Origin of the sequence: Evansella sp. AB-rgal1, from assembly GCF_041820985.1 — a bacterium.
Classification (GTDB): Bacteria; Bacillota; Bacilli; order Bacillales; family Salisediminibacteriaceae; genus Evansella.
Map to the genome: position 1 here is coordinate 115,343 of NZ_JBGUAU010000014.1, position 54,601 is coordinate 169,943.

The window sequence follows — 54,601 nt, forward strand, 5'->3', positions numbered from 1 at the left end:
AGATATGTTTGAAAATTTGCAACTATCAAAAATGAAATGGGGAAAATGAAACATGGGTATAATGGTGACTAACAAAGAGAAGACAATTAGAACATTGAATAATATTGCAGAAACTGGATTAGATGTATTTAATAAAGATGAGTATACGATTGATAACGAAAATGAAAATCCTGATGCCATAGTTGTGCGAAGTTTTAATATGCACGATATAGAATTCGGAACTGATTTAAAAGCAATTGCGAGAGCGGGGGCAGGGGTAAATAACATTCCTGTGACTGCTTGTACAGAAAAAGGAATCGTTGTTTTCAACACACCAGGAGCAAATGCTAATGCGGTAAAGGAATTAGTATTGACCTCTTTAATTGCTTCATCTAGAAATCTATTTGATGGTGTTGCATGGGCTAAGACGTTAGAAAATGAAGGTGATCAAATTTCCAAGCTTGTAGAAGCAGGGAAGAAAAATTTCGTAGGAAAAGAGATTAAAGGTAAAACACTCGGTGTTATCGGTTTAGGTGCCATTGGTGCTCTTGTAGCTAATGACGCTTTAAATTTGGATATGGATGTGATTGGATTTGATCCTTTTATCTCTGTTGATACTGCTTGGAACTTATCCCGTAATATCCATCGAGCAATGACAATAGAAGAGTTATTTGCAAACTCTGATTATATTACTGTCCATGTACCTTTAACGGACGATACAAGAGGAATGTTTAATAAAGATGTTTTTGAAATAATGAAATCTGATGTTACTATCTTAAATTTCTCTCGTGGCGAGCTAGTAAATGACGAAGATATTGCTACTGCTCTTGAGAATGGGAAAGTGGGAAAATACATCACTGATTTCCCGAATGAAACAGTTTTAAAGGTGAAAAATGTAGTTCCAATTCCTCACCTTGGTGCTTCTACAGCGGAATCCGAAGAAAACTGTGCCATTATGGCTGCACGACAACTAAAGATTTTTCTCGAAACAGGAAACATAAAGAACTCTGTAAACTTCCCAAATACGGAGCTTCCATACACAGGAAAGCGACGTGTGGCAGTATTTCATAAAAATGTTCCGAACATGGTTGGACAGATTACATCAGCAATCTCCGATTACAATCTGAATATCGCAGACATGGTAAACAGAAGTAGAGGGGATTACGCTTATACGATGATCGATATTGACAATAAAGTAAACGGTGAGGTTCTTCCAGGGCTTGATGCAAAAATAAGACAAATAAATAATATTGTGTCTATCAGGTTTATCTAAATAGAACTCCATGCAAAAAGAAAAGGAAGAAGAACAGTTAGGTTAATCTGTTTTTCTTCCTTTTTCTAATATCCCATTTTTAATTTTTTGCATTACATTTACCTTGAATTTCTGAAACTGCTCCTGAAATCCAGAGGGGGAATCACGATGTCCAATTTCTAATTGACTATTTATGATGTGGTCCTTTTCCTTTGTTTTTACATAGTGGTAATTTCCAAATTCGTCTTGGATTCGAGCTTTCACGTTATCCCCTAAGTATAGTAATAACCACTTTTTTACTCTTCTTTTCAAACTGTCCTCTAAAACAGGAAATAATATTTCAATTCTATTTTCCATGTTTCGGGTCATTAAATCAGCTGAAGAGAAAAACGTTTTTTCCTCTCCATTATGATGAAAATAATAAATTCGACTATGCTCCAGAAACTGTCCCACAATACTGCGAACGGTAATATTTTCACTAACTCCTTTTATTCCAGGACGAAGACAACAAATTCCGCGGATTATTAAATCGATGGTAACTCCTTTTTGAGAAGCTTCATAAAATTTATCGATGATCATTTTGTCCGTAAGAGAATTCATTTTGGCAATAATTTTGCCGTTACCATGTATATGATGATGGGAAATTTCTTGATCTATGAGCGCGATCATATCGTAACGAATATCATACGGTGCTACAGAAAAATGATTGTATACTGGTTTTTCAGAAAAGCCACTAATATAGTTGAAAAAATTTGTTGCATCTTCTGCTAGTTTCTCATTTGTCGTAATTAATCCCACATCAGTGTAAAGACGAGCGGTTGTACCGTTATAGTTCCCGGTACCTAAATGAACAAATCGTTCAATTTTTTCTTTGCGTCTTCTAACAACAAGCGTTATTTTTGAATGAGTTTTTAAATGAGTCATGCCGTAAATAACATGACAACCTTCTTTTTCTAACTCTTTTGCCCAGCTAACATTATTTTCTTCATCAAATCTTGCTTTTAATTCTATTAACACAGTCACTTGCTTTCCATTCATTGCTGCACGTTTTAGTGCTTTAATAATAGTAGAGTTTCCACTCACACGATATAGTGTTTGTTTAATGGCTAAAACGGTTGGATCGTCTGCTGCTTGCGACAAAAAATCATTGACTGGTTCAAAGGAATCATATGGATGGTGTAATAAAATGTCTTTTTTTAAGGCGATGTCGTACAAGTTTTCTCCAAACGGAATATCTTCTGGTTGTTGAGGACTAAAAGATTTATTTGTTAAGTTTTCATAGTTTGCTGCAATGTCTGAATAAAAAGGGAATAAAAATGTTAAATCTAGAGGGCCATTCAAAACGTATACATCTTTATTATGAATCTCCAGTCGCTTTTGTATATAGTGTACGATATCTGTATCGTAATTCTCACCAGCTATTTCGAGTCGAATTTCTGCGCCCCATTTTCGTTTCTTTATCTCCTTTTCTATTTCAATTAATAAATCTACCGCATCATCTTCTGCAATAGTTAAGTCTGCATTTCTTGTAATTCGAAAAGGAGTTATGCTTTTGATAGATTGGCCGACAAACAATTTATTTATGAAAAAGGAGATTACATCTTCTAACAAAATAAAATGAGTCTTTTGTTCTTTAGATGGTAATGGAATAAAGCGGTCTAGAACAGAAGGTACTTGTACTATGGCTAATCTGCCTGTAACACCACCAATATCCTCCTGCCTATCATTGGAATCTATCAGAACAATAGCAAGATTAAGACTTTTACTCAAAAATTTCGGGAATGGTCGATATGCATCAATAGCTCTAGGTGTTAAGACAGGATAAATTTGTTCATCAAAAAGATTTTCTAGATAAGAAAGCTCTTCTTCTGATAAATCACTTAATGGTGTGATGGAGATACCTTCTTTATTAAGCAATGAAAGGAGATGTTTATACGTACTATATTGCATCTTCACTAATTGTTGTGTTTTCTCCGATATTAATTCTAATTGCTCTTTTGGTGTTAACCCCGCTTTATTTTCTGGTTTTGTAAATCCTGCCTTTACTTGGTCTGTTAAACCTGCAACTCGAACCATAAAAAACTCATCTAAATTCGAACTGAAAATGGCTAGAAATTTAAGTCTTTCAAGAAGTGGGTTCCGTTCATCCATTGCTTCTTCTAATACTCGTTGGTTAAAAGCTAACCAGCTTAGTTCACGGTTATTGTAATTCAAAGTAGTATCTATTAGCATTGTTTCATCCATAAAAAATGTGCCCCCATGCAAAGACTATAAAATGATTAATATTCTAATATAAATATATCGTACTATCTTTTCATAAATATTAATTTTTTGTAAATATTATGTAAATTACGAAGGTAAAGCGTTATTTATAAATTTTTTCGTACTTTAGGCGAATTAAAACATTGTTTCATTACTTATAAAGAAAAGAGGAATTCTAGGTAACCCAATAAAAGATCCGGTTGATTGATTCAACATTGTTTTGCAATGTCAGTTAGTTGCTCTTGGAAAAGGCATTCGAGTTAGCGGTAGTAACATAGAAATGCTCCTTTTTCGTACATGTTAGAGTGTAATTCCTATATAATGTAATAAATAGTAAATCTCCAAAACTAGGAGGGAATTATGAATAAACATAAATTAGATATTGAACAGGCTCGCAAATTTGATCAAAACGATCCCCTGGCAACATACAGAAATGAGTTCTATATAAGAGAAGATTCTATATATCTTGATGGTAATTCGCTAGGACTATTGTCAAAGAGAGCAGAGCAGTCCCTATTAGATGTCCTTGAATCTTGGAAGCATCTTGGTATTGATGGGTGGACCAGTGGTGATCATCCTTGGTTTTATCTTTCGGAAACGTTAGGAAAGCAAATGGCTCCTCTTATTGGTGCAAAACCTGAGGAAGTAATTGTGACAGGTTCTACAACTAGTAATCTACATCAACTTGTTGCAACTTTTTTTCATCCTACTGGTAAGAAAGATAAAATTTTAAGTGATGAGTTAGCATTCCCAACAGATGTTTATGCATTACAAAGTCAATTAAAGCTTCATGGGTTAGACCCTGATAAGCATTTACTTAAAGTACAAAGCACCGACGGTCATACATTGAAGGAAACTGATATTATACATGCTATGACTGATGAAGTTGCAATAATTGTTCTCCCGAGTATCCTTTATCGAAGCGGGCAAATTCTTGATATGAAGATGCTAACAGAGGAAGCCCATAAGAGAAATATTCTTATCGGATTCGATCTATGTCACTCCATTGGTTCCATTCCTCACTATGTAAAAGAGTGGGGAATAGACTTCGCATTTTGGTGTAATTATAAACATTTAAACGGCGGGCCAGGAGCAGTTGGAGGATTATATGTAAATAAACGCCATTTCGGTAATAGACCAGGCCTTGCAGGTTGGTTTAGTTCACAAAAAGAGAAACAATTTGATATGGAGCATGAGCTGACAACAGCAAATCATGCAGGAGCATATCAAATGGGAACACCGAATGTACTGAGTATTGCTCCATTAATTGGATCTTTATCCATGTTTAATGAAATAGGAATGCAAAAAATAAGAGAAAAATCACTAAAATTGACAAGCTATATGATCGATCTTATCCAGGAACGTTTAAAAGGATATGGTTTTATCATAAGAAATCCAGTGGATGAGGAGATTCGTGGTGGCCACATTTTTATGGAACATAAAGAAGCTGCGAGGATTTGCAAAGCGTTAAAGGAGAACGGAATTGTTCCAGATTTTCGCTCTCCTAATGGGATTCGACTGGCACCTGTTGCTCTTTATAATACGTTTGAAGAAGTCTGGATTACAATAGATAAATTGAAGCAGATCATGGATGAGGAGCAGTACAAAAAATTCGAGAATAAACGGGGGGTTGTGGCATAGGGTATGAAAAATAAAGTATATAATCAAAACAAGTGGATTGATATTTCACAACCACTATCAAGCACCATTGCACATTGGCCAGAGGATACACCTTTTTCTTATGAAGTGAGTTATTCAAAAGAGCAAACAGGTTCTGTAAACATTGGACAACTGACATCGAGTGTCCACATTGGAACACATATTGACGCTCCTTTTCACTTTCTAAATGATGGGAAGAGAGTAATAGATTTGGATATAAATGTTTATATAGGACCATGTCGGATTATTGATGTATCAAGATATTCTAATGAAATCAATGAGAAGGTTTTACGAAGTTTTGAATTAGAGGGAGTGGAGCGATTGCTATTAAAAACAGCAATTCCCAACAATCCAACACGATTCCCTGAACAAATTCCTTATATTACAAAAACAGGGGCATCAGTATTAAAAGAAAAAGGGATTGTTTTATTAGGTGTTGATGTTCCTTCCGTAGATCCTCTCGATAGCAAAGAGTTAGAAGGTCACCATGCACTACACGAAAATGGAGTACACATTTTAGAAAACGTCATGCTAGACAACGTCGAGCCAGGAGACTACGAAATAATAGCACTCCCCCTTCCGTTAAAGGAAGCCGACGGAAGCCCCGTCCGAGCAGTGATAAGAAAAATAAATAAAATGAGTTAACTCCATGAAATAACACCTGTTTCTGTAGACCTCCATGCAAGTGAAAATTTGCACCAGTATTTTCGAGGGTAGACATATTATCTCGTGAAGGAGTGTTTCAATGAGCAATCATGAACAAAGCAATTCTTCAACGGACAAAGAAAAAAACATTCATACTGATTTTACAAACAATATGACCTACGGTGAATACTTACAATTAGATAAAATTCTCTCCAGTCAAAAACGGTTATCTCAACACCATGACGAAATGTTATTTATTATCATTCACCAGGTTAGCGAGTTGTGGATGAAGCTTATTTTACATGAAATCAATGCTGCAATTGAATCTATTGAAAAAGATGATTTATCAACTTCATTCAAGCAATTGGCGAGAGTATCAAAAGTTCAAACACAAATCATCCAAGCATGGGACGTGCTATCCACACTTACTCCTTCTGAATACATGGAGTTTCGCGATTCGTTAGGTCAAGCATCAGGGTTTCAATCGTTTCAATATCGAAAAATTGAGTTTTCCCTTGGCTACAAAACAGATCATGTATTAAAAATTTACAAAAAAGATCCAGATCTTTATGAAGAATTGGTGAAGGCTTATGAGTCACCAGGTTTATATGATGTGGCAATCCGGCAATTAAAGAAGAAAGGATTTGTTATAGACCACAATGTACTTAATAGAGATTACTCTTCTCTATATAAAGAAAATGAATCTGTACGAAAAGCGTGGTTGGAAGTGTATCGAGATGTAGATCAGTATTGGGATTTATATGAATTAGCAGAAAAGTTGATGGATATTGAAGACTCTTTACAGCAATGGCGCTTTCGCCATATGAAAACAGTAGAGCGAATTATTGGTTTTAAGATGGGAACAGGAGGGTCTAGCGGAGTTAATTACTTGAAGAAAGTGTTAGATCAACGTTTTTTTCCAGAATTGTGGGATGTGCGGACGGAGTTATAAATCAATAATTTACTCTTTCAATTAGATGTTAGTATGTTAGAGTGTAAAAGAGTAGTACTTTTCTATAATAGTTTTTAATTAGCAAATTTTTAACAAGTTGCTATGATATAATTATATTAAAAACTATATTTAGGGGATGGATTATGACATCAATAGAAAAGCTGATATTAACAGATTATAAGAGAAAAAATTTACTACTTCTTATTACGTATTCAATTACACTAGTAACTGTATTAGGCCTATCATTGGTAACAAACGCAATAGAAATGATTATTATTTATGGAACTCAACTTGTAATTCTAGTAACAGCATATCTATTATCAAAATATAATAAAAAGCCAAATCCTTTTCCTTATATTGCTATAATTGTTATGAACTTTGCTGCGTATTCAGTAATATTTGTATTAGAAAGCCAAGTTATTATTTTATTAATTTTCCCATTTTTAGCATTATTAGCTGCTGTGCACTTACATAGAAAAATATTTATTCTAGGATTTTCATTAGGATTAATAGGTTTAGTGTTAAATAAGCTTTTTGCTACAAGTCATAAAGAACTCATTGATTCGTTGTTTAACTATTCTATACTACTCTATCTTTTACTAGGTGTAATTTTTATCGTTGTGATCTCCTTATACCAAAGCCAATTTTCTATTCTACAAAAGTTAAGCAAAGAAGCGGAAGATGATGCAGCTAGGAAAGAAAAGGAAAGAATTTTCTTGAAAAACAGTGTAACAAGTATTGTAGAAAATATAGCAGAAGCGAATGATAGAATCCAAACGAATTCCACAATTCAGAAAGAACTGAAAGTAGTAGTGAATGAGGTCTCTGCTGGAAGTGTTCAACAAGCTGAACAGATTCATGATATAAGTGAGAGGGCAATGAGTACAAAATCCTCCATGGAAATGCTGTTCCAATTATCTAAGAATGTGTTAATAAATTCTGAATCTGCAAATAAGGTGGCTGTGTCTGGTCAAGGTCAAATGGACATTCTTAATAAAGAAATGAAAGATTTACAAATGATAATAGGGGAACTGAATGAGACTTTTTCACAATTAAATCGAAAAATTGAGGAAACAAATAGTTTTGCATCAACAATAAAGGACATTACAGAGCAGACCAATTTACTCGCTTTAAACGCATCGATAGAAGCAGCAAGAGCAGGGGAGGCTGGTAAAGGTTTTTCTGTGGTAGCAAGTGAAATAAGAAAGTTAGCAGAAACTACGAGAAGTACAACAGAAAAAATCACTTCTAATCTATCTGAATTAAACCATTCGAGTCGAAATGCAATGGACAAAATGATGAAAAGTAGTCATAACATTGAAACTGGTTCAAAATCTACGTTTGAAGCATCTGAAACTTTTAAACTTGTTGTTAAAACACTATTTGAATTAAATGTTGAACTAAACAAATACACTTCAGTTTCAGAAAGTGTAAATGCTTCTGCTTCTGAGATTGAGCATGCAACAACGGATTTAGCTGCTATTTTAGAACAAGCAAGTGCGAGTCTAGAAGAAATGAATGCATCACTAGAGGAATTAACCTCAGATAATGTAAAATTAGCCATGTACATGGAAACTACAACAACGAAAGCAAAAGAATTACTATCATAATCTTAAACCAACTATATCCAAAAATAAACGGTCCTATGCTTATACAGCAGGACCGTTTTTATTATCTGATTTATCTGATTTTCCTGTAATACCATAAAACAGTATGGTCATAATATCTTCAGTTAGAGGAAGGATTTTAGAATAAACATCCTCGCGTTGCATATATTCCTGCATCATGTGAATATAGAAGAAAATTGCTTCGTTTGATATTTTAGAATCAATAAAACCAGTTTCTTTCCCTTCATTAAAAAAACTCATTAGCGTAGGGATTGCTCTTTCATGATAGAATTCTTCAATATGACTTGAATTACCTGTACTATATTCTTTCATGAAATGATTATAGAAGTCTTCATTGATATTATTAGCAGCTTCTTTTTTGTTAAAGAGAAGCTGTTTTATTTTTTCAGGATAAGAGAGGTCACCATCTATAATCTTTATAGCTTTTTCCCACTCTTTATCAATATAAAAAAGGATCGTTTCATGCACTAAATTATGTTTACTTTCAAAGTAGTTATATATGGTAACTTGAGATACGTTTGCTTTTTTCGCTATTTCAGAAATTGAAACCTTTTGTACCCCATATATCGTAAATAATTGTAAGGATGCTTCTAATATTTCTGTTTTTTTCTGTTCTCTTCGCCTTTCGAATCCATCCATATTGTTCACCTCTTAGCTTTAGTGTAATAAATTTTTTGAAATAAAACAAATAATATATTTCAAAATTATATTGCAAATTGACCTATAAATATATAATATGAAATATATAAGTTAAATTATTTCATAATTTTCTTTTAGGAGGGCTACATATGAGCCTAGTAAAAGTAACAAATCTATCGAAAAAGTTTGGAAAGTTTACTGCTTTAGATGGAGTTAATTTAGAAGTGAACAGTGGGGAAATATTTGGATTTATTGGTCCAAATGGTGCTGGGAAATCTACGACAATACGAGTGTTGCTTGGAATATTAAAAGCTAGTGAAGGTAACGTTATGATATTTGGTAAGGATGCTTGGAATGATGCGGTAGAGATCCATAAACGGGTTGCGTATGTTCCTGGTGATGTGAATTTGTGGCCGAACTTGACAGGTGGAGAGGTTATTGATCTTTTTGTAAAACTGAGAGGAACGAATAATAAGAGTAGACGGGAAGAACTAATTAAGAGATTTGATTTAGATCCAACAAAAAAATGTAGAACGTATTCAAAAGGAAATCGTCAAAAAGTAGCGTTAATTGCGGCGTTTTGCTCTGATGCAGATTTATATATACTAGATGAGCCTACTTCTGGATTAGATCCGTTGATGGAAAACGTATTCCAGGAGTGTGTCCTGGAGGTAAAAAAAGCAGGGAAAAGTGTTCTTCTTTCTAGTCACATTTTATCTGAAGTAGAAAAGCTTTGTGATAGAGTAGGGATCATACGTGAAGGTAGAATAATAGAAACAGGTACCTTAAAAGAACTCCGCCATTTAACTCGAACTCAAGTATTTGTAGAAACAAGAAAACCAATTTTAGATTTAAATCAAATGAAGGGGATTCATGAAATAGCTGAAAAAGATCAAGGTGTAAACTTCCAAGTGGACACGGAGGAAATGGAACATGTTATGAAGCATATTAGCCAATACGGAATTATGAAATTAGAAAGTGCACCTCCAACGTTAGAAGACTTATTTATGCGTCATTACGAAGGTTCTGAAAAAACAGATACAGGAGTGGGAGGTGCGAACTGATGGCTATCAATACTATTGCCAAAACAAGTCATCTTACACGATTCATCATGCGTCTTGACCGTATTCGTATCCCCCTCTGGTTAATAGGCTTAACTGTTTTTACATTAATTGTTCCTATTGCCTATGATGATTTATATGGAGGTCCTGAGTCTGCACGAGCTGGTCTTGTAGAGACAATGGCGAATCCTGCCATGATTGCAATGTCAGGGCCAGCCGATTTTGATAACTATACTATTGGAGTTATGACTGCTCACGCTATGATACTTATAACTGCTGTCATAGTAGGGATTATGAGTATTTTGTTAGTGACTCGCCATACGAGAGCGGATGAAGAAGACGGACGTATTGAATTAATTCGCTCATTGCCGGTTGGGAGACTATCGTATTTAAATGCCTCTATCATTGTTCTTTTTGGAACAAGTATCGTTTTAGCACTACTGATTGGATTTGGTTTATATGCCCTTGGTATTGAGAGTATGGATCTGAACGGTTCCCTATTATATGGCGCTGCCTTAGGTGCTACTAGCTTGTTTTTTGCTGGAGTTACTACTGTTTTCGCACAACTTTCTGATACATCAAGAGGGACAATCGGTTTCTCTATTTTTGTACTCTTAGGGGCATACCTTTTTCGAGCGATTACAGATGTAAGTAATGAAGCTTTATCATGGATTTCTCCTCTTGGTTGGGTTTCGAAAGCTGATGTTTATTCTTCAAATAATTGGTGGCCTATTCTTTTAATGGTAGGAGTATCTATCTTATTATTCGTGATAGCTAATTATTTACATTCAATTCGCGACCTTGAAAGAGGATTTTTACCATCCAAACCGGGAAGAAGATTTGCAACTCCTTTTTTACAAAGTCCACTTGGTCTAGCATTGCGTCTTCAACGTACGGGGATTATATCCTGGGCAGTCGGTATGTATGTACTAGGAGCAACATATGGATCCGTATTAGGAGATTTAGAATCATTTATAGGTGACAATGAGGTTTTTCAACAAGTTCTTAAGGGAGCAGAAGGAACTTCACTAATTGAGCAGTTTCTCCCAATGTTGCTTATAGTAATCACACTAATATCGTCCATTCCACCGATTATGGCAATGAATAAACTGCGTGGTGAAGAGAAAAAAGGACGAATTGATCACTTTTTGGGAAAAGCTGTTTCAAGATCAAAATTGATGGGAAGTTATTTAGTTTTATCAGTCGTTAATGGTTTTGTTATGTTTTCTCTAGCTGCATTTGGACTTTGGTCCGTTGGAACGTCTGTTATGGACGAGGGCCTTTCGTTAACAATGATTTATGGATCGACAATGGCGTATTACCCAGCTCTGCTTGTGATGATTGGTATTTCAATTTTATTAATCGGTTTTTTACCAAAATTTACTACATTTATTTGGGGATATTTCCTCTACTCTTTCTTAGTCCTATATTTAGGAGGATTATTTGATCTATCAGAATGGATAGGTAAACTAACGCCATATGGCCACGTTCCACAAGCACCGATAGAGGATGTCACTTTTATGCCAATGTTTACCTTAACACTTCTAGCGATATTGTTTATGGCTATAGGGATAGCCGGATACAACAGAAGGGATATTGAATAAACTTGTTCATTCAAGTCACCTCAGAGGGTTAGCTGGTTTATTCTTTACAAGTTATTAATTATCCTTAAAGAAAATAAAACACTTCGTTTAATTGTTCTTAATAACCTCATGATAACCTAAACGTAGTCTTCATGAGGAGGGTGGTTATATGGACATTCGAGCCATATTTATTGATTTGGACGGTACGTTACTAACGAGAAAGAATGAAATATCTCAACGAAATGTTACTGCTATAACTATGCTATTGAATCAAGGTGTGAAAGTGTTCCTAGCAACGGGAAGGCAGTACGAGATTACAGCACCGTATCACAAAAAACTAGGTCTTAAAACCCCGATGATATGTCTAAATGGAGCTTCAATTCATGATGCTCATACAGGGAAAGCGATTCAAACAAAATCAGTTAATATAGATGAAGAGCGCTTTTATAGATTAACCCAAGGTAACCAATATAACGTAATTGTTCATACTACCACTGGAACGTATTGCAAACGTACCTCTCCTGAGATAGAGGAATGGACCAGGGAAGCAGGAAGTTCACCCACTTATAATGAAGATCTTCATCTTGTCAATTATGGAAAAGTCTTAAAATACAGTGTCCGTACAGGGTTTGAAAGTGCTCCGATTGCTATGGAGTTTATGGATGAAGCAGATGTTATTCATTGGGATGATGGCTTTGAAATAGTAGCACAAGGAGTTTCAAAATGGGCTGCTATACAAACGATTATCAAGGCATATGGAATTGGCAAAGATAACGTGGTAACAATAGGTGATGGCCCTAATGATATTACTATGCTTTCTCACTCAGGATTTGGAGTAGCGATGGAGAATGCTAGTTCGGAGGTAAAGGCTGCAGCAAATTATATTACTCTTCATCATGAAAATGACGGTTTAGCTGACTTTATCGAACGTTACCTTATTAACACATATAGCATATAAGTCTGTGTAATTAATTACTAATAAACTTTGAAAGACCTATTCGTATCCAGAATAGGTCTTTCCTTGTTGTTTTACTTATAAAATTACAATTGGACTTATAGGCACCAATTAGCTCTTTACATAATAAGCTAGTTGAAAGCAAATAATAATTTCTATCATATAGAATATGGAGGAAAAATGTAAATGAAAGGAACCACACTCGAAAAAGAGAAAATTACATTATCAGGTGTTAATGTTTTTTGTGAATATGTGTTAAATGGGAAACCACCAATAGTACTAATACATGGGTTTGTTTCATCCACCTACACCTTTCATCGAATTATTCCACTGTTAGAAGAGCAATTTTCTGTTCTAGCGATAGATTTACCTGGATTCGGCAGGAGTGAAAAATCAACTTCTTTTATCTACTCCTTTGAAAATTATGCAAAGTTAATTTTAGAATGTATGGATTATTTTCGTTTTGAGTCCGCCCATATGGTAGGGCACTCCATGGGTGGGCAAATTGCACTTTATACAGCAAAAATAGCTCCACATAAAATAACAAAGCTTATTTTGTTGTGCAGCTCAGGGTATTTAAAAAGAGCAAAAAATTATCAAAGATATAGCACCTATTTACCTTTTTTTCATGTTTTCGTGGAAAGATACATTAAAAGAAAAGATATCCAAGATTATCTAAAGAATGTACTATATAATTCCTCCTATATGAATGAGGATTTATTTAGAGAGTATGGGCGTCCTCTAAGTGATAAAAATTTTTATAAGTCACTCGCTCGCTTATTAAGATATCGAGAAGGAGATTTACCTTCTGACCAATTAAAAACGATTGAAACTCCAACATTGTTACTTTGGGGTGAAGAAGATAAAGTAGTGCCACTAGAGGTTGGAAAGAAACTAGTAGAAGATTTACCTAATGCCAAGATAAAAACTTTTGAGAAAACAGGACACTTATTAACAGAGGAAAGACCAAAAGAACTTTACGAACAAATCATTGCCTATGCATTATAAATTTGGCTAGAAAAAGAAAGAGTAACTAAAAACTACAAAAATGGAACTAACCGTACCTAATAGTGCTCCAATTATACAGTCAGTGGGATAATGAAGTCCAAGGTACATCCTTGATAGACCGACTAAAAAGGCAATTGGCAAAAGGATAAATGCAAGTAGAGATGAAAATAATGCGAACATAATTGCTATAGAAAAAGCTGCTGTCGTATGTCCTGATGGAAAGGAATAGTCTTTTAATGGGTTTGATCCTAAATGTACATTTGTAAGCCTCATATATGGGCGTTGTCGACAGTATGCTTTTTTTATAAAGTGAACAAAAATATGGCTGATTGCTAAGGAAACTAGTGCTAAAATTGCCCTGGATCTTATCTCTGTACCGAATAACGTAATTATTATGACTAAGGAACCAATGGTAGCTGTGGCACCACCAAGGTGTGTTATTTTTGGAAGGAGATAATCGAGTACTCTACACTTTAATTGTTGGTTTACATAATGAAAGATGCTGACGTCACTAGAAACTAACCAGGTTACTATTCGATTCATTTCATATCTCCTCTTAATCTTTAGTTTTTTTCGGTCTACTGTTCGCATTCCTAGGGGAGTTGCCGAGCCAACTTTCTCAATTCCACCTAAGTACGTGCCCACGTCCTGTGAGCAGCGGCGTCATGTCGCCATTCTGGATCCCGCTGATTGCACTCATTCCATATAAAGTAAATAGTGCTAATATACTTAATAACGTATTTTCCTCCCCCTTGTGAAAATTTTTACTTTCATGGGTGTCTACTGAAAATACTCGTTTTAATCACCTTGGTCTTCCATTGTTATAATTTTATGATAATCAATAAATGTAAAGATAACGTTAGTAAAATATTTATTTTTCTTAAATGAAATTTTACACACACTCAACATTGTTTTCATAATAGTTTGTTAAATTAAAAGAGACCAAAGGAAAATAATATATTGATATGGGAGTGTGAAGGTGATGCGAATTGCTATTTTTTCTGACACATATGCACCAGAAATTAATGGGGTGGCTAGAACATTAAAAAGGTATACCGATTATTTAGATAAAAGTGGAATAGAATATAGACTATTTGTTCCTGAAAGTAGTACTCCAATTCCACCAGTTCCACAAGTTCAGCGTTTTACAAGTGTTCCATTTATTTTGTATCCAGAATGTCGAATAGCTCTTCCAAATCCCCTCCATATAAAAGAAACTTTAAAAGAATTCAATCCAACACTTATCCATATTACTACACCCTTTAATCTAGGTCTTTTCGGACTTCATTATGGGAGAAAACATAATATACCAATGGTCGCCTCATATCATACAAACTTTGATGATTATTTAGGGTACTACCATTTATTATTTATGGAAAAATGGATATGGAAATACATGACTTGGTTTCATAGTTTTTTTCAAAAAGTTTATGTTCCTTCTCAAAGTACAAAGGAAAAACTATTGAAATATAAAGTACATCAAAATATAGAAATATGGGGAAGAGGAGTCAATAACACTTATTTTTCTCCGTTAAAAAGAACCGTTACAATGAAGGAAAAATTAGGAATTAAAGAAAAAAATGTACTTTTGTATGTAGGACGAATTGCTCCAGAGAAAGATGTTCGAATTGCTGTTGACACTTTTCATAATTTGCCTAAAGAAAGCAAAAAAGATACGCACCTTCTTATTGTAGGTGACGGTCCACAACGGAAAGCTTTATCAGCAAAAATAGAAAAGCAAATTACGTACACGGGTTTTATGGAGGGGGAAGAATTAGCTGAGGTATATGCATCAAGTGATGTTTTCCTCTTTCCTTCTCCTACAGAAACCTTTGGAAACGTTGTTCTAGAAGCTCAAGCTTCTGGTCTTCCAGTGGTTGGAGCTAAGTCAGGTGGGGTCCAACACTTAGTGGACAACGAAAGGGATGGTTTTTTGTGTGAAGAAAAAAATGTAGACGATTTTGTGAAATATACAAACATCCTCCTAGAAAATAAGAAACTGCGTCAAACATTCAGTGTAAGAGCAAGAGAGTCAGCAGTAGGAAAATCTTGGGATAATATTTTTGAGAAGCTTGTAATTAGTATGAGAAATGTTATTGAGAGAAGATCACGACATAGTGCTTAAAAGACAGGTGATTTATATTGCCTGTTTTTTTTTTTTTTTTTTTGAAGGATAAGAATTTTATAAAATTTTTTTAGCTTAGAAAGGTGTCTAGCTCCAGTCGCCAGGAACTCGTGTCTAATAACCTGGCCGATTAAAAAGTAAAAAGCAATCTTTAGCGTCCAGAACATTTGCATCTCGCCAATAGTAAATCCTCTCACAATTCGGCCTTTTGTTGCCTTCGTGCCTCCGCCTCCCTGCGGGGTCTAGCACCTTCCGTAAAAATCATATAGAACAAGTTTCAACATTTTCCTTTAACAGATCTTTTTTAAAAAGCGATACTAAATAAATTAAAATAAAAAAAGTTGTTGTCTAATTTTTGTTTATGAAATATAATGTGTTTAACTACCATACTAGTTAGATCAGTAGAACTAGACAACAATATGTAAAGGTTTACATAAATCAGATATCCATTACTTTAAAAGAGTTTTACTTATTATTTCTTCGATTATCATGAGATAAACAATGGGATTGAGTATAGTAACTCTGGTTCGAATTTTGATAAATTACTTAAATTTATATCAATCCTTCTGTGTATTTTTGGATTTGATTACTTGTCGCTATAATAGAAACAAAAATTTTATTATATAATTTTTGTTTTTGACTTTCGGAAGATATTTTTATTAGCAAAATAAAAGTAGAGTAAAAGCTTTATAACTTAAAAGATAGTATGAATTACAGACAAGCTTTCATATTTCATATTAATTTAAGGAGGTGACGCTGCACACTTTTTTTCGAAAGCGGTTCCAAATGTTTCGGTTGCAATTTAAAAATGAGAGGGGCAGTCAAGAGATGAAAAGAAAACTGATGTTTTTATTGTTAATGTTATTATCACTGCTTTTAGTTTTTGCAGCTTGTTCAAGCAACGAAGATAGTGCAGCTAAGCCTAAGAATGAAAATAATGAGAAAAATAAAGATGAAAATGATTCCAATGCAAATGATGAGGTTGAACTAGATAATACACCTATTACTTATCACATGTTTAATGCGGGAACTTCAATAAGAGATATCGATACAAATGAAACGAGAATTGGAAAAATATTCGAAGAACAAACTGGTGTTAATTTTAGAATTGAACATCTTGTAGGAGATATTAAACAAAAAGTTGGAGTAATGGTTGCAAGTGGTGACTATCCAGATGTGATTGTTCCGGATGGTGAAATCGACGTATTCTTAGATGCTAAAGCGTTAATACCATTAAATGACCTTCTAAATAAGTATGGTCAAAACCTTTTAGAAGCATATGGAGACTATCTTCACATGTTTACACAACCAGATGGAAATATTTATTACATTCCATTTGGTCCAACTATTAATGAATTCAAACCAGCTCCGAATATCGATCAAGGTGCTTTCTGGATTCAACGTGGAATTCTAAAAGAAGCTGGCTATCCTATAGTTAATACAATTGATGAGTATATGGATTTAATCGTTAATTATGCGAAAGAAAATCCACAAATTGATGGGATGAACACAATTCCATTTACAGGTTTAACGTATGATTGGAGATTCTTCGCATTCTCTAACATTCCAAACCATCTAGCAGGTTATCCGAACGATGGTGGAGTTCAAATTGATATGGAAACTCATGAAGCAACTGTTTATGCAGATTCTGATTATGCAAAAGACTGGTTAAAAATGTTAAATGATCTTAATACTGAAGGTTTACTAGATCAAGAGATGTTCATTAACAACTATGACGAGTACTTAGCAAAACTATCATCTGGTCGTGTATTAGGTTTCTTTGACTATGGCTGGCAGTTTGGTCAAGCTCGTACAGCTTTAAGAGAGGCTGGTAACCCTGATCGCGAATATATGGCATTGCCTATCGTCTTTGAAGGTGTGGACAAAGATCAGTATCTTGATCCCCCTGCATTCACTTCAAATCGAGGTATTGGTATATCTGTTAATGCAGAATCTCCTGAACGTATTGTTCAATACTGGGATAATATGATTAAAGAAGAAAACCAGAAACTAATTATGTGGGGCTTTGAAGGTGAGCATTACGAAGTGGGAGATGACGGACGTTTCTTCCGTACGGATGAGCAAATCGAACTTACTAGAACGGATGCTGAAAGGGAAGCAACTGGTATGAGATACTTTGAGTGGTACTGGCCACGTTTAAATGGTACATTCTCTGATGGAAACGCTGTTGAACCTGCAAGACAACCAGCTGTTGCCCTTGCATCTTATACAGATGGTGATAGAGAGTATTTAGATGCATATGGTATTAGTACATTCTCTGAGTTGTTTGCTCAACCGGATGAGCGTCCATGGTACCCAGCTTGGAGTGCAAATATAGAACAAGGCTCTGGTCCGCAAATATTTGAAGAACGTTCGGATGAAATAATTCGTAGACATTACGCTCGAATTGTTTTAGCTGAGCCAGGTAATTTTGATAAAGAATGGAACGACTTTGTAAGTGCGTATAGAGCGTTAGATGTCGATGGATATGAAGAATTCTTTACAGAAGTTATTCAAAATCGCGTGAAGGGAGAATGGTAATATAGATTTCCATTCTTAGACAAGGAGCTATGACTACCGACCTTAAAGGTGGTCATAGCTTTTTTTTGAAAGCGTCCAGAACATTTGCATTTCGGTAATGAAAGGGCGCCTTGCGCTTTTCTTAAAGAAAGATTAATTTTGAAATATATTTAGAAGGATGAAAGTGTGTTAATATACTAGTATGCAATAGGTTATATATTCTCTTTTGATCGTGCTTAAGAATGGGGAGTGGACATGATAAATGTAAATACTAGTATTAGAGGATCTACAAGGGATTTTGTTTATAGAACGATACGTAACCAAATCATAAATTGGGAGCTTCTTCCTGGACAAAAGATGTCGGAAAAGGAAGTATCTGAAAAGCTTAATGTAAGTCGCACTCCCGTTCGTGAAGCTTTTCTTCAATTGTCACAAGAAAATTTGTTGCAAATCTATCCACAAATTGGCACTGTCGTATCTAAAATTGATTATAGACTTGTTGAAGAGGCTAGATTTGTTAGAGAAAAAATTGAAAGAGCTCTCGTAATGGAGTTGTGTAATGGAGTTAGTGAAGACTTTGTATTTCAAATGGAATCAAATCTTGCAATGCAGGAACTCTGTATTCAAAAAGGAACACATCAACGTTTATTTCAATTAGATGATGAATATCATCATCATTTGTATAAAGAATGTAATAAAAAGAGAGCCTGGTCATTCGTGAGACAATTAAATAGTTCCTTCGATCGATTGAGGTCCTTGAGGCTTGCAATGAATGCTGATTGGAAAATAATTGTATCTCAACATAAAGAAGTTTATAATTATATATTGGACAGAGATGCAAAAAAAGCAGATAAAGCAATAGAGAACCATTTGACTCTTATTTTATTTGAAAAAGAAGACTTACAGAAAAAGTATCCAGATTACTTTATCTAAGAAAATTATAGTGACTTCAAATAATTATTAAAAAGGGGCACTGGTTATGAATCACTCGTTCCCCTTTATTGTTGTTAGTATTTTAAGTGTGTAACCCTGAAGTTTCTTGGGAGCATCCTCCTAATTATGGATGAATGATAACAGGTGTTCCAATAGGAACAAGGCTTGCTAGCTCATCAACATGATGATTATACATACGAATGCACCCCTTTGATACAGCCTTACCAATGGAACTAGGCTCATTTGTTCCATGAATTCCATAGTGTTGTTTTGATAAACTCATCCACATTGTACCGAAAGCGCCTCCTGGATTAGGTGCTTTATTAATTATGATAAAGTTTCCCATAGGTGTTTCATGAAGAATCCTACCTACCGCTATGGGATACTCCTTTTGTCGAACACCATCCTTTATTAATGTTAGTATCCGTTTGCTGACAGACACATCAATTACATAAGAAATGGAATGTAAGGGTGGAAAACCTGGAATAGATATAGATTGCCCAGGATAAATGACATCAGGATTAATACCAGGGTTTACGTTAAGTATTGTAGTAAGTGGTGTTCGATAATCAATGGAAATTTGGTTTAACGTTTCACCTGCTTTTACCGTATGAAAGAACAGAAGAACCACCTCCGAAAGGTATTATTACTTCCATTCTATGTACCTCTCCTCCAAATGTTTTCGTTCAATTTCAAATAAAAAGGTTCTGTACCATGTTGATATTGATTTTTTCTATAGGTTCTTCTTGGGGCGAACTACAAGCCTCCTTCCAATTCGGCCTCATGTGCCTGCCCAAGTCCTGTGTGTTCAAGGTCCTAAGTCGCTATCGTGACTCCGCCTCCTGTGGGGTCTTGCGTGGTACGCTTATCCATTAGGACTTTTTAAGGAGTCTCGCACCTTCCGTAAAAATCAACATTACAAAAATAGCAACATTCTCCTTTAACGTAGCCAATAAAAAAAGAGAGCGAATCCATTTTAGATTCACTCCGATTTAGAGAAATATTAATACGTTTTATCTCCATTAAAGATAGAATTCTTCACTATTACGTAATCAACGTGTCGAATCGAGTCTAATTTATTTCCTCCAGCATAGGAAATGGAAGATTGAAGATCTTGCTCCATTTCAATCAAGGTATCACGCAACGATCCCTTGTGCTCCACGTACATTTTTTTACCTTCCACATTGCGCTTTTCACCTTTTTGAAACTCAGAAGCAGATCCAAAGTATTCTTTGAATAGTTTACCGTCTTTTTCAATTGTTTCACCTGGAGACTCTTCGTGACCAGCAAATAAAGAACCAATCATTACCATCGAAGCACCGAAACGTACTGATTTCGCAATATCACCATGTGTTCGAATACCACCATCAGCAATTATTGGTTTACTAGCTGCTTTCGCACACCAGCGAAGCGCAGCTAGTTGCCAACCGCCAGTTCCAAATCCAGTTTTGATTTTCGTAATACATACTTTTCCTGGACCGATACCGACTTTTGTTGCATCTGCACCAGCATTTTCTAGTTCTCTTACAGCTTCAGGAGTCCCAACATTTCCTGCAATAACAAAGCTTGAAGGTAAAAGTTTTTTAATATGCTGTATCATTTCGATTACCGCATTGGAATGTCCATGTGCAATATCGATCGTAATATATTCTGGTGTAATGTTTTCCTCTGCAAGCTGCTCAATAAATGTGTACTCTTCATCCTTTACCCCCACACTAATGGAAGCTATTAACCCTCGTGATTGCATATCTTTAATAAAGTCTAAACGTTTATCTGGTTGGAATCGATGCATCACATAAAAATAACCCTTTTCGGCTAAGAAGATAGCTATCTTCTCATCTATAATTGTCTGCATATTTGCAGGTACAACTGGCAATTTAAACGTATGCGCTCCAAAAGTCACCGATGTATCACATTCGGAACGGCTTTTTACAATACTTTTTGCAGGAATCAGTTGAATATCTTCGTAATCGAATACGTTGTCCATGATTAACACTCCTAAACACGAATAATGAAATTATTTTAATTATAAAATGTTCGCCCTTCGGTAATTTACCTTATTTTCAAGGACCTGTCAATAACAAAGTTGTTACATTTATTCTAAAGGGTATCGTCTAAATAAAAATTATTTTCATAAAATACGTGAAGTTTGTCAAACTAACTATATTATGAACAAATGTGGGAGGTATTATTTTGAGTAAATATGAGAATACGCTGTCCATATTCGGCTTAGGTGGATTAAATGAAATTGGAAAAAACATGTACGCTATTGAATACGGAAATGATATTTTCGTTATTGATTGCGGTAATAAATTTCCTGATGAGAGCTTATTAGGAATTGATTTAATCATTCCAGACATTACATATTTATTAGAAAACAAAGAAAGAGTGAAAGCACTCATCGTTACTCATGGCCATGAGGATCACATTGGAGGTATACCATTTGTTCTAAAAAAAATAAATGTACCTGTTTATGGAACTAGATTTACGTTAGGGTTAATAGAACTAAAATTAAAAGAGCATAAAATCCTAAGGGAAACAGAGCTAAAAGAAATAACTTCAAAATCATTGTTGGATTTCGGGAAAATAAAAGTGGAGTTCTTCAAAGTTACCCATAGTATTCCAGATTGCTTAGGCATTGTTTTTAGAACACCTGAAGGAAATATTGTTCATACAGGAGACTTTAAATTCGATTACACCCCGGCTACAAATGAGCATTCGGAAATTCACAAGATGGCTCAAATAGGAACAGAGGGTGTATTACTTCTATTATCCGAAAGTACAAATGCAGAGCGACCTGGATCAACTCCTTCTGAACAAATGGTAGGAACACATGTGGAAGAAGCGTTTATAAAAGCTGATGGTAAGGTAATTTTATCTACTTTTGCTTCTAATATAAGTCGTGTTCAGCAAGTGGTGGATGCTACTAATAAAACAAATAGAAAGCTCGCACTATTAGGGCGAAGTATGGTAAACGTTGTAGAGGTGGCCATGGAGCGGGGGTATTTAGATGTTCCAGACGGTATGTTAATTGAACCTAATCAAATAAATGATTTACCACCAGATAGAGTTACTATCCTATGCACTGGCAGCCAAGGAGAACCTTTAGCTGCCCTTTCTAGATTATCTACAGGAGATTTTCGAGGCGTGGAGATATTAGCTGGAGATACAGTTATTCTAGCAGCTGGTCCAATTCCAGGGAATGAACGAAGTGTTACCCGTATTGTAGACAATTTATTTACGATTGGTGCGAAAGTCATTTACGGATCAGGAAGTGCATCCGGAATGCATGTATCTGGACATGGATATCAGGAAGACCTAAAGCTAATGCTTACGTTAATGAAACCGAGATATTTCATACCTATCCATGGTGAAATGCGAATGCTCCATAAACACCGACTACTAGCTGAATCAATAGGAGTTGAAGAAGGTAATACCTTTATTATCAATAATGGTGATGTTGTAGACATTTCTGGTGGAGTTGCACGTCAAACTAGAAATATTCCTGCAGGCAACACTTTCGTGGATGGTATGGGTGTTGGTGATGTAGGAGAGATTGTCTTACGAGACCGAAAGCAGCTTTCTGAAGATGGAATGCTTGTTATCGTTTTAACAATGAGCAAAAGAGAAAAGAAACTAGCAACAGACCCAGACACTATTTCCCGTGGATTTGTGTATGTGAAAAATTCAGAAGATCTTTTGCAAGATGTAAATAACCTAATTAAGAAAACGGTCAATGAATTAGATGATAGAGATAAACGAGAGTGGAATGTTATTAAACAGCATGTAAGAAGATCTGTGGGACAGTATTTATTCTCACACACTAAGAAAAAGCCAATGATAATTCCGATTATAATAGAAGTGTAAGTTCCTATATAAAAAAAACCGGGCTTTAATGGAGACTCTGAGATTTTTTAGTGGATCCTAATTGCTCGGTTTTTCTCTTTTTACAAAGGAGTCTCTGTTACTTTAATTTGGTAACAAATTCAACATCACTGTAAGGTTCTCTATACAACGCGTTAAAATTACTGTGTAAGATTTTCTTACGAATATCACCACACGTCTTTTTTTTTGTTTTATTATAAAAAACATAACAAAGGATGTTAACAGAGTTTACACAGGAAGGGATTGATAACAATGGCAACAATTACAACGGATAAGAAAATTACAGTAACGGAAATTCAAGAAATAATCAAGGTGAAAAGTGTTGAATTATTACACCTACAATTCGTAGACCTAGAAGGTATATTAAAGCATGTAACTGTGACAGCTGAACAATTAGACTCGGTAGTAGACGGTAAAATAATGTTTGATGGTTCATCAATTAAAGGATTTTCACCAATTAATAAATCAGACTTATATTTACAGCCGGACTTAAGTACTTTTGCAGTTTTACCTTGGTCAGTTGAAGAGGGTTATTCGGAAGCACGTTTCCTATGTAGTGTGAAAAATCCAGATGGTACTGATTTCGAGGGAGACCCTAGAAATGTTTTAAAGAAAACAGTAGAAAAAGCTGCAGACAAAGGTTATGCCATTAACGTAGGACCAGAGTTAGAATTCTTCTTATTCGAAACAGATGAAACAGGACGTCCAACTCAACAAACACAAGATTTCGCTGGTTACTTTGAGCCATCTCCGCACGATAATGGAGAAAAGGTACGTCTTGAAATCTATCGTGCATTAAAGGCAATGGGCTTTACTATTGAAGCTTCGCATCATGAAGTAGCAATTGGTCAACACGAAATTAACTTTAAGTATGCAGATGTGTTAACGGCGGCAGATTCGGCTACAACATATAAATGGGTTGTTAAAACAATTGCAAAACAATTCGGTTTACATGCTACGTTTATGCCAAAGCCAATTGCTGGAGAGAATGGAAGTGGAATGCACACAAATATATCTTTATTCGATCTTGCGAAGCAAGAAAATGCGTTCTACGATGAAGGGGATGAGCAGCAACTTTCTGATACAGCATACAAATTTATAGCTGGGTTATTAACAAATGTAAAAAGCTTTGTTGCAGTAACGAATCCTCTAGTAAACTCATATAAACGTTTAGTTCCTGGGTACGAAGCACCTTGCTATATTGCATGGTCTGCATCAAACCGTTCGGCTTTAATTCGTATTCCAGCAGTGCGTGGACCTGGAACTCGTGTAGAGATTCGTTGTCCAGATCCATCTGCAAACCCATACTTAGCATTTGCCATTATTGCTTCTGCTGGTTTAGATGGTGTTGAAAAAGGGCTAGAAGCTCCAGCTGCATTTGATCGTGATATCTTTAGCATGACTGCAGAAGAGTTATTCTTAGAAGAGATTGATAATTTACCAACAAGCTTAGAATTTGCTGTAAGTGAGTTTGAAGCTGGGGAAATTGGAAGAAAAACATTTGGTGATCATGTATTTAATGAATATGTAGATGCTAAACGTGAAGAACTTGACAGTTTCCGAACAACCGTTCATGGATGGGAATTAGAGAAATATCACACTAAGTTCTAGTATCCAATAATTTCTATAAATAATAAAATCTAATAATTATAGATTGTGCAAACCTCCTAGTTTTGATAACTAGGAGGTTTTGACCTTTTCATAATCCTAACTATTTACCTGACATAGTCCACTCTGCAAGTCGAATTTTTATTATTAAACATACTAAATGACAATAAATCTATTAATAAAAAGGAATTTGCATCCGTATATCGAATTAAACATCATAGACATCGATGAGTATTTCTAGTTTTGTTTTTCTGGTGAAATATGGTTGTAGACTAATTTGTTCTGTTAATGGTGAAAATGAAGATCATTACTTTCTTAGGAGGGAAATAAGGATGTATAACTTAAAAGAAAAAGAATTGATATTTGTTTTTACAGGTCCAGACGGTTCAGGGAGAAAAACGGTTTCCAAGCTTGTTGGGAAAAGTACGTTACAAATGAAAGGGGTAATTTCGTACACAACACGTGAAAAGAGACCATATGAAACAGAAGGAGAGGACTATCACTATATTTCTAGAGATGAATTTGAGTCTGCGAAAAATCGCGGAGAGTTTCTTGAAAGTGTAGAAGTGAATGGAAATTTATATGGAATTAAAGAGCTAGATATTAAAGAGACTTTTGAAGAAGCAGGTTGTATCTATTTAGTGTTAAATCCAGAAGGTTCGGAAATTGTTAAGAAATTATTTGGTGAAAAAGTGATCCGTTTCTTCGTTTATGCTGATCGTGACACTGTAATTGCAAGACAAAAAGAACGTGGAGATGACGAAGAAATTATTGAACGTCATGTAGCTCATTATGATGAGGACATGGCTTATCGAGAAGAATGTGAGCACGCTTTTGAAAATTATAAATTAGATCATACTGCATTTGAAGTAACGAATATAATTGAGGATTATTTTCGATTGAAGTTAGCTGAGAAAGAAGCAGAAGCTTAAGAAGTATATGGTGAAGGGAAGAGAATAGATGGCGGTAAAGAAAATAGAACATGTAGGTATCATGGTGTCAGATATAGAAATATCCATCACCTTCTATCGTGATATACTTGGATTGAAAGTATTTGATCGAATTGACTTAGAAAATGGAGTGAAACTTGGGTTCCTAGGCTTTGCTGATGCCAAGGAAACTGTGGTGGAGTTAGTTGAAATTAAAGATGCTGAGTTTTCTGAGGAAGGACGGGTAAATCATATTGCTTTTACTGTGGAAGATATGGAAACAGAAATAGATCGTCTAAAAAAGCAAAATGTGTCATTTATAAATGATAGCTTTAATACTCTTCCAAATGGAACTAAATATATCTTTTTTTATGGTCCAGATAGAGAAAAGATTGAGTTTTTTGAACCAGGTAATTAGTTAGATGTTACTACTTTACAATAATTTTTAAAAAGATTAGAAAAAAATGTACAAGTATAGAATGAAAACTCCTCCTTTTTGACAACCTAATAGGTAAAAGGAGGAGTTTTAATTATGAGAAAAATTGCTCTTAGTTTAGCAGCAGCAGGTTTATTATTTACAGGCTTAGCTGGTTGTGGTGATATGAATGATAATAATCAAGGCCAAGGGTTTGGCGCAAATCAAGGCCAACCAACAGGAAATGCAGGTTTTGGAACAAATCATGGACAAGGAACTGGTACAACTGGTTTTGGAGCGGGTCCAGAACATGGTATGGGGGCATACCCGGATCACCCAACAGATAATAATGCAGGTTTCGCAATGGATGATAATGATGGTAGGTTAAATAATTCTAGAAATTATACTCAGGGAAGAACGAATAACCAAAATATTGGCGGATACGAAACGCGAAACGGAAGAACTGGCGGAGTTGGTCAGCAACAAATTGATGGATACTACGACAGTGAAGATGGTCAACTAGCGACAAGGATTAGAGATCGCATTGGTGGGAACACACCAGTAATTGTTCACAGAAATGATATCATTATTGCTACAGAAAACAATGGTGATACAGATAATCTACGTAATCGTGTAGGGGGCCTAGCTGGTGAACGCAATGTCCATGTTGTAACGGACAGAAACCATGTAAGAAACGTAAGAGATATGGATGATAGGTTACGTGCAGGTGAGGCGTTTGAAGAAATTGGTGCTACATTTACAGATATGTTAAATGATCTTGGAAATGCAGTTCAACGTCCGTTTGAAAGAAGTAGATAATTTTTAAAAAAGGTGTACCAAAATGTTTTTATGACATTTTTGGTGCACCTTTTAACGTTGGATTTATATTTTTGTTTCTATTAAGCAATATTCCGAGTTCTGATCTTACCCGTAACTTTCGTCTAGTAGGTTATAATAGATTATATTTTTAGTTAAGGTGAAAATAGGATTGGCGAATGGTAGGTATAGATTGGAGGACTTTATAGTGGTAGATAATCTAGACACGAAATCAATAGAACATAGTAAACTACATATACAAAAATTACTGTTATTATCAATCGCCATGATTGGAACAATGACAACATGGTTTTCCATGACCGCAGTGTTACCAGAGTTAATAGAGTTATGGTCATTAAGCAGTACACAAGCAAGCTTCGTTACAATTATGGTGCAAATAGGTTTTGTATTAGGGTCATTAATTTTTGCTTTTTTTAATTTACCTGATCGGATTAACTTGTCTATATTATTTTTTTGGTCTGCAATTAGCGCCGGAACGTCTACTATAATAGCTGCTTTTGTTGTTGATAGTTATGCTAGTGCATTATTTTTTCGCTTTATCACAGGTATAGCTTTGTCAGGAGTATACGGACCGGGGTTAAAATTAATGTCAACTTGGTTTCGGATTCGGCGTGGAATGGCATTAGGTTTTGTAGTTGGAGCCCTTACTTTGGGTTCTGCAACTCCACATTTATTCCGCATTTTTTCTTTAGGTTCTTGGGAGCTTGTATTAGTGATTTCTGGTATAGCGTCCATTGTAGCTGGTATTATTGTACGAATTACCATTTCAAATGGACCATATCCATTACCTAAAGCTACCTTTGATGCATGGGCTATTCCTCGTGCTTTACGCCATAAACCAGTCAGGCTTGCCAATTATGGATATTTTGGACATATGTGGGAATTGTATGCGATGTGGGCGTGGTTTGGTTTGTTTTTTACAAGTAGTCTTGAACTACGGGGAGTAGAAAATGCATCAACTTTAGGATCTTTTGTTACTTTTGTTGTCATTGCATCTGGATTTATTGGTGCGTGGTTTGGAGGAATATTTGCAGATAAGTTTGGTCGTGAGAGGATAACGGTATGGTCTTTAGGTACCTCAGGGGTTATTGCATTTAGTATCGGTTTTTTTTATGAGGGACCTGTTTGGTTTTTACTGTTGCTCGGAATTATCTGGGGAATAAGTATTATTGCTGATTCAGCACAATTTTCTGCTCTTATTACAGAGCATGGCGATCAAAGATATATAGGTTCATTATTAACATTTCAACTAGCTGTGGGCTTTACTTTAACAGCAATAGTTATTTTGTTAATTCCGATCTTTGAGTCTATGGTAGGATGGAGATTTGTATTTTTATTGTTGGTTCCTGGGCCGTTGTTTGGTTTTGTAGCAATGCTGAGAATGAAATCAGAAGATAAGAGAAGGGGAGATGATTCTTGATAAGAAATTAAAAGAATTGTTCTTTCCATGTGCTGGTAAGGTAGAATACAGGGCACTGAATTAACTAAGGTATGATTTTTTTCAGTGCCCACAAAAGCATTACGTGGAGATTTGTATCATGAAAAGTTACGATGCGAAAATAGGCCAGTTGTTTTTAATTGCAATTCTTTTCATGTCTTCGTTTGGGTTAACGACGATAGGGTAGTTTACAAAATGCAATAAAGGAATATCACTTTCACTATCTGCGTATGCCCAAATTTCTAGTTCATCAAAAGGAGACACTTCCATGTGTTCCTCAATCCATTTTTGTACCTTCTCTACTTTTGCTTCTCCATTGATAATTTTTCCGACGCCCCCCGTACAGACGCCATTTTTATCTAGAGAAAGTTCTGTACTAATTATATGTACGTTTAAATCTACTTGTTTTGTAAAAGCTTCTAAGAATGGATGGAGTGCTCCCGATAAAACGATCACAGTATCTCCACGCTTTTGGTGTTCACGGATTTTAAGAACAAGTTCTGTGTTGATATCGTTTCTGCCAATATTCACAAGCTCCTGGAAAAATTCTTCGAGTTGCTTGCTAGTTTTTCCTTTAAATGTCTTTGCGAAAGATCTGAAAAAACTAAGGCGAAATTCATTTTTTCCGTGAGCGATTCCTGTTATGACAGACTTTCCTACTCCTAATAATACAGTTCCCCATTCCTTCAAACCAAAGTTCTTTTTACCAGCCTGAAACATTATTTTAAAGGAATTACCTTGGTAAAGTGTTCCGTCAAAGTCAACTGTTACAATTGCCAAATTCCTCACCTCGTTTTCTAGTAATTATAAATTACCTAAATGTATATGTAAATATTTACTAGATATATACATTGACTCATTTTTATAAGGAATGAGCGAAAGCCTACTCAACTCCCCACAGGTAAGGGAGTGGGCAGTAGCGAATGGAATAGAAACCAACAATATTAGGAATACTAGATAAGTTAACCACCAATTGAGATTACGTATTTTCAGGGTAGACGATCAATAGTGTGAGATAATTAGTACCACATAATAACACTTGGTATAATCCTCTGATCATAGTATAATTATCTATAGTGAGAATACTTTACAAGGCGGGGGAATTTTTATGAGTAAAAAGAAAATTGCGTTTGTTACTGACAGTACAGCCTATATAACAGAAGAGCTACGTGCTCACCCAGACGTCTATGTCGTTCCAATTGTCGTTATTTCAGAAGAACGTGAATATGAAGATGGAATTGATTTGTCTTCTGATCAGTTATATGACATGATTCGTAACAGTAAAAATGTACCAAAAACTTCTCAGCCATCAGTTGGTAGATTTCAAGATTTATATGAACAATTAAAAAAGGATTACGATTGTGCTATCGCTATACATGTTTCCAATAAATTAAGTGGTACGATAACAAGTTCTAATGCAGGGAAGGACCAAGCTGAATTTGAAGTGGAGATAATTGATTCCTATTCACTTTCCTATGCTATTACAACTCTTATAAATAAAGGGTTAACGTTAGTTGAGCAAGAGAAAGGTGTAAAGGAAATAGCTAAGGAACTTCGCGAGGAAACAAGTAGATCAAGAAACTTAATTTTATTAGGACAATTAGAACAATTATATAAAGGTGGAAGAATGTCTGGAGCACAATTTTTATTAGGAAATGTTCTTCAAATCAAACCTATTTTACAAATCAATCCAGAAGGGGAATTAGGACTTTTGGAGCGAGTTCGATCAGAGAAAAAAGCAACGAGTCGAATAATTGAATTATTAAAAGAATCGTATGATGCTAATAATGTTAAACAAGTTCAAATTATGCATGGCAACGTACCAGAAAGAGCAAAAGAAGTAAAAGAAAAAATAGAGGAGTCTATCCCAGACCTAGAAGTTATTGTAGGAGAAATTAGTTCATCCTTAGCAGTTCATGCAGGAGAAGGAACAGTGGCACTACTTTGGCACCTAGAAAAATAAAATATACGATATAAAAGAAAAACAGCTTTCCTACGGAGAGCTGTTTTTTATTTGAAATTAGGATGTATATAAAATAAAGAAGTGATGAAACGAACCGATAAAAAAGAATAGAATGATTTTGATTATTAAATAAATAAAATAACTATAACTAATACTATTTATCAATAGAGCAAAAGGTATATTTTCTGAAAGCGAGGAGGATATAATTTCTGATGATAAAGACACGTATTTTTTCACTCATTATTTTTATTTTTGCTCTTATAATTGCGTTGTATTCCATGCCGATTCGTACAGATATAACAATATTTTATAAGGCTTTGTTTATTTACCTATTGTTCTCATGTCTCTATCAGCATTTAAGGGTAGTTAATAAAAGTGGGAGTGCTTCCATTGACTATGGGATATCATACAGTTTATCCTTTGGTATGATGGCTGGCCCATTTGGAGTATTTATATTTGAAACGATATACAGAATCATTGTTTTTGCTCATAAAAAGTGGACAAAGACTGCTGATCCAGATGAACTATATCATACCTTTTAAAATATAGGTTCTTTTGTTATTTTTAACACCATTGCTTCTCTTACTTTCCACTCTTTACATAGTTATTTTGAACTGTTTTCATTTGGTTTTTGGATATTGATGATTTTCATTGTAATCATCGTTGCCATATTATCAGATAGTTTCCTATCTTGATTTTCTCATTATTAGGTGACATAAAAACAAAGGAAGATGTAATTAATTTCCTGAAAAGAAGAAATCTACTTGCGTTAGGAACAACTGCTTTTTCAAATGGTTTATTATTTATTTTACTGATTGAAGAACAATGGGAAATGTTGGTTGGATTATTTATTCTAAACTATTTAGTAAGAAAAAGCAGTTGCTTATGTCGGAACATTAGTTGATGAGTTAGCAAAAAAGATTCATCCAAGGAAATCAACAAAAAACAAACCCAAAAAGGTATCTATCCTTCCATAAATATTCGGAAGTGATAGACACCTTTTTAATGTTCAAATATATTAACGCTGCTCTAATCTTGCAATTCTTTCGTCTAAATCAGGGTGAGAGGAGAAGAGTTTCGCTACTCCACCTTTTCCGCTAATTTTCATTGTTTGAATTGCTGCATCGTCGTTACGCCTGCCGCCTACATTAGCTCTGTTAACGTGTGCTTTTAATGAACGAAGCGCATGTGCCATTTTATCACGGCCAGCTAAATCTGCTCCGCCGCGGTCTGCATGGAATTCACGGTAACGTGAAAATGCCATAACAACAATGCTTCCTAGAATCGAGAATAATATTTGGAAAATAATAATCGCAGCAAAACGAACAACTGTCTGCATTTCTTCTCTTACAAATCTAGAAGCAATGATTGCTGCCAGTCTCGAGAAAAATACAACAAAGGTATTTACAACACCTTGTAATAACGTCATTGTTACCATATCGCCATTTGCTACGTGGGCAACCTCGTGAGCTATTACGCCTTCTACAGCATCATCATCCATTACATTCAAAAGTCCTGCAGAAACTGCAACAAGTGAACGCTTTTTCGAAGGACCTGTTGCAAATGCGTTTACTTCTGGTGATTCATAAATTCCAACCTCTGGCATGTGTGTAAGTCCAGCTGCGCGAGATAAGCGGTGAACCTTCTCTACAACTGCACGTTCCTGGCTTGATAAAGCCCCATTTGGATCTAACACTTTTACTTTCATCATTTTCTTTGCTATCCAACGTGACATTGCGAGGGATATAAAAGATCCTGTGAAACCTACAACGATACTAAATACAGCTAATGGAACAAAGTTAATTGTACCGCCAGACTCAATGGCTCCAATCTCAAAGAATGTTGATATTATTGACCAAACGATGACAATTGTCGTCAATACGAGAATGTTTGTTAATAGAAAGAATAAAATACGTTTCCCCATCATACGCCTCCATTTTTATAATATACTCATATAGTTTACCATTTCCTTATGGTACATGTCATCATCTGTTATCTTCAAAAATGAAACGAGTAGATTTTTGAAGGTTTATAGGTAAAAGTTGAAATAAGATGAAAAATATAAAATCAGGAAAATATTTCCTTGTTTTAGTACCTAACTATAATTGACAATGGTTCTCATTATCAATTATAGTTTAACTAGATTATTAACTATATAGAATTTGGAGGATGATATTTATGTTAATCCAAACAAGAAAGATTGTTGTAGAAAAGGGAAATAGCGACAAAGTAATAGAGCGGTTTTCCAAACCCAGTCCTATTGAAACAATGGAAGGCTTTATCGATAGAACAGTAATGGTAAACAGAAAAAAGAAAGAAAATGAAGAGGTTGTCGTAATGATTCGCTGGAGATCATTGGAAGATTGGGAGAATTGGGAGAAAAGTGATGTGCATATTCAAGGACATAAGCAAAACAAAGGCAAAACACCCCCAGAATATGTTTTAAGTACAGAAGTTAATATGTATGAGGTTCAATTAACAAATTAAGAATTTCAATACGAAACATCGGTAGGCTAAAACCCGCATCGGTGTTTTAATTTATTTTGATGATAGAATAATAAAATATAAAATAGTAACTAGTTGAGCAAATCTTTTGGAATTATAATAATACTATACATAAAACCCTAATTCATGTTTAGATATGATACAAAGGGGAATATAGTGATATTGACAAAAGGCTTGGTGGTATTGTGTTTAAAATAATTAGAAATAGTTTCCGGGATTTTAAAGAATCCTATATAAAATATCTTTTCTTTGCGTTACTATTTTTGTTCTTAACCAGTTTTCTTTTTGTTCCTTTAACTTCCTATATATTTAATCGGATGTTAATGATGATAAGTAGTGGATCTCTTCTAAATGCGGAGGTTTATCGAATTGGTGTTACAACACCCGGCATCATAGGTATGTTGCTTATTAGTCTGGTAGCAGTAGTGGCTTTGTTTATTGAATTTGGGGTCATGATTGTAATCGCACAAAAACGTTATTTTCAAAAAAATATACTTGTAGCGGAAGCCTTTATTACTACAGTAAGGAAATTGCCAACTTTATTGGGGTTCGGTTTTTTTCAATTGCTCTTACTTCTATTAATAACTATTCCCTTTTTCGACTTATCTACATTACCTGCATTAATTGATTTTAATTTACCTATTTTTTTAACAACGGCGTATTATGAAGCAACGTGGATGTCCCTATTATTCTATTTCTTTATTGTTTTAATTGTTCTTTACATAGTAATAAAAAGCATATTTACTCTTCACTATATTATTGTTGAAGGTAAATCTATCTGGAAAGCAATGTTTGCCAGTTTTCGAACTACGAAACAGAATAAACTAACAATTATCTTTAATTTATGTATGTTGAATATTTTGTTTTTCTTAGCTTTCTTTCTTTTCACATCATTACTTTCCTTTATCCCTAGCTTAATTGATACTCGTTTTATTGGGAATTTTGTGCAAAGTTATCTACTAACTTTCACGAGTTATATGACAATCATCTTTTCTTTATTGTTGATTCCTATCAACGTAATTATTGTGACGAGACTGTTTTACCGATTTAAGTGGAGCCAAGGAGAGATTGTAGAAGATCAACTACACGTTTATGGAAATAAATATTTGGTGTCATTTGAAAATAAAATAACCAAGTTTTTTACGCGAAAAAAGGTTACTGTAGCTTCTGTTATTATGATTTATATAACATCTATGTTTTTCTTAAATTACACGGTAAATGATAACATCGTTTACTTGAAGTGGAATGTACAAGTTGCGGCGCATCGCGGAGATTTGCACGCAGCACCTGAAAACTCCATGAGTGCTATTTCCGCAGCGATTGAAGGTGGAGCAGATGCAGTTGAATTTGACATCATGCTGACAAAAGATGGCGAAATCATTTTAAATCATGACTATGATTTACAAAGGGTTGCAGGGATTCCTACTAGAGTTAGTGAGATGACATACGAAGAGATTAGGGAAATTGATATAGGTAGGTTATTTTCTGATAGATTTATTGGGGAAAGGATTCCCACATTAGATGATGTTTTTGAAGAAATTCAGGAAGAAAATGTTACCATCATTGTTGATGTAAAAGTAAATGATCACACTCGTAGAGAAGAATTTGCGAAAAAAATAGTTGCCTCTATAGAGGAGTTTGAACTGATTGACACTGCATATGTTCAGGCATTCGATAATGCGATATTGAGAGAAATTCGTAGTTTAAATAGTGACATAAAAATAGGACAAATTTTGTTTATGGCTGCTGGAAATTTAGAGGGTTTAGATGTGGACTTTTATACAATACGCCAAACTATGTTATCTGAGCGATTTATTCGAAATGCCCGACGTCAAAATCGTGGGGTATGGGTCTGGACAGTGAATATTGAACGAAATATGAGAGAAGTTTTAAAGTATGATATCGATGGGATTATTACAGATTATCCTGAAAAGGCACTTAACTTAATTGGGATTAATTTTACTGTTGCAGACGAAACAGAAAGTGGTCCTGACAATCCATAAAAAACCTTTATCAATTAGAGGAAGGCACTGAGATATCAGTGCCTTGATTGATGTTGCACGCTGTTTGTTCATAAGGACAAGAAAAAGATAAAGTGATTTATAGAAAGAAGGGTAATCATTGTCGTTCATTATCACAAAGCTTCAACGTTTTCCTTATCTACTATTAATTTTTGCAACATTCTTTTGGGGAACAAATTTTGTATTTAGTAGAATGATTGTAGATGAAGTACCTCCATTTCAGCTTTCCGTAGGGAGATGGGTTATAGCAAGCATTGTGTTTTTACCTTTTGTTTATAAGGAAATAAAACAACATCTTGATGTTCTGAAAAAGAATTGGAAGCCGCTTTTCTTTTTAGGACTAACAGGAATAGCTGGCTTTAATACACTGTTATACATTGCGATGCAATATACAACATCAATAAATGCATCCTTGGTCAATGCTACGGCACCATTATTCATTGTACTTCTTTCTGTTTTCTTTCTTCGAGAAAAAATTGTAACACTTCAATATATAGGTATTGCTATCTCTCTTTTAGGAGTGTTTATCGTCATTACTGGAGGAAGTCTTGAAACATTAGTTACTCTAACGATTAATCCAGGAGATGTAATTGTTTTCGGAGCAGTGATTGTATGGGCGATCTATTCTGTATTAATGAAACGGTTTGGGGTTCATGTACCAAAGAAGGCCACTTTCCTTATCACCATGTATATTGGAGTAATAATGTTACTTCCTTTTGCTTTATACGAACGGACATTTTCACCTATTTCTTTGGTGGCATTACCGTGGGAAACGACATTGGCAGTTCTGTATTTAGGAATATTTCCTAGTGTCATTTCCTTTCTATGCTGGAATGAAGGTGTCATGCAAGTCGGGCCAGGGAGAGCATCCACATACTTGTACCTTATCGTGTTTTTTACAACCCTATTAGCTGTTACTTTTGGTGGTGAAACGATTACTATTACTCAAATTATAGGTGGTGTATTCTTATTAGCTGGGGTTATTGTGGGGTCTAATCCTGATGTGTTTCAAAAAAAATGAATCAAATAAACGTAAGAAGGGATAAAAGAGGTAGAGCTTGGTATTTGCTTTACCTCTTTTGTTTGTATGTTATGGTTATCACTTGTTGCACTAGTGGAAAAAGGGTGTATCCAAGAATCACTCCACAAACATTAAGAATTAGATCGTCAATATCTAAGCTTCCTCGATTCGTAAAAAACTGTGTTAATTCAATTACAGTTATGGAACAAATAGTCAGTAATGTGAGACGCCATATGGAAGGCTGCTTACTAATATAACAATAATAAATACCAAAAGGAATAAATAAACCAATATTTGCCGAAATATTATAAAATGCTATCACCGGACTGACTTGTCCTGAAAAGTAAAATAAAATCATCTCAAATGGGATGAGGTTGATAGAATCATAGCTCTGATCATTTGGTCGGAAAAATAATAATGTTAACAAGCTGAGGGTGTAAAACAGAGTTATTGAATGTAAAACGCTCCTTTTCATAGTTACTTGATCTTTTCTAATATAAAATACAAGGAAAGAGATAAGCAAAGTAAAACAAAACCAAACTACAAGAAGCACAATATTATGAAGATATTTCGTTAACTGTAACCAAAAAGGCCACAGAGAGAAGAAAGAAATTTGTGAAATAAGAAAACTTAGTATGATTGATTTTTTCATCGAGTAATCCTCTCATGTTTAAACATCGTTAATGTAGTTAGTATAACAAGAAATTATATGACAAACGAGGATTTTTTATTCTACTAAGAGATGAGTCTATTCCAATGATAATCTATGTTCATATAGTAACGTATTCAAAGGGAGGAACTGAATATGTTTAAATTATATCTTGATCCTGGACATGGGGGCTCTGATACTGGAGCTACTGGAAATGGTTTGGTAGAAAAGGAAATTGCATTAGATATAGCATTGCGTATTAGAAATATTTTAGAACAAGAGTATGAAAATATAGAGGTTCGAATGAGTCGTACTTCAGATGTGGATGTTAGCTTGGAGGAACGGACTAATGATGCAAATAGTTGGGGAGCAGATTACTTTTTATCTATTCATGTAAACGGTTTTGATGGTATAGCACAGGGGTATGAGGATTATATTCATAATAGTTTATCTGATTCTTCTGATACAGCTCAATATAGAGAAGTGATGCATGAAGAAATTATAGAGGTAAACGATCTATACAATCGAGGGAAAAAGAAAGCAAATTTTCATGTATTAAGAGAAACTACTATGTCCGCTCTTCTTACAGAAAATGGTTTTATAGATAATGAAGAAGATGCAGAAAAATTAGCAGATTCCGAATGGAGACAGGAAGTAGCACGCGGTCATGTGAATGGCTTAGAAAAAACGTTTGACTTAAATACAGCTAGTAACAGTCTTCACAGAGTTATTGTGGATGGAGAACAAGTGGGGGCTTATGAGGTAGAAGAAAATGTTTTAAACGAAGTACGTCGTAATTTAGATTCTTCAGAGAGGATTGTGATTGAACGAGTAAGATGATTTTCATAGAGAAAGCTGGTAAATCCTATGCGGTTGCCAGCTTTATTTTTTCATTTGACACGTTTTTTTCGTTGGAACATAATGAGGAAAGTTCCAACTATTTTTAGAAAGAGGGGATATCATTGAATGTATTAGAAATACCACAGCGAATTATTACTGGTTGGGGATTAGTACAAACGATCGGAAGTGAAGTGAAATCTCTTGGAAAAAAAGTAATGGTTATACATTCAAAAAGGTTAGATAGTAGTCCGGAAATTAGCTTAATTGTACGGTCCATTAAGGAGCAAGGTGTGGCAGTACACACCGAGTCGGTTTCTTCTGGAGAACCCACAGTTAACCAAGTGGAGTATTTACTATTAAAGATGGAGACAGAAAGCTGTAATTTCGTACTTGGCGTTGGTGGAGGAAGTATTCTTGATTTAGCAAAAGCGGTAGCAGGGCTTTCTTTTTCCAATCGTAAAGCGGTGAAGGACTATTTTTACGGAGAACCAATCACAAAAATGGGTTTACCGTGGGTAGCTGTTCCGACAACTTCTGGTGCTGGTGCTGAGGCGACACCGAACGCAGTTTTATATGAAGGGAAAAATCAAAAGCTAAGTATTCGCCATCGATCCTGGCTAGCGAAAATTGTCATGTTGGACCCTAAACTGACAGTATCATCACCCAAAACAGTAACAGCATGGAGTGGAATGGATGCCCTAACTCAGGCAATTGAATCGTACGTATCTCGTGGTTCGAACGACCTTACGGAACCATATAGCTTACGATCAGCGAAATTGATAGGTGCCAGTTTGATGACTGCATTTCATCAACCGGAAGATAAGGAAGCAAGAACCGATATGGCAATGGGTAGTTTGTTAGCGGGAATAGCTTTAGGTAATGCTAGACTCGGCATTGTTCATGGGGTAGCACATTCTATAGGAATACATCATAATGTTCCTCATGGATTGGTATGTGGCACATTGCTACCATGGTCCATTGCTTATAACAAGGACGTGTGTCCACATAAATACGCACAGTTAGCTAAAGAAATGAACATAGGTTCTAATGCTGATGATTTGGAAAACTGGGTGAAAGAAATAAACATCAAATTAGAGGTTCCTCCCTCCATAAAGGACTTTGGAGTAAGAAGAGAGAATTTAAATAAGATAATTGAAGAAAGCATGCCTTCAGGGTCACTCAAAGCAAATCCGAAAACTACCTCTGAACAAGACTTGTTTGCGTTTCTATCAGGGCAGATTTAGTACATAGGAGAGGGAGAAATATATGGTTACTTTTTGGATATGGCTATTGTTACTTGGAGTAAGTTGGTTATTTGCACTTCTTGACTACTCATCATCGCCCTTCCACATGCCTTTACGATTGGTAGGAACAGCAGCTTTTTTTTCTTTATTTTTTCTTGCACCACTTTTTCGAAAAAAACAACGCTCACTATGTGTTCTTCTTTGTATAGTTGTTATGGTAACTATAATTACACTATGGCCGGAAAAACAAGGAAATCCTAATATGTTCTCCCTTATTATTTTTTCTGTCATAGCTGGAAAAGCAGTTTTCAGGCTACGACCTATTCAAGCAAGTGTGGTAGGGCTCTTTCTATGTTTTGGGCTGTTGGCTCCTTATTTTTTTAAGTATCCGAGTTTTCCAATACAGTTCATCCTTTTATACGCTAGTTTACTAGTTGTGGCTCTTGTTGCTTACTATAAAACAATGACTCGGGAATCAGACTTTGCCATAAGAAATGAAGCATTGTTAAGTGAATATAGAAAGATGAAGAGGCGTATTGTTGAAGATGAAAAATTAGCTCGACAGGAGGAACGAGCTCAAATAGGTAGAGATATACATGATTCAGTAGGTCATAAATTAACTGCCCTTTTGCTTCAGCTTGAGGTATTTCGAATGAAAACAGATCCTTCCTTACAATCTAATGTTATAGAACTAAAAAAGCTTGCTAAAGATAGTTTAGAAGAAACAAGAAGTGCTGTGAAAGCATTAAGACAGGATGAGGCAAGTGGATTGTCGTCCATTATTCGTCTTATACGAAAGCTTGAAGCAGAAAGCTATGTTCGTGTTCAATTTACTGTGAAACATGGTGCGTTATCAGCACCACTTGGGAATGAGCAAGCGATCGCGGTTTATCGAGCTGTACAAGAGGCGTTAACAAATATGATGCGTCACAGTGGGAGGAAGGATGTTGATATTATCTTTGAGGCCCCTGCTGGTGGAATATTTCGCTTCGAAGTTAGCAATCAAATAAAGGAGGATATACGATATAGAGAGGGATTCGGGTTATCCTCTATGAGAGAACGTTTAAAACGAGCGAAAGGAACTTGTGATATTCTTCAATACAATGGAAGGTTTATCGTCAGGGGAACAGTCCCTCTACTTCAAAAGGAGATGGATACATGATTCGAATACTTATAGCTGAAGATCAATGTATGGTGCGGCATGGATTAAAAATGATGATAGAAACAGATGAGGAGCTCCGTATTACAGGAGAAGCTAAAAATGGAAAAGAAGCAGTTCTTCTGTGTGAAAATCAGGATTTTGATATCGCTATATTAGATATTCGAATGCCAGTGATGGATGGATTAGAAGCTGCTCGAATTATTCATGGAAGGTGGCCTAGTATCACAGTACTGATGTTGACAACCTTTAATGATGATGAATATGCGTTAGAGGCTTTGAAGATTGGAGCAAAGGGATACATGCTGAAGGATGGGGAACCAGAGGAATTAATTCGTGCAATTCGGAGTTGTTTATCTGGGGGGCTTTCTCTACAAGATTCAGTCGCTGCGAAAGTATTACCAAGACTAATGAAACAAACGGTAATGGAAAAAGTAGATCCTTCTATTACACCACGTGAATTAGATATTATGAAGAGAATTGGGGAAGGAAGAAGTAATAAAGAGATTGCTGAAGAGCTAGGTTTGTCGATTGGTACAGTAAAAAATCATATAACTATTATTCTAGATAAATTAGAATTAAGGGATCGAACACAAATAGCTATTTACGCCATAAAACATAATGTGGTCTAACCACAAAATTAAATGACTAAAGTCATACATAATAGAAAAGGAAGTGACGGAGGGCAGTGGTGACACTGCCTTCTTCTATATATACTAAAGCTACAGTAGTGGAATGTAAAATACGCTGTTCACATTGGAGGTAAGGTTCATGTTAGAAACAGAAGAACTGCAAAAGGTATTTAAAGGAAAAGTAGCAGTGGATGGGATTAACTTATATATGGATAGGGGGGAATCTATTGGTCTTTTAGGTCCAAATGGAGCTGGGAAATCTACCACTATATCGATGATTTCATCTTTGTTAAAACCAACGTCAGGTGATGTTAGGTTAAATGGAAAAAGTGTCGTGAAGAATCCAGAAACAATCCGTAGTGTATTAGGTGTAGTTCCACAGGAAATAGCACTATACGAAGAACTAACTGCTTATGAAAATATGAAATTTTTTGGGCGAGTATATGGATTGAAAGGGAAATCATTAGAACGAAGGATACAAGAAGTACTCGAAATAGTAGGTTTGCAAGAGCGTCAAAAGGATTTGGTGAAAACATATTCAGGTGGTATGCAACGACGTATTAACATGGCTGCTGCCATGTTACATGAACCTGAAATACTCATTATGGATGAACCTACTGTAGGTATTGATCCACAATCTCGAAATTATATTCTTGACACAGTTCGTCATTTAAATGAAGAAAGCGGGCTAACGGTATTATATACAAGTCACTACATGGAAGAAGTGGAGCGGCTATGCGATAGAGTATACATTATGGATCATGGCCGAATCATTGCTTCAGGAACGAAGGATGAGTTGAAAAGTATCTTATCAGGGGAGGAAACTATCTTCATAGATTTAAATCGATCATACCCAGAGTTACTATCTGATTTAAAGAAGCATGAAGGAATTCTTCAAGCAACGGAAACAGAAAAAGGACTAAAATTAATTGTTCCAAAAGGGAGTAGACATTTAAGTTCTATATTTCAAGCTGCCGAGCGTTACCAAGCACAAATATTAAATGTAAATGTCCAAATTCCCACTCTAGAGGATGTCTTTTTACATCTTACTGGCAGAAAATTACGTGATTAAGGGGGAGGACCCAATGCATAGTTTTTTAAAAAAAGATATATTGATATTACTCCGCGATAGATCGGAGTTACTCCTCCTTCTCCTAATGCCGTTTATACTGATTGCGATATTAGGGTTTGCGCTGAGGGGGTTATTTAGTGGTGATCCAGAGCCGTTACAAATAAGTGTAGCGATTGTCCAACAAGATAATGAAAAGGCTGGTATAGAGAAATTTCTTAGTGATCAAAGAGATCAAGGTTTTTCAGAAGAAGTTATAGCTGAACTAGAGTCTGTTGCATTTAAGGTTAGTCCCTATACTTTGCTAAATCAAGTTTTCAAGGATGAACGATTACGTGAAATGATTACGATTATTGATATGAATTTGGAAGAGGCGGAGTTAGCATTATCCAGTGAAGAGATAGCAGCAATTTTAACATTTCCCACAGAGTTTACCTTTTTATCCTTAAAAAATATGCTGTTAAATGATGGAGGAGGTAGTGAGCTTCAAGTAACTGTAAATGACTACGGATCACTACAAGCGAAAGTCTTTCAAAGCATCATTCAAGAATTTGTTAGAGCTCTTAATTTTGAAACAGCTATGACACAAGCTTTGAGTGAAGAAGGCATTGTCATAGAGGAGTGGGATTTACGTGATATTGAACTTGGAGGGATAGAAACGGTAACTTCTAAAGACCCAATTACTTCATTTGAATATTATACGTTCGCCATAGCTGTCATGTTTGTTCTATATGTTGCCTCGACATTAGCTAGTAAGGCATATGTGGAAAAACAACAACAGGTGTTTAATAGAATTCTTCTTTCAGGGAAGCATCCAATATCATATTTATCTGGAAAAATAATTTCTGCAATAATAATAGCATTTTGTCAGTTACTTATTTTGTTTACCTCATCTTCTCTATTATTCAGACCGTTTCAAGATGTAGATGTTATGTTTTGGGCAGGAATTCTTCTGATATCAGCAATTTTATCAATAGGTGTTGGTGGATTAACCGCTGTGTTAACAGCTTTAACAGTTCGATTTGATAACGAAACATTTTCAAGCGTCTTCTCTGGAGGGATTGTAACAATATTTGCATTTACTGGAGGGAGTTTTATTCCGGTAGCAAATATGGCAGAAATAGTCAGTGTTATAGGGGATTGGACGCCAAATGGTGCAGCTCTATCGGCTTATTTACAATGGAAACAAGGGTTTACTTTTGATTCGATATTACCATTTATGGGTCGTATCATAGGATTATCTATTGTTTTAATTGCAAGTAGTGTGTGGATTTTTCCAAGAAGGAGGTCCTTCTAAAAATGAAATCAGTGTTTTTGTTACAATTGCAAAGATTGCGTAGGGCACCTATAACGACCGTAACCTTTTTCATCTTAACCATTGCCTTTGTATATATGTTAGCTGGGGGAGAATCGCAAGGAAAGATGTCTATTTTAACTTTTACTGATTATCTATTGTCGGAAGAGATAGCGGAAGAGTGGATAGAAAGGTTAAATGCTTCAGAGGCATTTGAATTCCAATTAGTTGAAGAAACAGTTGCAAGAGAAACTGTTAGTAGTGGTAACGCAAGCTTAGCTGTTAAGCTTATGGAGAGTGATTACCGATTATTGGTTGCTACAGATGATCCTAATCGATATGTGTTAGAAGGATATGTTAAGCAAGTATTTAGTGAAGAAATTCAAATACGAGAGTTAGAGAAGCTTGGGGTGAGTCACGAAACTGTGAATAGTTACTTACAATCAGGTCCTCTTAATTTGGATACTACTTCTTTGGAAGGGGAAAGTGGATCTTTTGAATATGATGAACAACTTCAAATTTTATTCGGTATGACACTGTATTTTTCCATCTATACTATTATGTTTAATCTGATGAATGTCGCAGAAGAAAAACGCTTAGGAACGTGGAGCCGCCTTATTGTATCACCTATTCGTAAATGGCAATTATATTTAGGGCATTTACTTTACTGTTTTTTAATTGGCTATGTTCAAATTGTTATCGTCTTTCTCCTTTTTAAGTATGTATTCGCTTATGATTTAGGAAACAATTTTGGTTACATTCTCCTTGTAATTGCTAGTTATACCTTTGCAATTGTTGCATTAGGAATGTTGATAATCGGTGTAGTGAAATCAACACAACACCTTCAAGCAATAATCCCAATAGTTGCAACATCTATGGCAATGTTAGGGGGAGCATTTTGGCCAATTGAAATTGTTACAAATCAAATGTTAATCACTATTTCTCAAGGTATGCCTATTTTATATGGAGTAGAGGCTTTGAAGGGGGTAGCAATGTATAATTACGGCTTGTTTGAGTTAGGAGAGACCCTTTCAATTATGATATTGTTTGGAGTCATATGTATGGGAATAGGGATAAACTTGATGGAACGAAGATAAGCAACGGAATATATCAGTAGTTTGGATATGATGGCACTGAAAACACAGTGAAGTTCACTTCTCTTGTTCCAGTGCCTATAGCATATTCACTAGGCTTTTGTTGGAGGCATCCATTTCAGTTTCGTTGGTGTGTTAATGTAAGATCTCTTGAAGTAAAATGTCCTCCTCAATAAACTTCCATGCAACTTTACGATATTGTTCTTCATGTAAAAACGTATAACGATCTGGTTTTATGGAGGGTCCTATTTCTATTGCATTCTTAAATTCCGATTTTTTTAACCCAATTCCTTTTACATATTGAAAAAATCCAGTTCGATTTAATACTTTATAAATTCGCTCCGCTCTGTGCTGTTGCACGTTTGCCATAATATAGGTTGCTACTCCCACTTGAATGCCGTGCATTTCTGGTTTACATGATATTTTATCTAGCGCGTGAGAGATAAGGTGCTCAGATCCACTGATAGGGGCACTGTTGCCACTTATCACAGTGGCTATCCCTCCCATCGTAGCTGAACTCACCAACTCTTTTAGTAAAATTGGATTTTTAATATCATCCATTGGTGTTCTGATGAAGCTATTGACTCCTTTTTTGCTAAGCATTAACGCAAATGCGTTCACAGCTGAAGCACCATGTTTTTCTTCAAATTCCCAATCTGTAAGCGCGGTAATATTGGATAATAAGTCTCCAATACCAGCTAAAATAAATTTTGCTGGTGCCTTCTGAATAATATCTAGGTCCGCAATAATACCATAGGGAACCTTTGCAGGAACGGTTGTCTTTTTCCCATTCACATGGATAGAACAGTTACTGCTGGCAAACCCATCGTTAGAAGCGGATGTAGGAATACTTATAAACGGACTTCTTCTGGCAAATGCTATATACTTTCCATAATCAATTACAGCGCCACCTCCCATTGATATAACAACATCATATCGATCCATTTCAAACGCTTTTTTTATGAGGTCATTTATATCCAAATTCGCTTGTAACTTCATTGTTTCAATAGGTATGGATGTTATGGAAGCCTTTAATGAATCATGATAGTGTTGAAAGGTAAAGTCATCGAATAAAAGGACCGCATTGGAAAACTGATGCTTCTTCAATATATAGTGTAATTGATATACAGCACCATTATTTATCTTTAAAATAGATGGTATGGGAATACTGGTCATGGAATGATTCATCTGGACATAACCCCTAACAATAATAATTTTAGTCAAATCTTTAAAGATGATTCTTTATGAACTTTCATGTTATAACATACATGTAACATTGAATGGTGTCCAATGTAAAACTGATATATATAGATTTAAACAAATAAATATTATCATGTACAGAAGTATGAGATTAATTTGATCATTTTGTGAAACAAAGCAAAAGATCTTTGTTTTTGTTGAAAAACAAAGGAGGCTTTACTAAGTAGACTTAAAAAGTGCCAGTGAAAACATCACTGACACTTGGGTTCTTTATACATATTTAGTACTAAATTTATTTATTGTTCATTAAGATTACCAATAGATTTTCTGGATTTCTGTAATTTATTTTGAAGATAGTAGAAATTGAATTACAAGATTCGTTAAGTTCGGAACAACTTCTAGTGAATAATCCAGTTCCATTCGCTCAAATTGCTTATGCGCATCAAACCCGTATGGTCCGATATTTATAACAGGAACATTAATATCACGAATATCACTATATTCAACATAATGCTTTGTACCCCATCCAGGATTGTTTTGTGATACCGCATTTATTCCTCCTTCATCATCACTTAGAGCAACAAAACTCATATCAGAGATGTATGGAAAGAAATTCCGAACGACAATAGGATGTTGATAAGTTGGTTGTATTTTCTCAACTGCATGCTCAAGAGCTTCAATTAAATTTTTCTCACGTGTATTTTTCCCTGAAACATCAATTCTAGGAGAGTAGAGAGAAGAATAAAACACGATGATTGCTGGACTTCGGTCACTCATCCATTTCCATGCTTCCTCTACAACTCTGGCAGCAAACATTCTAGTATCAAGTTCTTTATTTAATAATAATACGTTTTTAAATTTTTCCATATGGTGAGTGTAACTCTCACCATGTTCGTCGACTAGTAGTTGATCCATTTCTTCGTATGTCATTACTCTTGATTTCCAAGGTGCTTCTACATAAGGTTGATCACTTGCTACACTGAATGCTTTGTATCTATTTTTGAACGTAGTTAGAGCGTTATTGAAAGCAATTTCAGCTTGTACTTTTAGTTTCTCTAGTACCTCTTTTGGAGACCATGAATGAATAAAAAAGTTGAAATATACATAAGCAGCTAAAGCAGTTTGTACTGTATACGATGGCTTTAAATCTGTTTGTTTTAATGACACAGGTGGAACAGTCGTTTCGCCAAACGCTTCATTACAAAGCTCAGGATTGTAGCTAATTTGTCTGGTTAACTCGGCGGCGATAAAGTTTGGATCAATTCCTTCAAAGGCAGAACCAACATGAGTTTCTGCACCTATAATAAAAAAGGATGGGAGAAGCTTACCGACAGTTCCTTTATAAATATAACGATTTTCATCTCCTTCGAATCGAGGTGATACAAAATCAGCATTGATTGCCCCTATATACTCAAAATTATGTTCTTCTCGAAGTTGTTTTAACTCTTTTAGAGCGGACAAAATACCATGTGATCCATCTTCTTCGTCACATTCTACTACGACAACGAGATTCCCCTCTAATTCTTCTGGGTGTTCCGAGTAATAATTTAGAAGATATAAGTGACTAGCAATGCCACTTTTCATATCTAATACGCCTCTACCAAATAAGTAGTTTTCAGACTGAAGATGTTCGTGAACGGTAGGTGGAAGATCTTCTGAGTGAAGTGACTCCATTAGCACTTCTGGAAAACAAGCTTTATCCTTTAATTGATTGTAATCTTCAATACCAACCGTATCCAAGTGCCCCATTAAGACAATTGTTTTGTTGCTTGGTTTTTTCGTTCCTTTTACAAATGCGATAACGTTATACCTCTCCTGATCATCATTTATTGTTTGCTGTTTTATAATATGATCTGGATTTTCCTTAAAGTATGGATAAGAAGAAAGTAGTGTATGGATAGCAGAACTAATTTCTTTTTCCCCTTCCGTATTAACAATACTTTCAATATTTACGAGTTGGTTCGTTAAGAATAAAACTTCATCACGACAATATAACATAAAAAAACTCCTTTATGATAAAATTCACCAAATTGTCGGGGACCTGGTCCCTGACAGTTTGGTGAATTTTTTATATATTAGATTACAATAATATCTATTAATTGATATATTATAGATTTTACCATTAGTCAAGGTTGAAGTAGCTATTCGGATGGAATCATAGAAACTCAGAGGAGTAATAAATATGAGTACTAATAAATAACTACACAACAAATTGCAGCTTCAACAGAAGAGCAAACGGCAGCAAGGGAAGAAGTTTCTTTTGCATCGGTCAGTCTTGCTGAAATGGCTCAAGTATTATGGGAGCCTTGCGCTTTTCTTAAAAAAATAAAGAATTTTAAAAAAATAGTTGCCTTTGGCAAGATTTGGAGTTATGATTATCACGAAAGCGGTTTCTGGAAAAAGGAACATAAATCTAACTTCACATAGTCTTCGTACAATATTACTCTTCTAGTACTTACATAATTTTATAATCATTCCTTTAATCTTTCTATTATTTTATTACACACACTTTAGTAAGCGTTTACAAAAGAAACGGTTATTATATTTTTCGGAAGTTTAAGAAACCGGTTTCGTTGTTTGTTTCATTATTTGTTTCAGTCTCTTTTAAAGGAGGTGGTCCACACGTATCAGAGTATTTCCGCAAGTTTGCATGTCTAACCAAATTATTAAAGGGGGAAAAATGATCATGTCACTAAAAAAGTTTTACTCATTTTTGTTAGTAATATCGATTGTTTTCATGATGGCAGCATGCAGTAATAATGAAGATGCAAGTGGTAATAATGATGGTAGTGGTGGCGGTAGTGGAGAAAAAGTCGAGCTTGATTTCTGGGTTTTTGGTAGCACTGGATACGGAGATTTAATTGAAGAGTATAAAGATGTGGCACCGAATGTGACTATTAAGCTGAACGAAGGAGAAATGAATGATGTTCATAGTAATTTATTCACTTCGATATCAGCTGGTAATGGTGCGCCTGATATCGCAATGATTGAAGTAAGTGAGGTAGCTAAATTCTTAGAGGCTAGTGAACGTTTTTATAACTTAAATGATTATGGAGCTGAGGGAGTTGGTGGTAACTTCTTAGATTGGAAATGGCAACAAGCACAAAGTGTTGATGGATCATTTCAGTTAGGATTACCGACAGATATAGGTCCAACTACGATGTTCTATCGTACGGACGTCATGGAAGAAGCTGGTTTACCGATAGATCCGGATGCACTTGCAGGTGAAATAAATACATGGGATGCATTCTATGAAGCTGCTAAAACGATTAAAGAGAAAACAGGTAAACCAATTGCAGATAGTCCTACATTAGTTTTCAACGCCATCAGAGACCAACAACCACAGCAATACTTTAATGAAGATGATGAATTAATTATAGAGGATACAGTAAAGGAAGCTTATGACTTTACTACGAAAATGCTTCAAGAAGGACTTATAGGTCAAAACTCTCTTTGGACTCCAGAATGGGGAAGTGCTATGAATGATGGTACGTATGCAATTTTGCCAGGTGCTCCTGGTTGGATGATAGGAGTAGTAAAAGGAAACGCTCCAGATGCAAGTGGTAAATGGTCTTTAACTACTATTCCAGAAGGTGGAGGAAACTGGGGAGGTTCTTTCTTAACTGTTCCAAAAGAGTCAAAGCATCCACAAGAAGCATATGATTTTATCGCTTGGCTAACAGCTCCTGAGCAACAATTGAAATCTTTCCACGGGATGGGACTATTCCCGTCTGCTCCTAGTGTATATGAAGATGCTGATTTCATAGCTACAACAGATGAATATTTCAGTGGGTCTGAAACTGCTAGAATTTTAGCAGAAGCAGCCGAATCTGTAGTTCCAGTTTACATGGGTGTCAACTATGGAACTGTTAATACGGAACTTGAAACTGCGATTATGAACGTAGCGATAGAAGGAGCAGACCCACAATCGGAGTGGGATGCAGCAGTACAACGAATTGAGCAGCAATTAAGTAGACAATAAGAATGAGGAAGAAGGTGTGTTATAAAGAGTCTAGTAACCTTTTGACACACCTTCGAAATTAGAGGGTTACTGAAAAAGTAATTATATGACTCTTTCGGTGATCTTAAATTAAAAGAAGGGAGAGAAGGGGAAGTGGCACAGTTACAAGTAAAAAAACATCCATATGCTCCAAAACGATCATCCCTAAGTGAAAAGAAAAAAGATGCTATCAATGGATATTTGTATATTTCTCCATTTTTTCTTTTGTTTTCAATATTTGGATTATTCCCCATTCTGTTTAGCTTTTATCTGGGATTTCAAAAATGGAATGGTTTAGGGGAAATGGAATATGTAGGATTTCTAAATTTTAAATTAATATTATCCGATCCTCTTTTCTGGAAAGCTCTATCGAATACGATGATCATGTGGCTGTTAGGAACATTGCCACAGTTAATTATAGGAATTATTTTGGCATACGCATTAAATTCAGTTTTGATTAAATTTAAAAGTATCTTTCGTGTATCTATTTTTATGCCTTACGTAACCTCGACAGTAGCAGTAGCAATTGTTTTTGGGATTATGTTTAATAATCAGGAGTTTGGGTTGTTTAATGCAATACTAGGTATTTTTGATGTTGGACCCATTAGCTGGGGCACCTCTGAATGGGGAGTGAAGGTTGCAATTTCTACAATGGTTTTTTGGCGTTGGGTAGGGTATAACACGATCATTTACTTAGCAGGTCTTCAAGCCATCCCTAATGAACTGTACGAAGCTTCTGTCATTGATGGAGCTACAATACGGCAAAAAATACAGTATATTACGATTCCTCTTCTTAGACCTATTATCATATTTACAGTCTTTACGTCTACAATAGGAGCTCTTCAGTTATTTACAGAACCGTTAATATTTATTGGTAGAACGTACCGCCAGGAAGGGATTACAGTAGTTCTTTACTTATATAGAGAGGCGTTCACAAACATGGCGTTTGGACCAGCTTCGGCTACTGCAATCATATTATTCCTGATCATTATTGTGATTTCGTCCATTAACGTATTTGTTGCAAATAGAATTGCTCGATAGGAGGTATTGCATATGAGTGAAATGAAAATATCTAAAAAGTTTTCTTTATCAAAACTGTTGGTTTATTTGTTACTCGCTATGGCAGCCTTCCTATCTATCTTTCCGTTATACTGGATGTTTGTCATGGCGACGAACCATAACAGTGCTATAAATAGTGTTCCCCCTGCAATGATACCGGGTCAACAATTAGTTACGAACTTTACAAATGTAATAAATACAATCGATTTCTTTGGTGCTATCTGGAATTCTGTCATTGTTGCTTCACTAGCTACATTAGGAACATTATTCTTATGCTCTCTAGCAGGATTTGCTTTTGCAAAATTACATTTTAAAGGGAAAGAATTTTTCTTTATTTTTATTTTAGTAACAATGATGATCCCACCACAATTAGGGTTAATTCCACAATACATTATTATTACGAGATTAGGCTGGTTGAATGATTTAAGAGCGATTATTGTACCAGGGATTATTGATGCATTCGGTATATTTTGGATGAGACAATATATTAGCAGTAATGTTCCAGATGAATTAGTAGAAGCTGCTAAAATAGATGGCTGTTCTACATTTCGAGTCTATTGGAACATATCTGTTCCAGTGATTATACCAGCCTTTGCAACACTAGCTATCATTAAATTTATGTATATTTGGAACGACTTTCTATGGCCACTTGTAGTACTTAGAGATCAATCATCACATACGATACAAGTTGCATTACGTGGATTAATTGACAACTATGTGCGCGACAATGGTATGATTTTATCAGGAACATTTTGGGCAACTGTACCATTAATCATTGTATTCTTGTTGTTAAACCGATTATTTATCTCTAGTTTGACAGAAGGCGCGGTGAAAAGTTAGTTTGCTCAAAGGTTAGCAGATAGTTTAGATTGTTGAACTTATGTCTAGTAACAGAACTTACTCGCTTAAGGTCCATAACCTGTTCCATTAAAAGTAAATGATCACACTTGTTATCGATAGAACATTTGCTTATGTCGGGATACAGGATGTCGACATGATGCCGTGTGCTTTTCTTATTAGTATATGAAAGTATTTATGATAGAAGGGATAAAAATGAAGCTTACTATACGAGATATTGCTAGAATGGCAGGGGTTTCTCCATCTACCGTTTCAAAAATTATTAATAATTATGGTGAGATAGGGAGCAGTACAAAGGATAAGGTTAATAAAATAATAGAAGAAACAGGTTATAAACCGACCTTTTCAGCGAAAGCATTGGCGACGAAGAAGTCAAATTTGATTGGTATTATATATGCAGGAAAAGTGAATGTAAATTTAAATCATCCATTTTTCAATGAAGTCATGAATCATTTTAAGAGAACGGTTGGAAATCTTGGTTATGATTTGCTTATTTTTAGTAATGAAAATTTCAATTTGAATCTGGAAAACTATCTTGATAGGGCTAGGCATTTTCATGTGGATGGCTGTTTAATTATTGCAGGGGAAGAAATCCAGTCTGCAATCTATGAATTAGACCAGAGTGATATTCCCTGTGTTGGCGTAGATATTCAATTAACTGGAAAAAAATCAACGTATGTTATGACAGATAATGAGAAAATATCAGCTAATGTAATTGAATATCTCTATATGAATTCCATCCGAGATATTGGATATATAGGTGGGAAAAAGGACTCTCCTATTGCCCAAATGAGATTAAAAGGGTTTATATATAGTATGAATCGTTTTGGTTTTACTATACGAGACGAATGGATACATTACGGGGATTTCTTTGAGGAGAGTGGATACAATGCAATGTATCAAATGCTAGAAACTGGGGCATATCCAACTGCGGTATATGCAGCATCGGATATGATGGCTTTAGGTGCTATACAAGCAATTCGTGCAAAAGGGTTAAAAGTGCCGCAAGATATAAGAGTAATCGGCTGTGATGATATTGAAGCATGTCGGTTTAGCGAACCAAAATTAACTACGGTAAAGCAAGATAAGGAAAAGATAGGAAGACTTGCAGGTCACATGCTGCATGATTTAATAACTAAAGATATGGAAGTAAAATCAATACTTGTAGATCCTGAATTGATTCTTCGAGAATCGTGTGGGGCTAAGCAGAAAGAGAGCTTGGATCTGTACAAATGAGATCTCTTTTTAGACATAATAATCTCTTCGGCTCTATGCCGGAAACATGTGTCTCTACTGATTCGAAGGAGATTTTCATTTGCTATCTTCGAAACAATTTATTAACACATGAAGTAGGTACTTTAGTGAATTCTAATGTTGAAGCAGGTTAATTTACGTGTATGAGAGATAATAGTACGTATAGGAGGATTTTTCATGGCGATTATTCAATTTCCAAAAGATATAAAGTGGGGAGCAGCAACAGCTTCTTATCAAATTGAAGGGGCAGCTGAAGAAGATGGAAGAGGTCCGTCAATCTGGGATACGTTTTCGAAAACGCCAGGTAAGGTTTTAAATGGTGATAATGGAGATGTGGCGTGTGATAGTTATCATAGATACGAAGAAGATATAGAATTATTAAAGGAACTTGGTGTCGATGTTTATCGCTTTTCTGTAGCTTGGCCACGTATTTTTCCAAATGGAACAGGTGAAATAAATAAGAAAGGTATTGAATTCTACCACAAGTTTGTTGATACATTACTTGAAAGTGGAATCGAACCCATGTGCACGCTTTATCATTGGGATTTACCTCAAGCACTACAAGAGGAAGGCGGTTGGAATAATCGAGCAACAATCGATGCATTCGTTCAGTATGCAGAGGTCATGTTTCGAGAGTTTTCCGGAAAAATAAAATACTGGATCACACTAAATGAACCATGGTGCACATCCTTTTTGTCTAATTTTATAGGGGCACACGCTCCAGGAAATACTGATTTACAGTTGGCCACTAATATATCGCATCACTTACTCATTGCCCATGGAAGAGCTGTTCAGAAGTTTAGAGAACTTGATATAGATGGAGAAATTGGATTTGCTCCCAATACTACTTGGATGGAGCCATTTAGTAACAAAGAGGAAGATATAGATGCTTGCCGTCGAGAAGTAGCTTGGTTTGTGGAATGGTTCATGGATCCAGTTTTTAAAGGAGAATATCCTAAATTTATGATTGATTGGTTTAAGAATAAAGGGATTACTTTGCCCCTTGAGGATGGTGATTTAGAGGAAATTCATCAACCAATCGATTTTCTTGGAATTAATTATTATACTGGTGATGTTTGCCGCCATAAAGAAAATAATGGACTGTTTGATTCAGAAACTGTTGATATGGGATTAGACCGAACAGATATTAATTGGCCAATATATCCTGACGGGTTTTATCATGTATTAACCTATGTAAAGGAACGCTATGGAAATTTACCCATCTATATTACGGAAAATGGATCTTGTTACAATGAAGAGCCAGTAGACGGAAGTGTGAAAGATACTGGAAGAATTCAGTACCTACAAAAACACTTAACATCCTTAAGTCGTGCTATTGAATCTGGAGTAAATATTCAAGGATATTTAACTTGGTCTTTATTAGATAATTTTGAGTGGGCCGAAGGGTATAGTAAGAGATTTGGAATTGTGTTTGTAGACTTTCATACGCTTGAGAGGACGAAGAAAGATAGCTACTATTGGTTTAAACAAACAATAGCCAATAACAGGTTTGAGGTGTAGAATGTAGCTACTTGCTCCTAAACATGAAACCATCTTCAAAAGGGTAACAGATTTACTTGAGGTGCAAACAAGCTATTCACAAGCAAAAACACATGCGATTTTTCACAGGAAAAAATCACATGTGTTTTTTTGGTGTTAAGCGTAAACTATATTTTTTGACTGTGGATAACTAGTTGTGTCATGGAAAACAAGCTTAGCCTTAGAACTAGCTTCAATTATCTTTGAGGAATGGCTTTTGGCATATTATCAATTAATCAGGAAGCATGAGAGCACTATTTGGCTTATCAAGGTGATCAGAAAACTGGTACACCGACAATAAGTTAGGTGGTGTTTTTTCTTTTTTTTTTTAAAGTATATCTATTTTGGACATGCACCTAATCAAAATTAGATTCACTAGCATATAGTGACAATAAGTCTTAGAGTGGCTATTTTAGTAAAGAAGGTTGCTTTGTTCTATGAATTTTAGGTTAGTTAGGGAAGGAGGTTTATCATGAGCTTTGATAAGCTTTTTAAAAATATAGAAAAATCATCTGGTGTAAACATGCAGGATGTTTTTAAATTAGCAGATTCCGTTAAACATGCTAATTTCAAAGACGAGAAAACTGTAAGAGAAATTATTCAAAAAGTATCTGCCATTGCGAATAAACCTGTACCAAAAGAAAAGGAAGATGAGTTAGTAAAGACAATTACAAGCGATCCTAAGTCGATAAATATGGATAAAATTACAAAGATGATAAATAAAAAGAAATAGTGATCTTAAACTGCCTGACCTCTGTGTTGGGCTCTTTTATTATTTGAGGTTAGAAAAGACTTAGATATTCACAGTGATACCAACTCAACCATACAACCAAAACACATCTACTTTATCATTTAAACTAAACTTAGTAACCATAAAAAAAACTTAG

Annotated in this window: 46 protein-coding genes; 36 read left to right on the forward strand and 10 right to left on the reverse strand. The window is 35.3% G+C overall.

Translation table 11 applies throughout. From position 1 onward, the window contains the following. Positions 1-52: 52 nt before the first annotated feature. Complete coding sequence (locus ACERII_RS13570; RefSeq protein WP_373642969.1) at positions 53-1,252, forward strand: phosphoglycerate dehydrogenase; 1,200 nt, start codon at positions 53-55, stop codon at positions 1,250-1,252. 42 nt (positions 1,253-1,294) lie between these two features. Here ACERII_RS13570 and ACERII_RS13575 read toward each other — a convergent pair whose 3' ends face one another. Then, entirely contained in the window at positions 1,295-3,475 is a 2,181-nt protein-coding gene (locus ACERII_RS13575; protein ID WP_373642971.1) for an RNA degradosome polyphosphate kinase, read from the reverse strand. Positions 3,476-3,853: 378 nt separating this feature from the next. Here ACERII_RS13575 and kynU point away from each other — a divergent pair, with 378 nt between their 5' ends. The 4 genes from kynU (at position 3,854) to ACERII_RS13595 (ending at position 8,359) form a co-directional block, all read left to right on the forward strand. Continuing rightward, the gene (gene kynU, locus ACERII_RS13580; RefSeq protein ID WP_373642972.1) at positions 3,854-5,134 is read left to right on the forward strand and encodes a kynureninase; all 1,281 of its coding nucleotides are present in this window, start codon (positions 3,854-3,856) and stop codon (positions 5,132-5,134) included. Positions 5,135-5,137: 3 nt separating this feature from the next. Next, the gene (gene kynB, locus ACERII_RS13585) at positions 5,138-5,797 is read left to right on the forward strand and encodes an arylformamidase (RefSeq protein ID WP_373642974.1); all 660 of its coding nucleotides are present in this window, start codon (positions 5,138-5,140) and stop codon (positions 5,795-5,797) included. Positions 5,798-5,897: 100 nt separating this feature from the next. After that, positions 5,898-6,749 (forward strand): tryptophan 2,3-dioxygenase, encoded by an 852-nt coding sequence (gene kynA / locus ACERII_RS13590; protein WP_373642976.1) that lies wholly within the window; start codon positions 5,898-5,900, stop codon positions 6,747-6,749. A gap of 143 nt (positions 6,750-6,892) precedes the next feature. Beyond that, complete coding sequence (locus ACERII_RS13595) at positions 6,893-8,359, forward strand: methyl-accepting chemotaxis protein (protein WP_373642977.1); 1,467 nt, start codon at positions 6,893-6,895, stop codon at positions 8,357-8,359. Between the two features lie 39 nt (positions 8,360-8,398). On the opposite strand, the gene ACERII_RS13600 is transcribed toward ACERII_RS13595, so the two are convergent. Next, positions 8,399-9,016, reverse strand: a complete 618-nt coding sequence (locus tag ACERII_RS13600) for a TetR/AcrR family transcriptional regulator (protein WP_373642979.1) — start codon at positions 9,014-9,016, stop codon at positions 8,399-8,401. Between the two features lie 149 nt (positions 9,017-9,165). Between ACERII_RS13600 and ACERII_RS13605 the strand changes: the two genes are divergently transcribed. The 4 genes from ACERII_RS13605 (at position 9,166) to ACERII_RS13620 (ending at position 13,623) form a co-directional block, all read left to right on the forward strand. After that, entirely contained in the window at positions 9,166-10,080 is a 915-nt protein-coding gene (locus tag ACERII_RS13605) for an ABC transporter ATP-binding protein (protein ID WP_373642981.1), read from the forward strand. Continuing rightward, positions 10,080-11,681: an ABC transporter permease gene (locus ACERII_RS13610; protein WP_373642982.1), complete on the forward strand. Its 1,602-nt coding sequence runs from the start codon at positions 10,080-10,082 to the stop codon at positions 11,679-11,681. The genes ACERII_RS13605 and ACERII_RS13610 overlap by 1 nt, the downstream gene beginning before the upstream one ends. Positions 11,682-11,829: 148 nt before the next feature. Next, on the forward strand, positions 11,830-12,618 hold the full coding sequence (locus tag ACERII_RS13615; protein ID WP_373642983.1) for an HAD family hydrolase: 789 nt from the start codon (positions 11,830-11,832) through the stop codon (positions 12,616-12,618). 183 nt (positions 12,619-12,801) lie between these two features. After that, a complete protein-coding gene (locus ACERII_RS13620; protein ID WP_373642985.1) occupies positions 12,802-13,623 on the forward strand; it encodes an alpha/beta fold hydrolase in 822 nt (273 codons plus the stop codon). Between the two features lie 6 nt (positions 13,624-13,629). Here the strand turns inward: ACERII_RS13620 and ACERII_RS13625 are convergent, their stop codons facing one another. Further along, on the reverse strand, positions 13,630-14,166 hold the full coding sequence (locus ACERII_RS13625; RefSeq protein ID WP_373642987.1) for a phosphatase PAP2 family protein: 537 nt from the start codon (positions 14,164-14,166) through the stop codon (positions 13,630-13,632). Between the two features lie 439 nt (positions 14,167-14,605). On the opposite strand from ACERII_RS13625, the gene ACERII_RS13630 reads away from it, so the two are divergent. From ACERII_RS13630 to ACERII_RS13640, 3 genes are all read left to right on the forward strand, one after another. Further along, the gene (locus ACERII_RS13630; protein WP_373642988.1) at positions 14,606-15,748 is read left to right on the forward strand and encodes a glycosyltransferase family 4 protein; all 1,143 of its coding nucleotides are present in this window, start codon (positions 14,606-14,608) and stop codon (positions 15,746-15,748) included. 828 nt (positions 15,749-16,576) lie between these two features. Next, positions 16,577-18,289 carry an ABC transporter substrate-binding protein gene (locus ACERII_RS13635; protein ID WP_373642989.1) on the forward strand — a complete coding sequence of 571 codons (1,713 nt, stop codon included), beginning with the start codon at positions 16,577-16,579 and terminating at the stop codon, positions 18,287-18,289. A gap of 234 nt (positions 18,290-18,523) precedes the next feature. Next, positions 18,524-19,201 (forward strand): GntR family transcriptional regulator, encoded by a 678-nt coding sequence (locus ACERII_RS13640; RefSeq protein WP_373642991.1) that lies wholly within the window; start codon positions 18,524-18,526, stop codon positions 19,199-19,201. Positions 19,202-19,325: 124 nt separating this feature from the next. On the opposite strand, the gene ACERII_RS13645 is transcribed toward ACERII_RS13640, so the two are convergent. Then, complete coding sequence (locus tag ACERII_RS13645) at positions 19,326-19,823, reverse strand: L,D-transpeptidase family protein (protein ID WP_373643041.1); 498 nt, start codon at positions 19,821-19,823, stop codon at positions 19,326-19,328. A gap of 381 nt (positions 19,824-20,204) precedes the next feature. Further along, entirely contained in the window at positions 20,205-21,188 is a 984-nt protein-coding gene (gene guaC / locus ACERII_RS13650) for a GMP reductase (RefSeq protein ID WP_373642992.1), read from the reverse strand. A gap of 206 nt (positions 21,189-21,394) precedes the next feature. Here guaC and ACERII_RS13655 point away from each other — a divergent pair, with 206 nt between their 5' ends. The 6 genes from ACERII_RS13655 to ACERII_RS13680 all read left to right on the forward strand — a co-directional run bounded on the left by ACERII_RS13655 (position 21,395) and on the right by ACERII_RS13680 (position 28,295). Continuing rightward, positions 21,395-23,068 carry a ribonuclease J gene (locus ACERII_RS13655; RefSeq protein WP_373642993.1) on the forward strand — a complete coding sequence of 558 codons (1,674 nt, stop codon included), beginning with the start codon at positions 21,395-21,397 and terminating at the stop codon, positions 23,066-23,068. Positions 23,069-23,338: 270 nt separating this feature from the next. After that, positions 23,339-24,697, forward strand: coding sequence for a type I glutamate--ammonia ligase (gene glnA / locus ACERII_RS13660; protein WP_373642995.1), 1,359 nt, complete (start codon positions 23,339-23,341; stop codon positions 24,695-24,697). Positions 24,698-25,026: 329 nt separating this feature from the next. Then, on the forward strand, positions 25,027-25,626 hold the full coding sequence (locus tag ACERII_RS13665; RefSeq protein WP_373642996.1) for a guanylate kinase: 600 nt from the start codon (positions 25,027-25,029) through the stop codon (positions 25,624-25,626). Positions 25,627-25,654: 28 nt separating this feature from the next. Next, positions 25,655-26,041, forward strand: a complete 387-nt coding sequence (locus ACERII_RS13670; protein ID WP_373642997.1) for a VOC family protein — start codon at positions 25,655-25,657, stop codon at positions 26,039-26,041. 114 nt (positions 26,042-26,155) lie between these two features. Further along, on the forward strand, positions 26,156-26,857 hold the full coding sequence (locus ACERII_RS13675) for a YhcN/YlaJ family sporulation lipoprotein (RefSeq protein WP_373642999.1): 702 nt from the start codon (positions 26,156-26,158) through the stop codon (positions 26,855-26,857). Positions 26,858-27,062: 205 nt separating this feature from the next. Continuing rightward, on the forward strand, positions 27,063-28,295 hold the full coding sequence (locus ACERII_RS13680) for an MFS transporter (RefSeq protein ID WP_373643000.1): 1,233 nt from the start codon (positions 27,063-27,065) through the stop codon (positions 28,293-28,295). Between the two features lie 126 nt (positions 28,296-28,421). Here ACERII_RS13680 and ACERII_RS13685 read toward each other — a convergent pair whose 3' ends face one another. Next, entirely contained in the window at positions 28,422-29,093 is a 672-nt protein-coding gene (locus ACERII_RS13685) for an HAD family hydrolase (RefSeq protein WP_373643001.1), read from the reverse strand. Between the two features lie 328 nt (positions 29,094-29,421). On the opposite strand from ACERII_RS13685, the gene ACERII_RS13690 reads away from it, so the two are divergent. Both ACERII_RS13690 and ACERII_RS13695 read left to right on the forward strand, forming a co-directional pair. Next, on the forward strand, positions 29,422-30,276 hold the full coding sequence (locus ACERII_RS13690) for a DegV family protein (RefSeq protein WP_373643003.1): 855 nt from the start codon (positions 29,422-29,424) through the stop codon (positions 30,274-30,276). A gap of 212 nt (positions 30,277-30,488) precedes the next feature. Further along, positions 30,489-30,818, forward strand: coding sequence for a hypothetical protein (locus ACERII_RS13695; RefSeq protein ID WP_373643006.1), 330 nt, complete (start codon positions 30,489-30,491; stop codon positions 30,816-30,818). Between the two features lie 476 nt (positions 30,819-31,294). Here ACERII_RS13695 and htpX read toward each other — a convergent pair whose 3' ends face one another. Then, positions 31,295-32,200 (reverse strand): protease HtpX, encoded by a 906-nt coding sequence (gene htpX, locus ACERII_RS13700; protein WP_373643007.1) that lies wholly within the window; start codon positions 32,198-32,200, stop codon positions 31,295-31,297. Between the two features lie 254 nt (positions 32,201-32,454). Here htpX and ACERII_RS13705 point away from each other — a divergent pair, with 254 nt between their 5' ends. The 3 genes from ACERII_RS13705 to ACERII_RS13715 all read left to right on the forward strand — a co-directional run bounded on the left by ACERII_RS13705 (position 32,455) and on the right by ACERII_RS13715 (position 35,823). Continuing rightward, a complete protein-coding gene (locus ACERII_RS13705) occupies positions 32,455-32,763 on the forward strand; it encodes an antibiotic biosynthesis monooxygenase (protein ID WP_373643009.1) in 309 nt (102 codons plus the stop codon). A gap of 203 nt (positions 32,764-32,966) precedes the next feature. Beyond that, positions 32,967-34,784, forward strand: coding sequence for a glycerophosphodiester phosphodiesterase family protein (locus ACERII_RS13710; RefSeq protein WP_373643011.1), 1,818 nt, complete (start codon positions 32,967-32,969; stop codon positions 34,782-34,784). Positions 34,785-34,902: 118 nt separating this feature from the next. Next, on the forward strand, positions 34,903-35,823 hold the full coding sequence (locus ACERII_RS13715; protein WP_373643013.1) for a DMT family transporter: 921 nt from the start codon (positions 34,903-34,905) through the stop codon (positions 35,821-35,823). 49 nt (positions 35,824-35,872) lie between these two features. Here the strand turns inward: ACERII_RS13715 and ACERII_RS13720 are convergent, their stop codons facing one another. Then, positions 35,873-36,475: a VanZ family protein gene (locus ACERII_RS13720; protein ID WP_373643015.1), complete on the reverse strand. Its 603-nt coding sequence runs from the start codon at positions 36,473-36,475 to the stop codon at positions 35,873-35,875. Between the two features lie 153 nt (positions 36,476-36,628). Between ACERII_RS13720 and ACERII_RS13725 the strand changes: the two genes are divergently transcribed. From ACERII_RS13725 to ACERII_RS13755, 7 genes are all read left to right on the forward strand, one after another. Continuing rightward, a complete protein-coding gene (locus ACERII_RS13725) occupies positions 36,629-37,312 on the forward strand; it encodes an N-acetylmuramoyl-L-alanine amidase family protein (RefSeq protein ID WP_373643017.1) in 684 nt (227 codons plus the stop codon). Between the two features lie 122 nt (positions 37,313-37,434). Further along, the gene (locus ACERII_RS13730; RefSeq protein WP_373643019.1) at positions 37,435-38,556 is read left to right on the forward strand and encodes an iron-containing alcohol dehydrogenase; all 1,122 of its coding nucleotides are present in this window, start codon (positions 37,435-37,437) and stop codon (positions 38,554-38,556) included. Between the two features lie 22 nt (positions 38,557-38,578). Continuing rightward, entirely contained in the window at positions 38,579-39,718 is a 1,140-nt protein-coding gene (locus ACERII_RS13735; RefSeq protein WP_373643021.1) for a sensor histidine kinase, read from the forward strand. Next, positions 39,715-40,347 carry a response regulator gene (locus ACERII_RS13740; RefSeq protein WP_373643022.1) on the forward strand — a complete coding sequence of 211 codons (633 nt, stop codon included), beginning with the start codon at positions 39,715-39,717 and terminating at the stop codon, positions 40,345-40,347. Before ACERII_RS13735 ends, ACERII_RS13740 begins: the two co-directional genes overlap by 4 nt. Before the next feature lie 139 nt (positions 40,348-40,486). Beyond that, positions 40,487-41,419: an ABC transporter ATP-binding protein gene (locus tag ACERII_RS13745; protein ID WP_373643024.1), complete on the forward strand. Its 933-nt coding sequence runs from the start codon at positions 40,487-40,489 to the stop codon at positions 41,417-41,419. 13 nt (positions 41,420-41,432) lie between these two features. Further along, a complete protein-coding gene (locus ACERII_RS13750; protein ID WP_373643025.1) occupies positions 41,433-42,713 on the forward strand; it encodes an ABC transporter permease in 1,281 nt (426 codons plus the stop codon). Positions 42,714-42,715: 2 nt separating this feature from the next. Next, positions 42,716-43,807, forward strand: a complete 1,092-nt coding sequence (locus tag ACERII_RS13755) for an ABC transporter permease (protein ID WP_373643027.1) — start codon at positions 42,716-42,718, stop codon at positions 43,805-43,807. Between the two features lie 132 nt (positions 43,808-43,939). Here the strand turns inward: ACERII_RS13755 and ACERII_RS13760 are convergent, their stop codons facing one another. Then, on the reverse strand, positions 43,940-44,992 hold the full coding sequence (locus tag ACERII_RS13760) for an iron-containing alcohol dehydrogenase family protein (protein WP_373643028.1): 1,053 nt from the start codon (positions 44,990-44,992) through the stop codon (positions 43,940-43,942). Between the two features lie 354 nt (positions 44,993-45,346). Next, positions 45,347-47,002 (reverse strand): M20/M25/M40 family metallo-hydrolase, encoded by a 1,656-nt coding sequence (locus ACERII_RS13765; protein ID WP_373643029.1) that lies wholly within the window; start codon positions 47,000-47,002, stop codon positions 45,347-45,349. A gap of 688 nt (positions 47,003-47,690) precedes the next feature. On the opposite strand from ACERII_RS13765, the gene ACERII_RS13770 reads away from it, so the two are divergent. From ACERII_RS13770 to ACERII_RS13795, 6 genes are all read left to right on the forward strand, one after another. Further along, complete coding sequence (locus ACERII_RS13770; protein WP_373643030.1) at positions 47,691-48,986, forward strand: extracellular solute-binding protein; 1,296 nt, start codon at positions 47,691-47,693, stop codon at positions 48,984-48,986. 132 nt (positions 48,987-49,118) lie between these two features. Next, on the forward strand, positions 49,119-50,045 hold the full coding sequence (locus tag ACERII_RS13775; RefSeq protein WP_373643031.1) for a carbohydrate ABC transporter permease: 927 nt from the start codon (positions 49,119-49,121) through the stop codon (positions 50,043-50,045). A 12-nt stretch (positions 50,046-50,057) separates the two neighbouring features. Continuing rightward, complete coding sequence (locus ACERII_RS13780; RefSeq protein WP_373643034.1) at positions 50,058-50,903, forward strand: carbohydrate ABC transporter permease; 846 nt, start codon at positions 50,058-50,060, stop codon at positions 50,901-50,903. 213 nt (positions 50,904-51,116) lie between these two features. Beyond that, positions 51,117-52,157: a LacI family DNA-binding transcriptional regulator gene (locus ACERII_RS13785; protein WP_373643035.1), complete on the forward strand. Its 1,041-nt coding sequence runs from the start codon at positions 51,117-51,119 to the stop codon at positions 52,155-52,157. 195 nt (positions 52,158-52,352) lie between these two features. Continuing rightward, positions 52,353-53,696, forward strand: coding sequence for a GH1 family beta-glucosidase (locus ACERII_RS13790; RefSeq protein WP_373643036.1), 1,344 nt, complete (start codon positions 52,353-52,355; stop codon positions 53,694-53,696). Positions 53,697-54,186: 490 nt separating this feature from the next. Then, positions 54,187-54,447 carry a stage VI sporulation protein F gene (locus tag ACERII_RS13795; protein WP_373643037.1) on the forward strand — a complete coding sequence of 87 codons (261 nt, stop codon included), beginning with the start codon at positions 54,187-54,189 and terminating at the stop codon, positions 54,445-54,447. Positions 54,448-54,601 lie beyond the last annotated feature (154 nt).

Excerpts from the sequence above, each read along its gene's own strand:
- ACERII_RS13570 (WP_373642969.1), top strand. The coding sequence starts at position 53 with ATGGGTATAATGGTGACTAACAAAGAGAAGACAATTAGAACATTGAAT.
- ACERII_RS13575 (WP_373642971.1), bottom strand. The coding sequence starts at position 3,475 with ATGGATGAAACAATGCTAATAGATACTACTTTGAATTACAATAACCGT.
- kynU (WP_373642972.1), top strand. The coding sequence starts at position 3,854 with ATGAATAAACATAAATTAGATATTGAACAGGCTCGCAAATTTGATCAA.
- kynB (WP_373642974.1), top strand. The coding sequence starts at position 5,138 with ATGAAAAATAAAGTATATAATCAAAACAAGTGGATTGATATTTCACAA.
- kynA (WP_373642976.1), top strand. The coding sequence starts at position 5,898 with ATGAGCAATCATGAACAAAGCAATTCTTCAACGGACAAAGAAAAAAAC.
- ACERII_RS13595 (WP_373642977.1), top strand. The coding sequence starts at position 6,893 with ATGACATCAATAGAAAAGCTGATATTAACAGATTATAAGAGAAAAAAT.
- ACERII_RS13600 (WP_373642979.1), bottom strand. The coding sequence starts at position 9,016 with ATGGATGGATTCGAAAGGCGAAGAGAACAGAAAAAAACAGAAATATTA.
- ACERII_RS13605 (WP_373642981.1), top strand. The coding sequence starts at position 9,166 with ATGAGCCTAGTAAAAGTAACAAATCTATCGAAAAAGTTTGGAAAGTTT.
- ACERII_RS13610 (WP_373642982.1), top strand. The coding sequence starts at position 10,080 with ATGGCTATCAATACTATTGCCAAAACAAGTCATCTTACACGATTCATC.
- ACERII_RS13615 (WP_373642983.1), top strand. The coding sequence starts at position 11,830 with ATGGACATTCGAGCCATATTTATTGATTTGGACGGTACGTTACTAACG.
- ACERII_RS13620 (WP_373642985.1), top strand. The coding sequence starts at position 12,802 with ATGAAAGGAACCACACTCGAAAAAGAGAAAATTACATTATCAGGTGTT.
- ACERII_RS13625 (WP_373642987.1), bottom strand. The coding sequence starts at position 14,166 with ATGAATCGAATAGTAACCTGGTTAGTTTCTAGTGACGTCAGCATCTTT.
- ACERII_RS13630 (WP_373642988.1), top strand. The coding sequence starts at position 14,606 with ATGCGAATTGCTATTTTTTCTGACACATATGCACCAGAAATTAATGGG.
- ACERII_RS13635 (WP_373642989.1), top strand. The coding sequence starts at position 16,577 with ATGAAAAGAAAACTGATGTTTTTATTGTTAATGTTATTATCACTGCTT.
- ACERII_RS13640 (WP_373642991.1), top strand. The coding sequence starts at position 18,524 with ATGATAAATGTAAATACTAGTATTAGAGGATCTACAAGGGATTTTGTT.
- guaC (WP_373642992.1), bottom strand. The coding sequence starts at position 21,188 with ATGGACAACGTATTCGATTACGAAGATATTCAACTGATTCCTGCAAAA.
- glnA (WP_373642995.1), top strand. The coding sequence starts at position 23,339 with ATGGCAACAATTACAACGGATAAGAAAATTACAGTAACGGAAATTCAA.
- ACERII_RS13665 (WP_373642996.1), top strand. The coding sequence starts at position 25,027 with ATGTATAACTTAAAAGAAAAAGAATTGATATTTGTTTTTACAGGTCCA.
- ACERII_RS13670 (WP_373642997.1), top strand. The coding sequence starts at position 25,655 with ATGGCGGTAAAGAAAATAGAACATGTAGGTATCATGGTGTCAGATATA.
- ACERII_RS13675 (WP_373642999.1), top strand. The coding sequence starts at position 26,156 with ATGAGAAAAATTGCTCTTAGTTTAGCAGCAGCAGGTTTATTATTTACA.
- ACERII_RS13690 (WP_373643003.1), top strand. The coding sequence starts at position 29,422 with ATGAGTAAAAAGAAAATTGCGTTTGTTACTGACAGTACAGCCTATATA.
- ACERII_RS13695 (WP_373643006.1), top strand. The coding sequence starts at position 30,489 with ATGATAAAGACACGTATTTTTTCACTCATTATTTTTATTTTTGCTCTT.
- htpX (WP_373643007.1), bottom strand. The coding sequence starts at position 32,200 with ATGGGGAAACGTATTTTATTCTTTCTATTAACAAACATTCTCGTATTG.
- ACERII_RS13705 (WP_373643009.1), top strand. The coding sequence starts at position 32,455 with ATGTTAATCCAAACAAGAAAGATTGTTGTAGAAAAGGGAAATAGCGAC.
- ACERII_RS13720 (WP_373643015.1), bottom strand. The coding sequence starts at position 36,475 with ATGAAAAAATCAATCATACTAAGTTTTCTTATTTCACAAATTTCTTTC.
- ACERII_RS13725 (WP_373643017.1), top strand. The coding sequence starts at position 36,629 with ATGTTTAAATTATATCTTGATCCTGGACATGGGGGCTCTGATACTGGA.
- ACERII_RS13735 (WP_373643021.1), top strand. The coding sequence starts at position 38,579 with ATGGTTACTTTTTGGATATGGCTATTGTTACTTGGAGTAAGTTGGTTA.
- ACERII_RS13740 (WP_373643022.1), top strand. The coding sequence starts at position 39,715 with ATGATTCGAATACTTATAGCTGAAGATCAATGTATGGTGCGGCATGGA.
- ACERII_RS13745 (WP_373643024.1), top strand. The coding sequence starts at position 40,487 with ATGTTAGAAACAGAAGAACTGCAAAAGGTATTTAAAGGAAAAGTAGCA.
- ACERII_RS13750 (WP_373643025.1), top strand. The coding sequence starts at position 41,433 with ATGCATAGTTTTTTAAAAAAAGATATATTGATATTACTCCGCGATAGA.
- ACERII_RS13755 (WP_373643027.1), top strand. The coding sequence starts at position 42,716 with ATGAAATCAGTGTTTTTGTTACAATTGCAAAGATTGCGTAGGGCACCT.
- ACERII_RS13760 (WP_373643028.1), bottom strand. The coding sequence starts at position 44,992 with ATGAATCATTCCATGACCAGTATTCCCATACCATCTATTTTAAAGATA.
- ACERII_RS13765 (WP_373643029.1), bottom strand. The coding sequence starts at position 47,002 with ATGTTATATTGTCGTGATGAAGTTTTATTCTTAACGAACCAACTCGTA.
- ACERII_RS13770 (WP_373643030.1), top strand. The coding sequence starts at position 47,691 with ATGTCACTAAAAAAGTTTTACTCATTTTTGTTAGTAATATCGATTGTT.
- ACERII_RS13780 (WP_373643034.1), top strand. The coding sequence starts at position 50,058 with ATGAGTGAAATGAAAATATCTAAAAAGTTTTCTTTATCAAAACTGTTG.
- ACERII_RS13785 (WP_373643035.1), top strand. The coding sequence starts at position 51,117 with ATGAAGCTTACTATACGAGATATTGCTAGAATGGCAGGGGTTTCTCCA.
- ACERII_RS13790 (WP_373643036.1), top strand. The coding sequence starts at position 52,353 with ATGGCGATTATTCAATTTCCAAAAGATATAAAGTGGGGAGCAGCAACA.
- ACERII_RS13795 (WP_373643037.1), top strand. The coding sequence starts at position 54,187 with ATGAGCTTTGATAAGCTTTTTAAAAATATAGAAAAATCATCTGGTGTA.